Below are 55,914 nucleotides of genomic sequence, written 5' to 3'. Positions count from 1 at the left end.
CGTCGTCGTCCGAGAGGGACGCGATGGTCGCCTCCCCGGGGACCAGCAGCTGGTCGACGACGGCCGCCTGGCGGGCGGCGGCCGCGCGGGCGTCGTCCCGGGCGGTGCTGAGCACCACGATCCACGTGCCCAGCGCCAGGAGGGCCGCCACGGCGACCGCGGCCAGCGCGTTGGGCAGCACCCGCCGCCAGGGCGTCGGCGCCGCCGGCCGCGGCGACCCGGCCGGCAGCGGCGCCGGCAGGTACCCGGGGAACCCGGTGGCCGCCGGCGGGTCCTCCGGCGGCCGGGGCTCGTCGGGCTCGGGGGGCACCTCCCGCATCGCCGGGTGCGACGGGGGCGACGGGGACGGGGGCGACGGGGACGGGGACGACGGGGCCGCGACCGGCGGCGGGGTCAGCTGCCCGGTCTCCTCGACCGCGGCGCGCAGCCGGGTGCGCAGGGCCTCGGAGGGCCGGGCCTGCGGCAGGTCGGCGGACAGGGACGCCATCACCTCGGTGGCCTCCGTCACGGTCTCCCGGCAGCGCGGGCAGCCGGGCAGGTGCAGGCCGAAGCGGTCCTCGTCCTCCGGCTCCAGCGCGTGCAGCGCCCACCCGACGGCCAGCTCGTCGTACTCCTCGTGGCCCCCCGCGCGGTGCGCGGTACCCGGCGCCCCGGTCACCGGCCCGGCCCCTCGACCGGGGCGGCGCCGAGCGCACCGCCGGGGACGACGCCCGGCACGGCGCCGAGCTCCCGGCGCAGCCGCCGCATCCCGGCCAGCATCCGGGTCTTCACCGCCCCCAGCGGTGCGCCGGTCAGCGCCGCCACCTCCCGCTGGGTGTACCCGCCGTAGTAGGCGAGGGTCAGCGCCTCGCGCTGGGCGTCCGGGAGCGCGCCGAGCGCGTCGCGGACCCGCTCGGAGACCAGCCGCTGCCAGGCGTCGTCCGCCGCGTCCTGGGCGCCGACCGGCCGGGCGAGGGCCTGCTCGGCCCGCGCCCGGCGGCGGCGCTGGGACTCCTCGCGGCGGACGGCGTCGACGGCCCTGTGGTGCACCGTCGCCAGCAGCCACGAGGAGAAGCCGCCCTGGGCCTCGTCGTAGGCCGACGCGTCGCGCCAGAGGCCGACGAAGACCTCGTGCAGCACGTCCTCGGCGAGCGCGTCGTCGGCGAGGACCCGCCGGGCCAGCGCGAAGGCCCGCCGGCCGTACCGGTCGTAGAGGTCGTCGACCGCCGTCCGGTCACCGGCGCGCACCCGCAGGACGAGGGCGGCGTCCCCGGGGTCCTCCCCGGGACGCCGTGCCGGACGGCTCACGGCTCCCATCGTCACACGCCGGGTCCGCGACTGGCAGAGTCCGCGGTTCAGCCGGGTCGAGAACGGGCATCCAGGGTGCCCACAGGCGGAACAGACCGCAGGACTCCTCCGACAGGGAAGGTCGCGCAGGGATCATGGCCAGCCGCTCCACCCCCGGGTACACGTGCCCCACGACCCTCCACCTGATCGGTCCGCAGTCCTGGACGGAGGTGCCCGCGGTCCTCGGCTACGACGTCTCCGACCCGTACGCGGTGCGCATCACGTTCGGTGACGGCACCGAGGGTGACGAAGGCATCTGCTGGCTGGTGGCCCGGGACCTGCTGCAGGCCGGCCTCGAGCGGCCGGCCGGGGAGGGCGACGTCCGGCTGTGGCCGTCCCGGTCCACGGGCGACGTCCTCTTCCTGCACCTGCGCGCCCCCTCGGGGGAGGCGCTGTTCGAGGTGTCCCGCGCCGCCGTGGCCGGTTTCCTGCAGCTCACCGAGGCGGCCGTGCCCAGCGGCGAGGAGTCCGCCGTGCTCTCCGTCGACGACGAGCTGGCCGCCCTGCTGTCCGGCGGCGGGGCGGATCCCGGGGCCCGCTGACCCCCTCGGAGGGCCCCCCGTCGAACCCCCGTCGCAGGGTCGGGTATGGTTCTCCCCGTACGACAGCAACGCGGACGTGGCTCAGCTGGTAGAGCATCACCTTGCCAAGGTGAGGGTCGCGGGTTCGAATCCCGTCGTCCGCTCGGGACCTCGGGCGCTGGTCGCGAGACCGGCGCTCGTGTGCGGTGGAGTGGCCGAGAGGCGAGGCAACGGCCTGCAAAGCCGTCTACACGGGTTCAAATCCCGTCTCCACCTCGGCGCGCCGCCGACGCGGTGGAGCGCTCCGGCCGGCAGGCCGGGCCGGGCGATTGGCTCAGTGGTAGAGCGCTACCTTGACACGGTAGAGGTCACTGGTTCGAACCCAGTATCGCCCACCGCACCGGGAGGCCCGGGTCATCGCGACCCGGGCCTCCCGCCGTCTCCGGGCCTGCCCCGCCGGCGGTCAGCGCACCGCGGGCGCGACGCGTTCGCCCCAGAACCGGTCGACCTGCGCGGCGAGGTCCGCCAGCGACCCGCTGTTGTCCAGGACGACGTCGGCCACCGCACGCCGCTGCTCGTCGGTGGCCTGCGCGGAGATGCGGGCACGGGCGTCGGCCTCCGCCACCCCCCGCTCGGCCAGCCGGGCCAGCCGGGTCGCCAGGTCGGCCTCGACGACCAGCACGAGGTCGTAGGACGCCGCCTGACCGGTCTCCACGAGCAGCGGGACGTCCTGGACGACGACGGCGTCCGGCGGGGCGGCCGCGACGAGCTCGGCGGCGCGGGCCCGCACCAGCGGGTGCACGAGGCCGTCGAGGCGCTGCCGGGCCGCCGGGTCGGCGAAGACGAGGGCGGCGAGCGCCGGCCGGTCCAGGGCCCCGTCGGCGGTGAGGACCCCCTCACCGAACTCGGCGGCCACCGCCGCCAGGCCGGGGGTGCCCGGGGCGACCACCTCGCGCGCGAGGGCATCGGCGTCCACCACCCGGGCCCCGCGAGCGGCCAGCAGGCCGGCCACCGTGCTCTTCCCCGACCCGATCCCGCCGGTCAGCCCGATCCGCAGCATGCACGGACAGTAGCCAGCACGCCGGTCCCGATCACGGAGGGGTAACACCTGCCCGTCCAGCCCGGCGCGTCGCTCCAGTCACATGCGTCACCGGACCTAACTTCTGCCCCGGCGACCTCCCCGACGCCGAGAGAGGCAGGACCAGCCACCATGTCCGTCACGGCTCCCACGGCCCCCTCGTCGACCCCGGCCTCCCCCGGTCGCGGCCGGCACCGGATCGAGCGCTCGGGCGGGGTGCGGGTCACCGACCTGCCCGGTGTCCGAGCGCGGATGGAGCACAACGCCGCCGTCCGCCCCCGCAACGCCTTCCTGCGCTGGCTCTCGTCGGGTGTGCCGGCCGGCCGGCACACCTGGCAGTTCCTCGCCGGCTCCGGCGGCCGGCCGCGCAGCGCGTTCGCGATCATCCTCAGCCTCTGAAAGACCCCCTGCAGGACCCCCTGCCCCCCGCCACTCGCAGGCTCGCGGCGGGTCCTGCAGGGGGCCACTCGCCTCGCGCGCTCGGGGCGGGCCCCTGGACGGGGCCACTCCGCCGTGCCGGGAGCCGCTCCCCTCGCACGCGGTCACTCCCCTTCGCAGGCGGCCGGGCCTGCGGGGGGCTACGGGGCCCGCACAGGCGGCCGGGCCTGGCGGGTCCGACGGGGCCCCGTGGACGTCCTCGTCCGCGGGGCCCCGCACGTCCCTCCTCGGGGATGGGGGGGAACACGGGAGAGGCCCAGGACCCCTCGGGGTCCTGGGCCTCTCCGCGTCTCAGCGCGACGTCAGCCAGGCGTCAGCCCGGCGTCATTCACCGCCGGCGAGCTTGGCCCGCAGGGCGGCGAGTGCCTCGTCGCTGGCCAGCGTGCCACCGGAGGTGTCGCTGCTGGGCTCGGCCTCCCCGCTGGAGTAGCTGCCGCCGGCCGCGGCCTCGGCGTCGGCGGCGCGCGCCTCGGCGATCTGCTTCCGGTGCGCCTCGAAGCGGGCCTGGGCCTCGGCGTACTGCCGCTCCCAGGTCTCCCGGGCCTCCTCGTAGCCCTCGAGCCACTCGCCGGTCTCGGCGTCGAAGCCCTCGGGGTAGATGTAGTTGCCCTGCTCGTCGTAGGACGCGGCCATGCCGTAGGCGGCCGGGTCGAAGGTCTCCTCGTCGCCGACGACACCCTCGTTGGCCTGCTTGAGCGACAGCGAGATCCGGCGCCGGTCGAGGTCGATGTCGATGACCTTGACCAGGATCTCGTCGCCGACCTGGACGACCTGCTCCGGGATCTCCACGTGGCGCTCGGCCAGCTCGGAGATGTGCACCAGGCCCTCGATGCCCTCGTCGACGCGGACGAACGCACCGAAGGGCACCAGCTTGGTGACCTTGCCGGGCACGACCTGGCCGATCTGGTGGGTCCGGGCGAACTGGCGCCACGGGTCCTCCTGCGTCGCCTTCAGCGACAGCGAGACCCGCTCGCGGTCGAGGTCGACGTCGAGCACCTCGACGGTGACCTCCTGGCCCACCTCGACGACCTCGGACGGGTGGTCGATGTGCTTCCAGGACAGCTCGGAGACGTGCACCAGGCCGTCGACGCCGCCGAGGTCCACGAACGCACCGAAGTTGACGATCGAGGAGACGACGCCGGTGCGGACCTGGCCCTTGGCCAGCTTGTTGAGGAACTCGCTGCGGACCTCGGACTGGGTCTGCTCCAGCCACTGCCGCCGGGAGAGCACGACGTTGTTGCGGTTCTTGTCGAGCTCGATGATCTTCGCCTCGAGCTCGCGGCCCACGTAGGGCTGCAGGTCGCGGACGCGGCGCATCTCGACCAGCGAGGCGGGGAGGAACCCGCGCAGGCCGATGTCGAGGATGAGGCCACCCTTGACGACCTCGATGACGGTGCCGGTGACGACCTCGTCGGCTTCCTTCTTCGCCTCGATCGTGCCCCAGGCGCGCTCGTACTGGGCGCGCTTCTTGGACAGGATCAGGCGGCCCTCCTTGTCCTCCTTCTGGAGGACGAGGGCTTCCACCTCGTCGCCGACGCTGACGACCTCGTTGGGGTCGACGTCGTGCTTGATGGACAGCTCGCGCGAGGGGATGACGCCCTCGGTCTTGTAGCCGATGTCCAGCAGGACCTCGTCACGGTCGACCTTGACGATGACGCCTTCGACGATGTCGCCGTCGTTGAAGTACTTGATCGTCTGGTCGATCGCGGCGAGGAAGTCCTCCGCGGTGCCGATGTCGTTGACGGCGACCTGGGGGGTGCTGCTAGGACGGACCTGGGTGGAGGTCATGTGGTCGGGTGCTCCGGACGGGGGGTGCGTAGGGACAGGACGACCCGCGGCCGGGTGACCGCGGGTGGGCGGTGGAGAGCCGGCGCGCGCCGAACCCCGGTGGGTGCAGCACTGACAGACCTCTGGCGCATCCCCCATGGTACGGAGCCGCGGGGGGACGGGTCCACCTGGGGCGTCGGTCACCCCGGGCGTGCGGCGTGTCACGATCGGCGTGTCATGCCCCCCCACCCGCCACCACCGCTACCCCTCGGCCCCGACGGCTACCCGGCTCCCGGCGGCGTCGCCCGGCGCACGACGGGGACGGCGGAGTCCCGGCGCGCCAACCGGCGGTGGTGGGACGCCGCGGCACCGGCCTACCTCGCCGAGCACGGCCCCGACCTCGGGGACGTCGACTTCCTCTGGTGCCCGGAGGGCCTGCGGGAGTCGGAGGCGCACCTGCTCGGGGACGTCCGCGGCCGCCGCGTGCTCGAGGTGGGCTGCGGGTCCGCGCCCTGCGCCCGCTGGCTGCACCGGGCCGGAGCCGAGGTGGTCGCGCTGGACCTCTCCGCCGGGATGCTGGCCCGGGCTGCCGGTCTCAACCGGTCGACGGGGGTCCCCGTCCCGCTCGTGCAGGCCGACGTGGGCGCTCTGCCGGTGGCCGACGCGGCGTTCGACCTGGCGTGCTCGGCGTTCGGCGGCCTGCCGTTCGTGGCCGACGTGCGGGCGGCGCTGGCCGAGGTCGCGCGGGTGCTCCGCCCGGGCGGGCGCTTCGTCGCGTCGGTGAACCACCCGTTCCGCTGGCCGTTCCCCGACTCGCCCGACCCGCGGGACCTGCGGGTCGAGTCCTCCTACTTCGACCGCCGCCCCTACGTCGAGACCGACGACGAGGGGACGGCGGTCTACGTCGAGCACCACCGCACCGTCGGGGACTGGGTGCGGGCCGTCGTCGGCGCCGGCCTGGTGCTCGAGGACCTCGTCGAGCCGGAGTGGACGCCCGGCCGCACCCAGGAGTGGGGGCAGTGGTCACCCGGGCGGGGGGCGCTGGTCCCCGGGACGCTCGTCCTCGTCGCAGGGCGACGGACGTAACGGTCTGGCACGGCCGCCCCAGGTGCCGCCCTGGGCCCGCGAAGGGCGGGCCCCTGGGGCGAGGTCCTCCGTCAGTGCGCCGCGGCGTCCCAGCTGGCGCCCAGGCCGACGGAGACCTCCAGCGGCACGGACAGCTGCGCGGCGCCGGCCATCTCACGGCGGACCAGCGCCTCCAGCGCCTCCCGCTCGCCCGGAGCCACCTCCAGCACCAGCTCGTCGTGCACCTGCAGCAGCATCCGGGAGCGCAGCCCCTCGGCCTCGATGGCCCGCTCGACGCCCAGCATCGCGACCTTGATGACGTCGGCCGCCGAGCCCTGGATCGGGGCGTTGAGCGCCATCCGCTCGGCCATCTCCCGGCGCTGCCGGTTGTCGCTGGTGAGGTCGGGCAGGTAGCGGCGCCGGCCGAGCGTCGTCTCGGTGTAGCCGGTCTGCCGTGCGTCGTCGACCACGCCGTCGAGGTAGTCGCGGATCCCGCCGAAGCGCTCGAAGTAGGCCTGCATCTGGCCGCGCGCCTCCTCGGGGCTGATGCGCAGCTGCTGGGCCAGCCCGTAGGCCGACAGCCCGTAGGCCAGGCCGTAGCTCATCGCCTTGATCCGGCGGCGCATCTCCGGGTCGACCTCGGAGATCGGGATGTCGTAGGCCCGCGAGGCGACGAAGGAGTGCAGGTCCTCCCCCGACGTGAAGGCCTCGATCAGCCCCGCGTCACCGGAGAGGTGGGCCATGATCCGCATCTCGATCTGGCTGTAGTCGGCCGTCATCAGCGACTCGTAGCCTGCTCCGACGACGAAGGCCTGGCGGATCCGGCGACCCTCCGCCGTCCGGATGGGGATGTTCTGCAGGTTCGGGTCGGTCGAGGAGAGCCGGCCGGTCGCGGCGATCGTCTGCTGGAACGTGGTGTGGATGCGCCCGCCGTCGTCGACCATCGGGATCAGGCCGTCGATGACCGTGCGCAGCCGGGTCACGTCGCGGTGCCGGAGGAGGTGCTCGAGGAAGGGGTGCCCGGTCTGCGCGAGCAGCGAGGTGAGCGCCTCGGCGTCGGTGGTGTAGCCGGACTTGATCCGCTTGGTCTTCGGCAGCCCGAGCTCGTCGAAGAGCACCGCCTGCAGCTGCTTGGGCGACCCCAGGTTGACCTCGCGGCCGATCACGGCGTAGCACTCGGCCGCCGCGTCGGCGACGCCGTCGGCGAACTCCCGCTGCAGCTCCCGCAGGAAGTCCAGGTCGGCGGCGATCCCCCGGTGCTCCATCGCGGCCAGCACGCGGGTCAGCGGCAGCTCGATCGAGCCCAGCAGCGCGTCGCCACCGCGCTGCCCGAGCACGGACTCCAGTGCATCGGAGAGGTCGTTGACCGCGACGGCCTTGAGGACGTCGGCGTGCGCGGCCTCGCGGGCGACGTCCTCCTCCGACGGGCCCATCCCGTCGAGGGTGAGCTGGGCCTCCTCGGCGGTGGAGTCGACCAGCTCGCGGCGCAGGTACCGGACGGCCAGGTCGGCCAGGTCGAACGAGCGCTGCCCGGGCAGCGCCAGGTAGGCCGCCAGGGCGGTGTCGCTGACGATGCCGGCGAGGTCCCAGCCGCGCGCCCAGATCGCCAGGAGCGGCCCCTTGACCTCGTGCACCACCTTGGGTGCCGACGGGTCGGCCAGCCAGGCGGCCAGCGCCTGCTCGTCGCCGGTGTCGAGGTCCGGGCCGAGGTCGACGAAGGCGGTGTGGTCGTCGGCCGCGGCCAGGGCGAGGCCGGTCAGCTCACCGGTGCCCCGGCCCCAGCTGCCCCGGAAGACCACCCCGGTGCGGCTCGTGCGGGCGTGCGCGGCCAGCCAGTCGCCCAGGCCGCCGGCGGGCACGTCGTCCACCGTGACGTCGAAGCCGCCCTCGACCTCGGGCTCGGCGCTGCTCAGGGTCGCGAAGAGCCGGTCCCGCAGGACGCGGAACTGCAGGTTGTCGAAGAGCGTGTGCACCTCGTTGCGGTCCCAGGCGCGGACGGCGAGGTCCGCGGGGCCGAGGTCGAGCGGCACCGACCGGTCCAGCTCGGTGAGCCGGCGGTTCTGCAGGACCGCGGAGAGGTGCTCGCGCAGCTTCTCCCCGACCTTGCCCTTCACGGTGTCGACCCGGTCGACGAGCTGGTCGAGGGACCCGTACTCCCGCACCCACTTGGCCGCCGTCTTCTCGCCGACGCTGGGGATGCTGGGCAGGTTGTCGCTCGGGTCGCCGCGCAGCGCGGCGAAGTCGGGGTACTGCGCCGGGGACAGCCCGTACTTGGACTCGACCTCCTCGGGCGTGAACCGGGTCAGGTCGGAGACGCCCTTGCGCGGGTAGAGCACGGTGACGTGCTCGCCGACCAGCTGCAGCGCGTCGCGGTCGCCGGTGCAGATGAGCACGTCCATGCCCTGCTCGACCGCCTGCACCGTCAGGGTGGCGATGACGTCGTCGGCCTCGTAGCCCTCGGCGGTGATCACCGGGACGTGCAGGGCGCCCAGCACCTCCTGGATGAGGCTGACCTGGCCGCGGAAGTCGGTCGGGCTCTCGGCGCGGTTGGCCTTGTACTCGGCGTAGATCTCGCTGCGGAAGGTCTTCCGCCCCACGTCGAAGGCGACGGCGAGGTGGGTGGGCTGCTCGTCGCGCAGCACGTTGATCAGCATCGACGTGAAGCCGTAGACGGCGTTCGTGGGCTGCCCGGTCGTGGTGGAGAAGTTCTCCACCGGGAGGGCGAAGAACGCGCGGTAGGCCAGGGAGTGGCCGTCGAGCAGCAGCAGCCGCGGGCGCGCCCCGGCTCCTGCGGTCGGGGCGGCGGGGGCGGGGGCGGAGACCGAGGCGGACATCGGGGCTGATCCTAGAAGGACCCCGGTGCCCCCCCGACGCCCACGAGCTCGCGCCGGGCCCCTGCACCGGGGCCGGCACACGGCACGGGCACGCCCGACCCGGTGCCCCCCGACGCCCACGAGCTCGCGCCGGGCCCCTGCACCGGGGCCGGCACACGGCACGGGCACGCCCGACCCGGTGCAGGGGCCACCATGCGGCACGGGACCGCCTGGCTACCGTGCCCCCGTGTCCCTCACCCGCCCCGACTGGTTGCCGCCCGGACTCGTGAGCCCTCTGGACGAGAAGCTGGGTATCGAGATCCTCGACCACGACCCGGACCACCTCGTCGCCCGCATGCCGGTCGAGGGCAACCAGCAGCCGGCCGGGCTGCTGCACGGCGGCGCGACCTGCGCGCTGGTGGAGACGGTCGGGTCCTGGGCCGCGGCGATCGGCGCCGGGCCGGGCCGGCGGTGCGTGGGCGTGGAGCTCAACGTCAGCTACCTGCGGGCCGCGACGCGGGGCTGGGTGACCGCGGTCGCGACGCCGGCGCGGCGCGGGCGCACCCTCGCCACCTTCCAGGTCGAGGTCTCCGACGACGGGGGCCGGACGACGGCGACCGCCCGGCTCACCTGCCTGCTCGCCGACGCCTGAGCCGGCGGGCGGCACCTCCCGGGGAGATCCCGCTCAGGCCTCGGCCGCGGCACCGAGCACCGGCTGGACGCGGCTCACCGGCCGGCGGCGCAGCACCGGCCGCCGGGGCGGGGGCACGAGCACGCCGCCGCGCTGCCAGGCCGCCAGTGCGCGGGCCAGGGTCTCCCGAGGGACGATGCGCCGTGTGGTGAGCGGGGCGAACCCCATCCGCGAGAAGAAGCGCTGCCGCTCGGCCTCGTGGCCGCCGACCGACCCGACGACGTGGTCGGCGCCGACCTCCTCGGCATACCGGACGGCCGCACCGAGGAGCGCGGCACCGGCGCCGCAGCGCCGGTGGTCGCGGTGCACCACCAGGTTGTCCACGGTCACCTGCGCCACCCCGAGGACGACCGACAGCGGGTCCACCCCGAGGATCGCCAGCCCCACGACGGACTCCCCCGTCCCGGAGCCGCGCGCGACGTCCGCGCCCGGGAGGACGGCGAGCACCACCCGGTGCTCCGCGTCGGCGAGCAGGCGGCGGAACCCGGGGGCGGCGGCGGCTCCCGGCGTCTGGCCGGTGAGGACGCCCTCGGCATGCGCCTCGGACCGGTGCTGCCGCACCAGCGCCAGCACGGCGGCGAGGTCGTCGGGACGCGCCGCGCGCGTCGTGACGGGGGACCGAGCACCGGCTCCTGCCACAGAACCCTCCCTGGACGGTGGGCACAGCGTGCCGGGCGGATCGCCCTGCGTGACGGCGACGCGCCGCCGTGGTGCGCGCGGGGCGGGTGCGGTCATCTCTTCCAGGTCACATCTCGCCCTGTGGGAACCGTCGTAGGCCGCCGCTGGGTTACGGTCCTGCCCACTCAGACGCCAGGGAGGTCGAGTGACGCACGCGCACAACCGTGCCGGCAGGCGCGCCGGCAGAGGCGCGCCCTCGCACGTGGACGCCCGCCGCACCGGCACGGGAGGTGGACGGCGGGGGCCGCTGCGGCTGCTCCTGCTGGCCGTCCTGGCGGGGTCGTTCGCCCTGCTGGTCCCGGGCACGGCCGCCGCCGAGCCCGAGACTGCCGCCGAGTCGGTCTCCGGCACGTTCCGCACCAGCCTCAGCGGCCCCATCGAGGGCGTCGAGGTCACGGTCACCACCCCCGACGGCCAGGAGATCGGGACGACCGAGTCCGACGAGAACGGGCGCTGGTCGGTGGACCTCCCCGGGCCGGGCCAGTACACCGTCACCATCGACGAGGACGCCCTGCCCGAGGGCGTCACGCTCAACGGGGAGAACAGCCGGACCGTCACCGTCGACCCCGGCCGCGACCAGGGTGTGCTGATCGGGCTCAACGACGGCAGCCGGAATTCCGGCGGCGGCACGGTGCAGTGGATCCAGCTCTTCGTCGACGGGCTGCGCTTCGGGCTGCTCATCGCCATGGCCGCCATCGGCCTGTCGCTCATCTTCGGCACCACCGGCCTGACCAACTTCGCCCACGGCGAGCTGGTCACCATCGGCGCCATCGCGGCCTGGTTCATCAACGTCGAGGGCGGCGTGCCGCTGATCCCCGCCGCGCTCCTGGCGATGGTGGTGGGCGCCGGCATCGGCGCGCTCAACGAACTGGCCCTGTGGCGGCCGCTGCGCCGCCGCGGCACCGGGCTGGTCGCCGCGCTGGTCATCTCGATCGGGCTGTCGCTGCTGCTGCGCTACCTGTACCAGATCATCTACGGCGGCCGGTCCAACGCCTACGCCGACTACCGCGGCCAGCGGGCCGTCGACTACGGGCCGTTCACGATGACCAACGCCGACCTGGCCTCGATCGTCATCGCGCTGGTCGTGCTGCTCCTGGTCGCGGTCATGTTGCAGAAGACGAAGATCGGCAAGGCGATGCGTGCCGTCGCCGACAACCGCGACCTCGCCGCGTCCTCCGGGATCGACGTCAACCGCGTCATCCTCGTCGTCTGGATGATGGGCGGTGCGCTGGCCGCCCTCGGCGGCGTGCTGCTGGGCCTCTCCGACGAGGTGCAGTGGGACATGGGCTTCCGGCTGCTGCTGCTCATGTTCGCCGGCGTCACGCTCGGCGGGCTGGGGACGGCCTACGGCGCCCTCCTCGGGAGCATCGTCGTGGGGGTCTTCGTGCAGATGTCCACGCTGGTGATCCCCAACGACGTGAAGTACGTCGGCGGCCTGCTGCTGCTGATCGTCATCCTCATCGTGCGGCCGCAGGGGATCCTCGGCAGCCGGGCTCGGGTGGGCTGAACCGTGGCTGAACTCATCGACGCCTTCGCGATCGCCCTCAAGGCGGCGATCGGCTTCCAGGCGGTCTTCCTGGCGCTGCTGGCCCTCGGCCTCAACATCCAGTTCGGCTACACCGGGCTGCTCAACTTCGGCCAGATCGCGTTCGCGCTGCTCGGCGGCTACGGCATCGCGATCTCGGTCTCCCAGTGGGGCCTGCCGTTCTGGGTGGGCGTGGTCATCGGCCTCGCTGCCGCGGTCCTGCTCGCCCTCCTGCTCGGCATCCCGACCCTGCGGTTGCGCGCCGACTACCTGGCCATCGCCACCATCGCCACGGCCGAGGGCCTGCGACTGCTCTTCCGGTCGGTGTCGGCCACCCCGGTCACCAACGGCACGCGCGGCCTGTCCGGCTTCAACCAGGACTTCATCGCGCTCGCCCCCTGGGACACCGCCGAGCGCTACGACCTGCTCGGCACCCGCTGGAGCGGCGCCGACCTGTGGGTGGCGCTGGTCGGGTGGGTCCTGGTGGCGCTGACCTGCCTGCTGACCTGGCTGCTCGTGCGCAGCCCCTGGGGTCGCGTCGTCAAGTCCATCCGCGAGGACGAGGACGCCGTGCGCGCGCTGGGCAAGAACGTCTACGTGTACAAGATGCAGGCCCTGGTGCTCGGCGGCGTGCTCGGCGCCCTCGGCGGCATGGTCTACGCCGTCGGCACCGGGTCGGCCACCCCGGACCAGTACCAGAACGCCAACACCTTCCTGGCCTACGCCGCGCTCATCCTCGGCGGGGCGGCACGCGTGCTGGGTCCCGTCGTGGGGGCCATGCTGATGTACTTCATCATCCAGTTCGCCGACACGGGGCTCCGGACGCTGATCAGCAACGGGGTCATCCCGGAGGACCTGCTCTCGGCCACCGACGTGGCCCAGATCCGGTTCGTGCTCATCGGGCTCGGGCTGATCCTGCTGCTGGTCTTCCGCCCCCAGGGCATCTTCGGCGACCGACGAGAGGTGATGCTCGATGCCCGCTGACCCGACCCCGCACGGCGCCACCGCCGCAGGAGCCGGCGCCCCCGCCTCGCTCGGCAAGGGCGCTGCCCCGCAGCGGCTGGCCCAGGCCGCGCTGCGCGACGTCCCCTGGGAGGTCGGCGTCGCCAAGCCCGACGCGGCCATCGTCGTGGACGACGTCACCCGCACCTTCGGAGGGCTGACGGCCGTCGCCGTCGACCACCTGGAGATCCAGCGCGGCGGCATCACCGGCCTCATCGGGCCCAACGGTGCCGGCAAGACGACGCTGTTCAACCTGCTCACCGGGTTCGACCAGCCCGACAGCGGCACCTGGTCGTTCAACGGCCGCCCGCTGGGCAAGCTGTCCCCGCACCGGGTCTCCCGGCTGGGCGTCGTCCGCACCTTCCAGCTGACCAAGGCGCTGTCCCGGCTGACCGTGCTGCAGAACATGCTGCTCGGCGCCCAGGGGCAGAAGGGCGAGGGCTTCTTCCGCGCCCTGGTCCCCGGCGTGTGGCGCTCCCAGGAGCGGGAGAACACCGAGAAGGCGTTGGAGCTGCTGCGGCGCTTCAAGCTCGACGCGAAGAAGGACGACTTCGCGGGCACCCTCTCCGGCGGGCAGCGCAAGCTCCTCGAGATGGCGCGCGCGCTCATGACCGACCCCGAGGTCGTCATGCTCGACGAGCCGATGGCCGGGGTGAACCCGGCGCTCACGCAGAGCCTGCTCGGCCACGTCAAGGACCTGCGCGAGCAGGGCATGACGGTGATCTTCGTCGAGCACGACATGGACGTCGTCCGCGACATCAGCGACTGGGTGGTCGTCATGGCCTCCGGCAAGGTGATCGCCGAGGGCCCGCCCGAGTCGATCAGCCAGAACCAGGCCGTGGTCGACGCCTACCTCGGCGCCCACCACGACGCGCCGCTGACCGTGGACGAGGAGGACCGGGTGCTCGCCGAGGCGGAGCGCTCGATCGCGCAGGAGGAGGGCACCGGCGGGGACGTCATCGACCCCGAGCGCCGGCCCCGGCACGGAGGGCAGCGATGACCGACCCGCGGCACAGCACCGACCCCGCTCTGGAGTTCGACCGACCGGTCGACGCCGGGGACGACACCGACGCGGGCACGACCCGCGCGGGGACCGCAGGGGCGCCCGCGGGCACCCTGTCCCCCGCCGAGAAGGCCGCCACCCGCGAGGAGCACCTGCGCCTCGCCGAGGGCGCCCTCGTCCGGGCCGACGACCTCGTGGCCGGGTACGTCCCGGGCGTCAACATCCTGCGCGGGTGCGACTTCTACCTGCAGGAGGGTGAGCTCGTCGGCATCATCGGCCCCAACGGCGCCGGCAAGTCGACGCTGCTCAAGACCATCTTCGGGCTCATCCCGGTCCGCTCGGGCGCGGTCTCCCTGCGCGGCGAGGACATCACCTCGGCCCCGGCGCACCGACTGGTGTCGCTGGGCGTGGGCTACGTGCCGCAGAACAACAACGTGTTCCCCTCGCTGACCATCGAGGAGAACATGCAGATGGGCGCCTACCTGCGGCCCAAGGTGTTCAAGGAGCGGTTCTCCTACGTCTCCGACCTCTTCCCCATGCTCGGGGAGCGGCGCAGCACCAAGGCCGGGTCGCTGTCCGGCGGCGAGCGGCAGATGGTGGCCATGGGGCGGGCTCTGATGATGGAGCCCTCGGTGCTGCTGCTCGACGAGCCGTCCGCCGGCCTGTCACCGGCCTACCAGGACGAGGTGTTCATCCGCTGCCGGCGGATCAACGCCACCGGGGTGTCGATCATCATGGTCGAGCAGAACGCGCGGCGGTGCCTGCAGATCTGCGACCGCGGCTACGTGCTCGACCAGGGCCGCAACGCCTACACCGACACCGGGGAGTCGCTGATGCACGACCCGAAGGTCATCGAGCTCTACCTGGGGACCCTGGCCAAGGCCCGCTGAAGGAGGGATCCCCTCGCCCCCCACCGCTCGCAGGCCCGCGGCGGGGCCCTGCGACGGGGGCCGGGCGGGCCCCGCAGGCCCGGCCGGCGTCGCCCACGACGGCGCCCCGCTCCTCCACGGGAGCGGGGCGCCGTCGTGGGTAGGGGCCGGGGATGAACTGGACCTGGGACCTGCGCTCCCGTGACGGCGGCATGAACGGCCTCGAGCACGCGCGCGCCCTCACCGCCGGCGGCTTCTCCCGCGTGCTGGTCCACGCCGCGCCGGCGGCCCTCGCCGTGCGCGTGACCGCCGACGACGACACCGTCGTGGCGCGGGGGGACGCCGACCGCACCGGGGACTACTCCCCCCTCACCCTGCTGGAGCTCCGCGACGGCGGGGTGCAGCGCAGCGAGGTGTGGCCCGACGACCGGATGCACGGCCTGCCGGTGGTCCTGCCCGGTGGCGAGGTCGGCGTCCTGACCGCCTGGGAGCACGCGCCCGACCGCAGCTGGTGGCGCTGGTCGGTCGAGTTCTCCAACCACGTCGGCCGGCCCGCCGACTGGGCCCCCGACGGGCAGCGGCTGCAGCGCTGACCGACCTCGCGGACCGCGGGCGCCCGGCACCGGCGCCTCGTCGGACGGGCGGCACGGGACAGCACAGCGGCCCGGCACCTGCTGGTGCCGGGCCGCTGCGTGGTGTCCTCAGCGGGGGCTCGGGGCCCCGCCGGAGGGGATCAACGCGCCGGGCCGATGCCCTGCGAGTTGAGCCCCTCGATGATCCGCGCGGACTCCTCGAAGCCGATCACCACGATGGCGTCGGGGTTGAGGTCCACCATCTGCTGGACCTCGGAGTCGTAGTTCGCGGCCTGCGGGTCGTAGGTCAGGTACTCGATGCTGTCCTCGGAGAGCCCGCTGTCGATCAGGTTCTGGCGGAGGTTCTCGGCCAGCCCGGTCCCGTACGGGTCGTTGAGGGCCAGGATCCCGACGGTGTTGTTGCCGTCCTCGATGACGAGGTCGGCCAGGGCCCGGGCCTGCAGCGTGTCCGGCGGGGCGGTGCGGAAGTACAGCCCGTTGTCGTTGTAGTCGGTGAACTGGTCCGACGTGTTGGCCGGGGAGAACTGCAGGACGCCTGCGCCGGTGATCCGGTCGATCACGGTGAGGCTCACGCCCGAGGACGCCGCCCCGATGATCGCGTCGACGTTGGCCTGCAGCAGCCGGTCGACGGTCTGGGTGGCGGTGTCGGTCGAGGCGTCACCGGAGTCACCCTCGACCAGCTCCACCGGCAGGCCGAGCACCCCGCCGGCGTCGTTGATCTCCTGGACGGCCAGGCGGGCGCCGGCGACCTCGGGCGGGCCGAGGAAGGCCAGGTTCCCGGTCAGCGGCAGGAGCGTGCCGATCACCAGCGGGTTGTCCGCCGTGGTGCCGGGAGCCGCGGGCGCCGGGCCCTCGTCGGTGGCGGCGTTGGCCTCGTCCCCGGCGATCTCGTAGGTGGTCTGCGTCTCGTCGAGCTGGTTGTCCTCGCCGAACTGCAGGATCCCGAAGCTGGCCTGGGCCGGCTCACCGGGCTCGGTGAAGCTCAGGGGCCCGGAGACGCCGTCGTAGTCCGGGTTGCCCCCGTTGTTGATGATGTCCAGGCAGGCGCTGAAGCTGTCGCAGGCCTCACCGCCGAACGTCACGCCGTTCACGTACGGCGCGAAGTCCGGCGCCTGCGTGCTGCCGGCCAGCTGGGCGGCCAGCGCGGTGATGATGATGGCGTCGTAGGTCTCGGCCGAGTAGTTGAAGTCCTGCAGGTTCGGGTCGATGGCGAGCAGCCGGTCCTGGAACTCGGTGCCGAGGTCGGTGAGCGGCGTCGTGCCGCGCATGCCGGCCAGCGCGCCGTCCGTGGAGAAGGACTCCCCGAGCGCGTTGCCCATGTTGCCGTCACTGCCGTAGACGTTGACCTGCTTCTCGCCGCTGTCTCCGCCACCGCCGGCCGAGCCACCACCCTCGTCGTCGCCGCCACAGGCGGTCAGGACGAGCAGGGCGGCGGCCGAGACCGCGGCGCTCCGGGCGAGGATGCCAGTGCGCATCAAGCAACTCCCACTGTTGTGTCGTGGTGCACGAGGCCGGCCTCCGAGGGGACCGGCCCGGTCAGTGGGGGGACGTTAGCTGGCGATCTGCCGCCAGAAAGCCGGGTCGCCCGGACCGTGACAGGGTTGTGACCTGCCGGAGGGCGGAGGGCCGGCCCCTGCGGGCCGCTCAGTCCGAGGGCGTCTCGGCCGTCGCCGGCTCCAGGATCCGCTGCGCGAGCGCCTTCATCGACGTCCGCTCGTTCATCGCCGTGCGCTGGATCCAGCGGAAGGCCTCGGCCTCGGTGAGGCCCTGCTCGGCCATCAGCTTGCCCTTGGCCCGCTCCACGACCTTGCGCGCCTCCAGCCGCTCCTCCAGCGTGCGCACCTCGCCGTCCAGCGCGGTCAGCTCGGCGAAACGGGCGCGGGCCACCTCGATCGCGGGCACGAGGTCGTTCTTGGAGAACGGCTTGACCAGGTAGGCCATGGCGCCGGCGTCGCGCGCCCGCTCGACGAGCTCCCGCTGGCTGAAGGCGGTCAGCACGATCACCGGGGCGACCCGCGACGCGGCGATCTGCTCCGCCGCCGCCAGCCCGTCCAGGACCGGCATCTGGATGTCGAGGATGACCAGGTCCGGCCGCAGTTCCGCGGCACGGTCCACCGCCTGCTGGCCGTCCCCGACCTCGGCCACGACGGAGTAGCCCTCCTCCTCCAGCATCTCCTTGAGGTCGAGGCGGATGAGCGCCTCGTCCTCGGCGATGAGGACCCGGATCGACTCGCTGCTCACCCGCGAGAGCCTATCGATGCCGGTCGGCCGGCACCGCCCCGCTAGGCTCGACCGCGCACCGCCCTCCCCGCAGGACGGCGCTGCCCCCGTACCCCAACGGCAGAGGGAGCGGATTCAAAACCCGCACAGTGTGCGTTCGAGTCGCACCGGGGGCACTCCCGGGAGCTGACCGTCGGTCCCCGTCCGGCCGGACCGTCGGTCCCCGGGCTCGTGCGGGTGGGCGAGCGCACGTTCCGGGAGGCGCCGCGCCCTGCCGATGACGATCCGGCGGCCCCGGGTGTCCGGCGGTCCTCGGTGCGACGCGCCGCCCGGTTCGCCCGTCACCGACCGCCGGCCTGGTGGCGGTCGGCACCGCCGTCCGCCCGGTCGGTCACGGCCGCCGACCCCGTCACCGACCGAGGAGCACGGATGACCACCATGCCGGCGACCCTTGCCGGCGCGGCCGCCGTCCGGTGCCCGCCCTGCCCGCGGCACCGGCGCGGTGCCGCCCCGTGACCGGCGTCCTGCTCGCCCTGATCGTCGCCTGCGAGGCCGGGTTCTGGTTGCTGCTCGGCGCCGGCCTCGTGACCCGTTACGTGCTGGGCCGGCGGCGCGCCGGTGCGGTCCTGCTGGCCGGCGCCCGCCTTCGGGTCGAGCACGCTGCGGTGGGCCGATCAGCGGTTCGCGTACCGCTTCGCCGGCGGGCAGCCGGTCCGATGACCACCCCCACTGCGCCCGACGCGGTCGCGACACCGTCGCCCGCCAGCACCGCCCGGAGGAGACACCCATGACCAGCACCCCGCGGACCGCGCCGCCGGCCTCGGCCGGCGACGCGATGACCGTCGACGAAGCCCGGCGCAGCGCGTCGGCCTCCGCGGCAGCGGGGGCACCGTGGCTGATCGCCTACGCACTGACGCTGGGCGTCGTCGCGGCGCTGTCGTTCGTCCTGGACACCCGCGCCGCGGCGCTGGCCACCCTGTTCCAGGGCGGCGTGGCACTGCCGCTGGCGTTCGCGCTGGAGCGCCGGCTCGGCCGAGGCGCGATGCCGGCCGACCACCCGCTGCGCAGCCTGTCGGTGCAGCTGGCGATGGTGCAGGTCGTGGCGCTGCCCGCGGTGATCATGCTCTACCCGGACCACCCCGAGCTGGTCCCCGCCGCCCTGGCCGCCGTCGGGGGCGCGCACTTCCTCCCCTACGCCTGGCTGCACGGGACGCGCGTCTACCTGGTGCTGGCGATCGCGGTGTCGGTGGTCAGCTGGGTGCTGGCGGGCGCCTTCGGCGCCGATGCCCACCGGGCCGTCCTCGTGTGGTGGGCTGCCTGCTACGTCGCGGCCGCGGTCGCGCTGCTCCGCCTGGCCCGCAGCCGCACCGCGCCGCCCTCGGCGGCCGCCCGGTGACACCCCAGGCGTCCGGGATCACGGGACGAGCGGGCACCCCGCGCTGCCTCCTCGGCGGCGGGGGTCCCCGGGTCGGCGATTACGGTGAGCCGGTGACTGCGCCGTCCGAGATGCCCGCCGTCCCGCACATGACGCCCGAGGAGTTCCGCCGGCACGGGCACGAGGTCGTCGACTGGATCGCCGACTACTGGACCCGGGTCGGCAGCCTGCCGGTCCGCTCCCCCGTCGCCCCCGGTGACGTCCGCGAGGCCCTGCCCGCCGACCCACCCGAGCACGGGGAGCCCGTCTCCGCGGTGCTCGCCGACCTCGACCGGGTCGTCGTCCCCGGGCTGACGCACTGGCAGCACCCCGGCTTCTTCGGCTACTTCCCGGCCAACACCTCGGGGCCCTCGGTGCTCGGCGACCTGGTCAGCGCGGGCCTGGGCGTGCAGGGCATGTCCTGGGTGACCAGCCCGGCCTGCACCGAGCTCGAGCAGCACGTGATGGACTGGTTCGCCGGCCTGCTCGGCCTGCCGGACTCCTTCCGCTCGGACGGGTCCGGGGGTGGCGTCGTCCAGGACTCCAGCTCCGGGGCGAACCTGGTGGCCCTGCTGGCCGCCCTGCACCGGGCCAGCGGCGGGGCCACCGTGCGCGAGGGCGTGCGACCCGAGGAGTGCACCGTCTACGTCACCGCCGAGACGCACTCCTCCATGGAGAAGGCGGTGCGGATCGCCGGCCTCGGCAGCGACTCCGTGCGCATCGTCGAGGTGGACGGCGACCTGGCGATGCGCCCGGCCTCGCTGCGCGCCCGGCTCGAGCGGGACACCGCCCGTGGCCTCACGCCGGTCCTCGTGTGCGCCACCGTCGGGACCACCTCGACCACCGCGGTGGACCCCCTCGCCGAGCTCGGCCCCGTCTGCCGCGACCACGGCGTGTGGCTGCACGTCGATGCCGCCTACGCCGGGGTCAGCGCGCTCGCCCCCGAGCTGCGCGGGTTGCAGGCCGGCGTGGAGTGGGCCGACAGCTACACCACCGACGCGCACAAGTGGCTGCTGACCGGCTTCGACGCGACCCTCTTCTGGGTCGCCGACCGGGCCGCCCTCACCGGCGCCCTGGCGATCCTCCCGGAGTACCTGCGCAACGCCGCCTCCGACGCCGGCGCGGTGGTCGACTACCGGGACTGGCAGATCGAGCTGGGCCGCCGGTTCCGCGCCCTCAAGCTGTGGTTCGTGCTGCGCTGGTACGGCGCCGAGGGGCTGCGCGCGCACATCCGCTCGGGCGTGGCGCTGGCCCAGCAGCTGGCCGACAGGGCGGCGGCCGACGACCGCTTCGAGGTGGCGACGCCGCACCCGCTGTCGCTGGTCTGCCTGCGCCCGCGCTGGGCTGACGACGTGGACGCCGACGTCGCCACCATGACCCTCCTCGAGCGGCTCAACGACGGCGGCGAGGTGTTCCTGACCCACACGACCGTGCGGGGGCAGGTGGTGCTGCGGGTCGCGGTGGGCGCGCCCACGACCACCCCCGCGCACGTCGCCCGGCTGTGGGCGCTGCTGTGCGAGAACCACGACTGGCTGGCCGCGGACTTCGCCGAGTCCGCCGCGGAGCGCGCCCGCGAGGAGGCCGAGCGGCGGGCGGCCGCGGAGCGGGCGGCCACCGCCGAGCCGGCGACGCCCGCGGGGGGCGGCCCGGCCGGCGGCGGGCCCGAGACCCCGGCCGGCCAGGACGAGACGGCGCGCCAGGCCCGGGACCAGCAGGGCCTGGCCGCCCCGCCGCCCGGCCCGGCCGGCGACGAGACCGGGAGCACTGCGGCCGCCGAGGAGCGGGGGGACGACGCGGTGGACGACGCCGGGGAACCGCCCGCGCTGACCGAGACGGCGGCCGTCCTGGACGAGACCGACGCCGCGGTGCGGCCGGGGGGCTGAGCCGCGGTGCGGCCGGGGGGCTGAGCCGCGGTCAGCCCCGGGCGCGCAGCAGGCCCTCCTGGGCCACCGTGGCGACGTGGGTGCCGTCGGCGGACCAGATCTGCCCCAGGCACAGCGCCCGCCCGGCCGAGGCCGAGGGGCTGTCCCCCTCGTACAGGAACCACTCGTCGGCCCGCGCCGGGCGGTGGAACCAGACGGCGTGGTCCAGGCTCGCCCCGACGAAACCGCCCCAGCCGGCGCCGAGCCGGGCCACCCCGGCCGAGAGCAGGGTGAGGTCGCTGGCGAAGGTCAGCGCGGCGGCCTGGACGGCGGGGTCGTCCGGCAGCCGGCCGCGCACGCGCAGCCAGGTCCGCTGCTGGGTGTGCGGTGGGCTCTTGGGCTCCGGCGCGAACGGGTCCTCGAAGAAGCGCTGCTCCACGGCGGCGCTCATCGCCTTCATGGCCGCGCCGACGTCGGGGTGCCGGCCGACCATCTCGGGGATGCCGGGCAGGTCGTCCGGGCCGGCCACGTCGGGCATCGGCAGCGCGTGCTCGGCCAGCGCCTGCTCGCCGGCGGTGAAGTCGGCGGTGAGCCCGAAGATGGCGACGTCCTCCCCGCCCCGGTGCTGCCAGGCGAGGACCCGCCGGGTGGTGAACGTCCGGCCGTCGCGGATGCGCTCGACCACGTAGCGGATCTCCTCGTGCGGGTCGCCGGGCCGCAGGAAGTAGGAGTGCAGCGAGTGCACGCCCCGGTCGGCCGGGACGGTGAGGCCCGCGGCCCGCAGCGCCTGCCCGGCCACCTGCCCGCCGAAGATGCGCTGCTGGCGCGTCGTGGGCGTCTTGCCCACGAAGACGCCCCGCTCGCGCTCCTCGAGCTCCAGCACCGCCATCAGGGGGGCGCCCCCCGCCACGTCGTTCACGAGTCCGTGCCCACCTCGTGCACCCGGATCAGGTTGGTCGAGCCGACCGTGTTCGGGGGGCTGCCGGCCACCACCACGACCCGGTCGCCCTCCCGGAGCCGGCCGATGGCCAGCAGGGAGAAGTCGACCTGCTCGACCATGTCGTCGGTGTGCTCCACCGTGGGCACCAGGAAGGTCTCCACGCCCCAGGAGAGGGCGAGCTGGCTGCGCACGCGGCCGTCGACGGTGAAGGCGAGCAGCGGCTGCCGGGGGTGCAGGGCGGCCAGCCGCCGGGCGGTGTCGCCGGTCTGCGTGAAGGTGGCCAGGGCCTTGACGTCCAGGGACTCCCCGATGTCGCGGGCGGCGCGCACGATCGCCCCGGACCGCGACCGCGACCGGCGGACCAGTTCGGGGGCGCGCACCTGGTCGCCCTCGACCGCGGCGATGATCCGCTCCATGGTGCGGACCGCCGCGATCGGGTGGCGGCCGACGGAGGTCTCCCCGGAGAGCATCACGGCGTCCGCCCCGTCGAGGACGGCGTTGGCGACGTCCGAGGCCTCGGCGCGGGTCGGCCGCGAGTTCACGATCATGGACTCGAGCATCTGGGTGGCCACGATGACCGGCTTGTTGCGCTCGCGGGCGGCCTGCACGGCGCGCTTCTGGACCAGCGGGACCCGCTCGAGGGGCAGCTCGACGCCCAGGTCGCCGCGGGCCACCATGACCCCGTCGAAGGCCTCGACGATCGCCTCGAGGTCCTCGACGGCCTCCGGCTTCTCCAGCTTGGCGATGACCGGGACGGTCACGTCCTCCTGGCGCATGATGTCGCGGACCAGCTCGACGTCGCGGGGCGAGCGCACGAAGGACAGCGCGACGAAGTCCACGGACAGGTGCAGCGCGAAGCGCAGGTCCTCGGCGTCCTTCTCCGACAGCGCCGGGACGCTCACGGCCACGCCCGGCAGCGAGAGCCCCTTGTTGTTGGAGACCTCGCCGCCCTCGACGACCAGGCACCACACGTCCGGGCCGTCGACCTCGACGACCGAGAGCGCGAGCTTGCCGTCGTCCACGAGCAGCCGGTCGCCGACGCGCACGTCGGCGGCCAGGCCCTTGTAGGTGGTGGACACCCGCTCGGCGGTGCCCTGGACGTCGTCGACGGTGATGCACACCCGGCTGCCGGTGCTCCACTCGACCGGCCCGGTGGCGAACGTGCCGAGCCGGATCTTGGGGCCCTGCAGGTCGGCGAGGACGGCGACGGCCCGGCCGGTGCGGTCGGACGCCTCGCGCACCATGCGGTACGCGCGCTCGTGGTCGGCGTGCGCGCCGTGGCTGAAGTTGAGCCGGGCGACGTCCATCCCGGCCTCGACCAGGGCGGTGACCTGTTCCTGGGAGCCGGTGGCGGGCCCGAGCGTGCAGACGATCTTGGCGCGGCGCGTCATGGTCAGAACGCTAGTGGTCCGCGGGCCGGGCCTCTCACGCGGCCGGGGCCGTGTCCGTCACGTGACGGGCACCGCCCCGGCCCCGTCCAGGGCACCACCCCGAGCCTGCGGGGGGTGGGGAGGACGGCGGCCCCTCTGCAGGGCCGCCCCGAGCCTGCGAACGGCGGGGGCAGAGCGGCCCCGTCCAGGGCACCACCCCGAGCCTGCGAGGGGTGGGCAGGACGGGGTCCTCTCTCAGCGGAGGGCGACCGCCGTCGGGGTCACCGGGCGGGGCAGCATCGAGCTGCCGGTCAGCCACTCGTCGACCGCCCCGGCGGCTGCCCGGCCCTCGGCGATGGCCCACACGATCAGCGACTGCCCGCGCCCCATGTCGCCGGCGACGAACACCCCGGGGACGGTGGACATGAACTCGCCGTCGCGGGCCACGTTGCCGCGGCCGTCGACCTCGACGCCGAGCGTGTCGACCAGCCCGGTGCGCTGGGCGCCGGTGAAGCCCATCGCCAGCAGCACCAGGTCGGCCGGCAGCTCGCGCTCGGTGCCCTCGACCTTCTGGAACCGGCCCTCGACCCGCTCGACGTCGTGGATGAGCAGCGCCCGCACCCGGCCCTGGCCGGGGCCCTCCTCGTGGCCGAGGAAGCGCTCGGTGTTGACCGCGTACAGCCGCTCGCCGCCCTCCTCGTGGGCGCTGGAGACGCGCATGACCATCGGGTAGGTCGGCCAGGGGTTGGCCGCCTGGTCCCGGCGGTCCGGCGGCGCGGGCATGATCTCCAGCTGGGTGACCGAGGCCGCACCCTGCCGGTGGGCGGTGCCGAGGCAGTCCGCGCCGGTGTCGCCGCCACCGATGATCACGACGTGCTTGCCGCGGGCGTCGATCGGCGGGGTGTCGATCTCGCCGAGGGCCTGCCGGTTGCCGTGGGGCAGGTAGTCCATGGCCAGGTGGATGCCGTCGAGCTCGCGGCCGGGGGCCGGCAGGTCGCGGCCGACCGTGGCCCCGCCGGAGAGGACGACGGCGTCGAAGGCCCCCCGCAGCTGCTCGACCGACAGGTCGTCCGGGCCGCTGCCGCCGACCTCGACGCCGGTGACGAACCGGGTGCCCTCGGCGCGCATCTGGTCCAGCCGCCGGTCGAGGACGGCCTTCTCCATCTTGAACTCGGGGATGCCGTAGCGGAGCAGCCCGCCGATGCGGTCGGCCCGCTCGTAGACCGTCACGTCGTGCCCGGCGCGGGTGAGCTGCTGAGCGGCCGCGAGCCCCGCAGGGCCGGAGCCGATGACGGCGACCTTCTTGCCGGTCTGCTCCTGTGGGACGACCGGGGTGACCAGGTCGCGCTGGAACGCCTGGTCGATGATCTCCCACTCGATCTGCTTGATCGTGACCGGCGACTCCTCCAGGTTGAGCACGCAGGCGCCCTCGCACGGCGCCGGGCACAGCTTCCCGGTGAACTCCGGGAAGTTGTTGGTCGCGTGCAGCCGCTCGATGGCCTCGGACCAGTCGTCCCGGCGGGCGAGCTCGTTCCACTCCGGGATGAGGTTGCCCAGCGGGCAGCCGTGGTGGCAGAACGGGATGCCGCAGTCCATGCAGCGCGCCGCCTGCCTGCGGACCTCGGCCACCGGGAACACCGCGTCCTCACCGCTGTCGCGGGTGAGGTAGACGTCCTTCCAGTCCAGGATCCGGACGTCCACCGGCCGGCGCGGCGGCAGCGCCCGGTCGTGCTTCAGGAACCCCGTCGAGTCAGCCACGTGCGGCCTCCATCACTGCCACGTCCACGTCGGTGCCGGCGGCCTCCGCGGCGCGCCGGGCCTCGAGCGCGCGACGGTAGTCGCGCGGCATGATCACGCTGAAGCGCTCGGCCCAGCGGCCCCAGTCGGCCAGCAGCGCCGCCGCCACCGGGGAGTCGGTGTCGGCGCGGTAGCGCACCAGCACCTCGCGCAGCCACTGGGCGGACTCGCCGTCCAGGGGCTCGACGTCGACCATCTCGGCGTTGACCCGGTGGCGGGCCAGGTCGAGCACGTAGCCGATGCCGCCGGACATGCCGGCCGCGACGTTGCGGCCGGTCGGCCCGAGGATCACCGCGCGGCCGCCGGTCATGTACTCCAGCGCGTGGTCGCCCACGCCCTCGACGACGGCCAGTGCACCGGAGTTGCGCACGCAGAACCGCTCGCCGACCCGGCCGCGCAGGAAGATCTCCCCGCCGGTGGCGCCGTAGCCGATGACGTTGCCGGCGATGACGTTGTCCTCCGCCGGGAAGGTCGCCTCCCGCGCCGGCCGGACGACGATCCGCCCGCCGGAGAGGCCCTTGCCGACGTAGTCGTTGGCGTCGCCGGACAGCCGCATGGTGATCCCGCGTGGCACGAAGGCGCCGAAGGACTGCCCGGCCGACCCGGTGAAGGTCAGGTCGATCGTGCCGTCGGGCAGGCCCTCGCCGCCGAAGCGGCGGGTGACCATCGAGCCGAGCATCGTGCCGACGGTGCGGTTGACGTTGCGGACCGGCAGCTCGAGGGTCACCGGCCGGGCGTCGAGCAGCGCGCCCTCGCACAGCTGGATCAGGGTCTGGTCCAGCGCCACGTCGAGACCGTGGTCCTGCTCGCGCACCCGGTGCCGGACGCCGCCCTCCGGCAGCGCGGGCACCGCCAGCATCGGGGACAGGTCCAGCCCCGCGGCCTTCCAGTGGTCGACTGCCTTGCGGGTGTCGAGCAGCTCGGCCCGGCCGATCGCCTCGTCGAGGGTGCGGAACCCGAGCTCGGCGAGGTACCGGCGGACCTGCTCGGCCAGGAACTCGAAGAAGGTCACCACGAACTCCGGCCGCCCGGTGAACCGCTTGCGCAGCTCGGGGTTCTGCGTCGCGACGCCGACCGGGCAGGTGTCGAGGTGGCAGACGCGCATCATCACGCAGCCGGAGACCACCAGCGGGGCGGTGGCGAAGCCGTACTCCTCGGCGCCGAGCAGCGCCGCGATGATCACGTCGCGGCCGGTCTTCATCTGCCCGTCGGCCTGGACGACGATCCGGTCGCGCAGGCCGTTGGCCAGCAGCGTCTGCTGCGTCTCGGCCAGACCCAGCTCCCACGGCGAGCCGGCGTGCTTGAGCGAGGTCAGCGGCGCCGCGCCCGTCCCGCCGTCGTGCCCGGAGATGAGGACGACGTCGGCGTGCGCCTTGCTCACGCCGGCCGCGACCGTCCCGACACCCACCTCGCTGACCAGCTTGACGTGGACCCGCGCCTCGCTGTTGGCGTTCTTCAGGTCGTGGATCAGCTGCTTGAGGTCCTCGATCGAGTAGATGTCGTGGTGCGGCGGCGGGCTGATGAGGCCGACCCCCGGCGTCGAGTGCCGGGTGCGGGCCACCCACGGGTACACCTTGGCGCCGGGGAGCTGGCCGCCCTCGCCGGGCTTGGCGCCCTGCGCCATCTTGATCTGGATGTCGTCGGCGTTGACCAGGTACTCGCTGGTGACCCCGAACCGGCCGCTGGCCACCTGCTTGATCGCCGAGCGGCGCAGGTCGCCGTTGGGGTCGGGCTCGAAGCGGTCGGGGTCCTCGCCGCCCTCGCCGGTGTTCGACTTGCCGCCGAGCCGGTTCATGGCGATCGCCAGGGTCTCGTGCGCCTCCTGCGAGATGGAGCCGTAGCTCATCGCGCCGGTCTGGAAGCGCTTGACGATCTCGCCGGCCGGCTCGACCTCCTCGAGCGGCACGGGCGGGCGCTCGCCGGTGCGGATGTCGAACAGCCCGCGCAGGGTCGCGGCCTCCACCGACAGCGCGTCGACGGTGTCGGTGTAGCGCTGGAACACCTCGAACTGCCGGGACCGGGTGGCGTGCTGCAGGAGGAACACCGTCTCGGGGTTGAACAGGTGCACCTCCCCCTCGCGGCGCCACTGGTACTCCCCGCCGGTCTCCAGCCGCCGGTGGGCCCGCTCGGTGGGGTTCTCCGGGTAGGCGCGGCGGTGGCGCATGGCCACCTCCTCGGCGAGCACGTCGATGCCGACGCCGCCGAGGGGGCAGGAGGTGCCGGTGAAGTACTCGTCGACGACCTCGCGGGAGAGCCCGACGGCCTCGAAGATCTGCGCCATCGTGTACGAGCCGACGGTGCTGATGCCCATCTTGCTCATCACCTTGAGCACGCCCTTGCCGAGCGCCTTCACCATGTTGCGGTTGGCCTGCACCGGCTCGATGCCGGTGAGCACGCCGTCGCGGATGAGGTCCTCGACGCTCTCGAAGGCCAGGTACGGGTTGACCGCGGCCGCGCCGTAGCCGAGCAGCAGCGCGACGTGGTGCACCTCGCGGCAGTCGCCGGACTCGACGACCAGGCCGACCTCCATGCGGGTCTTCTCCCGCACCAGGTGGTGGTGGACGGCGGCGGTCATGAGCAGCGACGGGATCGGGGCGCGGTCCTCGTCGCAGTCCCGGTCGGAGAGCACGATGATCCGCGCACCCGCGGCGATGGCCTTGCTGACCTTGGTGCGCAGTTGCTCGATGGCGTGGCTCAGCGCCGGCCCGCCGCCGGTGACGTCGTAGTGGCCGGTCACCCGGACGGCGGCGTACCCGGGCAGGTCGCCGTCGTCGTCGATGTGCAGGATCTTGGCCAGCTCGTCGTTGTCGATGACCGGGTAGGGCAGGAACACCTGCCGGCAGGACGCCGGGGTGGCGTGCAGCAGGTTCTGCTCCGGCCCGAAGGTCCGCCCGAGGCTGGTCACCAGTTCCTCGCGGATGGCGTCCAGGGGCGGGTTGGTCACCTGGGCGAACAGCTGCCCGAAGTAGTCGTAGAGCAGCCGCGAGCGGTCCGACAGCGCCGCGACGGGGGTGTCGGTGCCCATCGACCCGATCGGCTCGGCGCCCGTGGAGGCCATCGGCGTGAGCAGGACGCGCAGGTCCTCCTCGGTGTAGCCGAACAGCAGCTGGCGGCGGACGACGGACTCGTGGCTGGGCCGGGCCCGCCGGCGCTCCGGCAGCGAGGGAAGGTGCACCAGGCCGGCGTGCAGCCAGTCCTCGTAGGGGTGCTCGGCCGCCAGCGCGCCCTTGACCTCCTCGTCGGAGACGATCTTCCCCGCCGCGGTGTCGACGAGGAACATCCGGCCCGGCTGCAGCCGGCCCTTGGCGACGACCTCGGAGTCGGGGACGTCGAGGACGCCGACCTCGCTGGCGAGGACGACGAGGTCGTCCTTGGTGTGCCACCAGCGGCCCGGGCGCAGCCCGTTGCGGTCGAGCACCGCGCCGATGAGCGTGCCGTCGGTGAAGGCGACCGCGGCCGGCCCGTCCCACGGCTCCATGATCGAGGAGTGGAACCGGTAGAAGGCCCGGCGGGCCGGGTCCATCTCGTCGTGGTTCTCCCAGGCCTCCGGGATCATCATGAGCACCGCGTGGGGCAGCGAGCGGCCCGACAGGTGCAGCAGCTCGAGCACCTCGTCGAAGGTGGCCGAGTCGCTGAAGTCGCTGGCCGTGACCGGAAAGAGGCGGTCGAGCCCCAGCTCGGAGGCGGGGCCGGCGGGGCCGTCGAACAGCGCCGTCTCGAGCTTGGCCTCGCGGGCCCGCATCCGGTTGCGGTTGCCCTTGATGGTGTTGATCTCGCCGTTGTGGGCGATGACCCGGAACGGGTGGGCCAGCGGCCAGCTCGGGAAGGTGTTGGTGGAGAACCGGCTGTGCACGAGGGCGATCGCCGACGCGTAGCGCTCGTCGCGCAGGTCCGGGAAGAAGGCGGGCAGCTGGTCGGTGGTCAGCATGCCCTTGTAGGTGATGGTCCGGGAGGACAGCGAGGCCACGTAGAGGGAGCTGCCGGCCTCGGTGGCGGCGCGCTCGGCCCGCTTGCGCAGCACGAAGGCCCGCCGCTCCAGCCGGGTCACCCCGTTGACGGCCACGTTGCCACCGAAGGCCGTGGAGTCGGCGCGGGCGCCCATGGTCTCGGCGACGAACACCTGGGCCAAGTGCGGCATGACCGCGCGGGCGGTCGGCCCGACGTCGGCGCCGTCCGGGTCGGTCGGCAGCTCGCGCCAGCCGAGGACGGTCAGCCCCTCCTCGCCGGCCAGCCGCGCGACGTCGGCGACGCGGGCGGCCCGCTCGGCCTCGTCGACGGGCAGGAAGGCGATGCCGACGGCGTACTCCCCCAGCGGCGGCAGGTCGAAGGCGACCTCGGCCCGCAGGAGGGCGTCGGGGATCTGGGTGAGGATGCCCGCGCCGTCCCCGGAGTTCGGCTCGGAGCCGGCCGCCCCCCGGTGGTCGAGGTTGTGCAGGGCGGTGAGGCCGGCGGCCACGATGTCCCGCGAGCGGCGGCCCTGGACGTCGGCGACGAAGGCGACGCCGCAGGCGTCGGAGTCGAGCGCCGGGTCGTAGAGGCCCTGGGCGGCCGGGACGGCCGAGAAGGGCACGGCCGTCCCCGGTCGCGGTGCGACGGCGGTCCCGCGGACGGGGGCTGCGGCGGGGGCGGTGGACTCGGACATGTCACTCCCGTCGTCGGCGCACCACCCGGGGTCCGTCGTCGGCGACGGGGGGCGGTGGGGCTGGTGCCCGGGCCGGTGGTCGATGAGGGCGGAGGGGGTGGCACTGCGGGAGAGCCGGGGGCCGGCGGTCGGGCGGACCACCGGGCCGGCCGGCTCGCGAGCCCAGGGGGTGGGTGCCCCCGGGGCTGTCGTCCGCGGGGCGGCGCTGGCCCGGTTCCGACGCGTGCGACCCCCGCCAGGATCGCTGGGAGGGTCTGGCAAGAGGGTACACACGCGTCACACGGGCACCCCCCGGTGAGCCCGGGGTGGCGGCGTGCCGCCGTCAGGGTTCTCGGCGTGGCGCGGTGGCGTCCCCACCTGGCGTTCCGCCGTCCGCGGCGGGGCCCGGGGTGGACGGCGCCGACCTGCCCGCCCGGCCGTGCCGCCGCGGACCCGCCGCGGTGTCGGCCATGTCACGGCCCCGGGTGATGACCTCCCGCGGGCGCCCGCGCTGCCACACCATGTAGGCCACGGCGAGCAGGCCGACCACCACCGAGGTGACGACGTTGAGCCGCACGCCGAGGAGAGTCTCGGCCGGGTCGGTGCGCAGCACCTCGATCCACACCCGGCCCGCGCAGTAGCTGGCGACGTAGAGCGCGAAGGCGCGGCCGTGGCCGAGCCGGAACCGCCGGTCGGCCCACACGACGACCGCCGCCGCGGCCAGGTTCCACAGCAGCTCGTAGAGGAAGGTCGGGTGGAAGGTCCCGAGCACGACCGGGGCGCCGTCCGGGCCGCGGACCGCCTCGGTGCCGGTCCACTCGTAGATGCGCAGCGCCCAGGGCAGGTCGGTGGGCCCGCCGTGGAGCTCGTTGTTGAACCAGTTGCCGAGCCGGCCGATGGCCTGGGCGACCAGCAGCCCGGGGGCGAGGGCGTCACCGAAGGCCGGCAGCGGGATGCCCATCCGGCGGCAGGCGATCCAGGCGCCGACCGCGCCGAGGGCGATGGCCCCCCAGATGCCGAGCCCGCCCTCCCAGATGGCGAAGGCGCGCAGCGGGTCGCCGCCCTCGCCGAAGTAGGCCCGGGGGCTGGACACGACGTGGTAGAGCCGGCCGCCGACGATGCCGAAGGGCACGGCCCAGACGGCGATGTCCAGGACGTCGGAGGCGGCGCCGCCCCGGGCGACCCAGCGGCGCTGGGTGATCCAGATGGCGGCGACGATGCCGGCGATGATGCACAGCGCGTAGGCCCGGATCGGCAGCGGGCCGACCTCCCACACCGCCTGCGTGGGGCTCGGGATCACGGCCAGGTTCACGCCGGGACCCGGTCCCGCACGCCGGTGGCCAGCTCGGCGGCCAGCCGGCCGGCCGCGGCGGCGCCCCGCTGCACGTCCCCGTCGGCGTCCAGCACGGTGCGGACGAAGGCCGAGCCGACGATGACGCCGTCGGCGAACCCCGCCACCTGCGCGGCCTGGGCGGCGTCGGAGACCCCGAGGCCGACGCAGACGGCGAGGCCGGGGGCGACCGCGCGGGTCCGGCCGACCAGCCGTTCCGCCGCGTCGCCGACGGTGGCGCGGGTGCCGGTGACGCCCATCGTGGAGGCGGCGTAGACGAACCCGCGGCAGGCCGCGGTGGTGGAGGCCAGCCGCGCGTCGGTGGACGACGGGGCGACGAGGAAGACCCGGTCGAGGTCGTGCTCCTCGGCGGCGGCCAGCCAGGGACCGGCCTCCTCGGGGATGAGGTCGGGGGTGATCGTCCCCGCTCCCCCGGCGGCCGCCAGGTCGGCGGCGAACCGGTCGACGCCGTAGCGCTCGACGGGGTTCCAGTAGGTCATCACCACGGGCACCGCCCCCGCGTCGGCGACCGCCTCGACGGCCCGGAGCACGTCGCGCATGCCCACGCCCGCACGGACGGCGACGTCCACCGCCTGCTGGATGACCGGCCCGTCCATGCCCGGGTCGCTGTAGGGGACGCCGACCTCGACGACGTCGGCGCCGTTCTCCACCGCCGCGACCATCGCCGCGATCGACCCCTCGACGCTGGGGTAGCCGACCGGCAGGTAGGCGATCAGCGCCGCCCGGCCGTGCGCCTTGGTCCCGGCCAGGACCTCCGCCAGGTGCGAGCTCACGCCGCTCCACCCGCCTCCCGGCCGGCGACGGCCTCGTCGTTGCTGACCGCACCCTCGGTGGGCCGCTGGTCGGTGTCCATGCCGGCGCCGGGCTCGACGTGCCCGGCGTCGCCGAGACCGAACCAGCGCGAGGCGGTCTCGACGTCCTTGTCGCCCCGGCCGGAGAGGTTGGCCAGCAGCAGCGCGTCCGGTCCGAGCTCGCGGCCGAGCCGCATCGCGCCTGCCAGGGCGTGCGCCGACTCGATCGCCGGGATGATGCCCTCGGTGCGGCACAGCAGGGCGAAGGCCTCCATGGCCTCGGCGTCGGTCACCGGGCGGTACTCCGCCCGGCCGATGTCGTGCAGGTGGGAGTGCTCGGGGCCGACGCCGGGGTAGTCCAGGCCGGCGCTGATCGAGTGCGACTCGACGGTCTGGCCGTTGTCGTCCTGCAGCAGGTAGGAGCGGGCGCCGTGCAGGACGCCGGGGCTCCCGCCGGTGATGGTGGCCGCGTGCCGACCGCTCTCGACGCCGTCCCCACCGGCCTCGAGGCCGAGCAGCCGGACCCCCTCGTCGGGCACGAACGCGGTGAAGATGCCGATGGCGTTGGAGCCGCCCCCGACGCAGGCCAGCACGGCGTCGGGCAGCCGGCCCTCGCGCTCGAGCACCTGGGCGCGGGCCTCGTCGCCGATGACCCGCTGGAAGTCGCGGACCATCTCCGGGAAGGGGTGCGGCCCGGCGACGGTGCCGAACACGTAGTTGGTGGTCTCCACGTTGGTGACCCAGTCGCGGAACGCCTCGTTGATCGCGTCCTTGAGGGTGCGCGACCCGGTGGTGACCGGGACCACCTCGGCACCGAGCAGCCGCATGCGGGCGACGTTGAGCGCCTGCCGGCGGGTGTCCTCCTCGCCCATGTAGACGGTGCAGGACAGCCCCAGGAGCGCCGCCGCCGTCGCGGTGGCGACGCCGTGCTGGCCGGCGCCGGTCTCGGCGATGACCCGCTGCTTGCCGATCCGCCGGGTCAGCAGCGCCTGGCCCAGCACGTTGTTGATCTTGTGCGAGCCGGTGTGGTTGAGGTCCTCGCGCTTGAGCAGCACCCGGGCGCCCCCGCAGTGCTCGGCGAAGCGCGGCACCTCGGTGAGCGGGCTCGGCCGGCCGGTGTAGTCGCGCTGCAGCTGCGCGAACTCGGCGAGGAAGGCCGGGTCGACGCGCATCGCCCGGTAGGCCTCGGTGAGCTCGTCGAGCGCGGCGACCAGGGCCTCGGGGACGAACCGGCCGCCGAAGACCCCGAAGTGGCCGGTGGCGTCGGGCCAGCTCGGCCGGGGCGGCTCGAGACGGTCCTCCGGCGGTGAGACGGCGCTCGTGGTCATGACGCCAGTGTCCCGCGCGCGGCGGGTGTGGTGGTGGAGGGGTGGACGCGACCGGCGGTTCGGTCCCGGTGGGGACCGGGACCGAGCGCGCCGCGGCCCCTGTCCCGGCACCGCCCCGCGCGGAGCGCGGGGTGGGGAGGACGGGGTCCCGCCTCGGCTCCTGGCCCCGTCCCGGGCACCGCCCCGCGCGGAGCGCGGGGTGGGGAGGACGGGGTCCCGCCTCGGCTCCTGGCCCCGTCCCGGGCACCGCCCCGCGCGGAGCGCGGGGTGGGGAGGACGGGGTCCTTCTCAGCGGGTGGTGCGCGGGGTGGCCGGGTGCGACCCGGCGGTCACCAGGTCGGCGACGGCCTGGCGGGCGTCGCCGGCGGTGACCAGGCCCTCGCCGACGAGCACGGCGTCGGCGCCGGCCGCGGCGTAGGAGATGAGGTCGTGGGGGCCCCGGACGCCGGACTCGGCCACCTTGACGATCTCCGAGGGCAGGCCCGGTGCGATCCGCTCGAACGTCGAGCGGTCGACGGCCAGCGTGGTGAGGTCGCGGGCGTTGACCCCGATGACCGAGGCGCCGGCGGCCAGCGCGCGGTCTGCCTCGGCCTCGGTGTGCACCTCGACGAGGGCGGTCATGCCGAGCGACTCGACCCGCTCCAGCAGGCCCAGGAGGGCGTTCTGCTCGAGCGCGGCGACGATGAGCAGGACGACGTCGGCCCCGTGCGCGCGGGCCTCGTGCACCTGGTAGCTGGAGACCACGAAGTCCTTGCACAGGACCGGGACGTCGACGGCGGCCCGGACGGCGGCGAGGTCGGCCTGCGCCCCGCCGAAGCGCCGCCGCTCGGTGAGCACGCTGATCACCCGGGCGCCGCCGTCGGCGTACTGGCGGGCGAGCACCGCGGGGTCGGGGATGTCGGCGAGCGCGCCCTTCGACGGGCTCTGCCGCTTGACCTCGGCGATCACGCCGACGCCGGGGGCGCGCAGCGCGGCCAGGGCGTCCAGCGCCGGCCGGGTGTCCCGGGCGGCGGCCTTCACCTCGGTCAGCGGGGTCCGCGACTCCCGGGCGGCGAGGTCCTCGCGGACCCCGGCGACGATCTCGTCGAGCACGGACACGAGCGCTCCCCGCTGCCGGTGGTTCGGTGGGCGTCCCCCGCCCGGGTCGGTGCGCCCCACTCTAGGTGCGGCGCCCCCGGGCCGGACCGCGGGGTGGGACGGGCGGGTGTCCAGCGCCCGCCCGGTGGGTAGCCCGCACGGTTGCCGTCGGCGGCCCCGGCCGGTCCCCGGTCGGGTCGTCGGTCGGGCCATCGGCCCGGTCCCCGGTCGGGTCGTCGGTCGGGGCGTCGGTCGGGTCGTCGGTCGGGTCCTCGCCGCGGTCGAGCGCCCGCCAGGCGTCCAGGGCGCGGTCCCCGTCGGTGCGCGGGCGGGCCGCCGAGGGCTGCCCGGTCCGCTCGTGGCGCCGTCCCAGGCCGGGCCAGGACGGCCCGCGCAGGACGGTGAGCAGGCCCGCCGCGACCGCGACGACCCCGGCTGCGACGGCGAGCAGCGGCCAGCCGGCGTGCACGTCGGCGCTCGCGCCGACGCCGGCGGCCGGGTCCCCCACCAGCGGGCGCAGCCCGGACCAGCCGAGCACGCCCCCGGCCAGCGCGGTGAGCAGGCCGACCACCCGCCGCCCGGCGCCGCGGGCCGCGACGACGGCCACCGCGGCCGCGAGCAGGAGCAGGCCGGCCGCGGGGACCAGCGGGGCGGTCTCCCCGCCGGTGAGGACGTCGGTCGTCGGCGGCAGCGGGGCCGGGCGGGCGACCGTCAGCGTCAGCCAGGCCTGCCCGCCGGCGGAGAGGGCCAGCCCGCCGGCGAGGGCCGAGCCCACGACGGCCGCGGTCGTCTCCCGCCGGTGCCCGCGGGCCGCCGCACCGGTCGCCGGTGCCCCACCGGCCGCCGGCGGCCCGCCCGGCTCGCGCCCCTGGCTGCTCACCGCAGCTCCCGCATGCCCTCCGCCGTGGCGATGGCGGTGAGCACGGCCCGCGCCTTGTGCCGGGTCTCGGCCTCCTCGGTGGCGGGGTCGCTGTCGGCCACGATCCCGGCCCCGGCCTGCACGTACGCCCGGCCCTGGTGCAGCACCGCGGTGCGGATGGCGATGGCCATGTCCAGGTCGCCGCTGGCGTCGACGTAGCCGACGGTGCCCGCGTACAGCGCGCGGCGGGTGGGCTCCAGGGACTCGATGATCTCCATCGCGCGCGGCTTGGGCGCACCGGAGACGGTGCCGGCCGGGAAGGTCGCGTCGACGACGTCGAGGGCGTCCCACTCGGGGGCGACCTCGCCGGCCACGGTGGACACCAGGTGCATGACGTGGCTGTAGTGCTCGACCCGCATGAAGTCGGGCACCTCGACGGTCCCCGGGACGCACACCCGGCCGAGGTCGTTGCGGGCGAGGTCGACCAGCATCACGTGCTCGGCGCGCTCCTTGGGGTCGGCGAGCAGCCCCTCGGCCAGCCGGAGGTCCTCCTCCGGCGTCGCCCCGCGCGGGCGGGTGCCGGCCGGCGGGTGCACCACCGCGGAGCGGCCGGTCACCGTGACCAGGGCCTCGGGCGAGGACCCCACGACGTCGAAGGGTGACTCCCGGCCGGCGAAGCGCAGCAGGTACATGTACGGCGAGGGGTTCGTCGCCCGCAGCACCCGGTAGAGGTCGAGCGCGTCCACCCGCGTGCGGACCTCGAACCGCTGGGCGAGCACCACCTGGAAGGCGTCGCCGGCCCGGATGTGCTCGCGCACGGTCTCCACGGCGGCCTCGTACTCCCCCGGCGCCATGGTGCTGGTGACCGGCGGCGGCTCGGCCGTGGCGAAGGTGGCCACGCCGGGGGAACCGGCCTTGGTGAGGTCGGCGGTCATGGCGTCCAGCCGGGCGACGGCGTCGTCCCACGCAGCACCCGGGTCCGCACCGGGGCGCAGCGCGTTGGCGATGAGCAGCACCGTGCCGTCGTGGTGGTCGAGCACCGCCAGGTCGGTGACCAGCGACATCGCCAGCTCGGGCATGCCCAGGTCGTCGGTGCTGGTCTCCGGCAGCCGCTCCAGCCGGCGGACGACGTCGTAGCCCAGGTAGCCGACCAGGCCGCCGGTCAGCGGCGGCAGCCCGGGGTCGCGGGGCGAGCGCAGCCGGCGGGCCAGCGTGCGGACGGCGGCCAGCGGGTCGGCGGGCAGGTCGTCGGTCAGCCCGGGCAGGGGGTCGCCCAGCCACCGGGTGGCGCCGTCGGCCTCGGTGAGCACGCCGGCGCTGCGCACCCCCACGAAGCTGTAGCGGGCCCAGCGCTTGCCCTGCTCGGCCGACTCCAGCAGCACGGTCCCGGGGCGGTTGCCGGCGAGGGCCCGGTAGACCCCGACCGCGGTCGCGCCGTCGGCGAGCAGCCGGCGGGTGACCGGGACGACCGGCTGGTCGAGGGCCGCGAAGGCCTCCCGGGACGGGACGGTCTCACCCAGCCGCACGGGTCACCTCCAGGGGGCGGGAGAAGCAGCTGCGGCTGCCGGTGTGGCAGGCCGGGCCCTCCTGGTCGACCAGCACGAGCAGGGCGTCGCCGTCGCAGTCGAGGCGGACCTCGCGCACCCACTGCCGGTGCCCGGAGGTCTCCCCCTTCACCCAGTACTCCGCGCGGCTGCGCGACCAGTAGGTGGCCCGCCCGGTGGCGAGGGTGCGCCGCAGGGCCTCGTCGTCCATCCAGGCGACCATGAGGACCTCGCCGCTGTCGTGCTGCTGGACGACGGCGGCGACCAGCCCGGCGGCGTCGCGGCGCAGCAGCGCGGCGACGGCGGGGTCCAGGGCCGGTTCGGCGGCGGGGGCGGGCATGCGCCGATCGTCCCACCCGGCCGCGACCGCCCCGCTCACCGCCCGGCGGCTCCCCCGCCCGGGGACGCGGCAGGCCCCGCGCCGGAGAACCAGGCGCGGGCCGGGGCACCCACGAGGAGGCCGAGCCCGACGGCCGGCATCGCGGCGAAGCACAGCACGGCCACCAGCAGCACCCCGGAGGCCCCCGAGCCCACGGCCGCCCCGGCCAGCGACACCAGGCGCACCCCCCAGTACACGGCGAGCGCCACCTGCACGCCGTGGGCGGCCAGCAGGCTGCCGCGGGCGGCCCGGCCGCGGCGGGTGAGGGCCAGCACGCCGGCCGCGACGAGGAGCACCACGGAGGCGATCTGCACCAGCGCCAGCGCGGTCGCCTCGGTGGCCAGCGCCCCGCCGTCCCAGGGGAACGCGGGGTCGCCCCCGGAGAGGGCGAACACCGAGGCGACCAGCAGCAGGTAGGCCGAGGTCAGCCCGACGAGGGCGGCCTGCACGAAGGCGAGGACGGCGGCGGCCACCACCTGCCCGGGGCGGCGGGGGCCGGCGGGCGGCGGCCGGCCGGGATCCGCCCACCCGGGCGGCACCGGCCCCCAGCCGGGTGGCGCCGGCCCCCAGCCGGGTGGCGCCGGCGCCCAGCCGGGTGCCGCTCCCCAGGCCGGCGGGGGCACCGTGGCCGGGGGGCCGGCGTAGGGCGCGCCGGGCGCGGTGTCGGTGGCCGGGTCGGCCCAGGGGTCGCGCGGCGCGGTCACAGCGCCGCGGCCAGCGCGCGGCCGGCCACCCGCCCGGAGAACAGGCAGCCGCCGAGGAAGGTGCCCTCGAGCGAGCGGTAGCCGTGCACGCCGCCGCCGCCGAAGCCGGCGACCTCGCCGGCGGCGTACAGCCCGGTGAACACGGTGCCGTCGGGGCGCAGCACCCGTCCGGACAGGTCGGTCTCCAGCCCGCCGAGGGTCTTGCGGGTGAGCAGGTTGAGCCGGACGGCGACCAGCGGGCCGGCGGCGGGGTCGAGCAGCCGGTGCGGTGGGGCCACCCGGATGAGCTTGTCGCCGAGGTAGCTGCGCGCACCCCGGACCGCGGTGAGCTGGAGGTCCTTGGTGAACGGGTTGCCGACCGCGCGGTCGCGCGCGACGACCTCGGCCTCGACGGCGGCGAGGTCGAGCTCGGGCTCGCCGCCGGTGACCCGGTTCATCCCGGCCACCAGCTCGGGCAGGGTGCGGGCGACGACGAAGTCCTCGCCGCGGTCGAGGAAGGCCCGCACCGGCTCGGCGACCCCCGCGCGGACGCGGGTGAGCAGCAGCCGGAGGTCGCGGCCGGTGAGGTCGGGGTTCTGCTCGGAGCCGGAGAGCGCGAACTCCTTCTCCACGATCTTGCGGGTGGCGACGAACCAGGTGTGCTCGTGGCCGGTCGTCCCGATGTGCGCCAGGGTGCCGAGGGTGTCGAAGCCGGGGAAGAGCGGGACCGGCAGCCGCCGGCCGGTGGCGTCCAGCCAGAGGGACGACGGGCCGGGGAGGATGCGGATGCCGTGGCGGTCCCAGACCGGGCTGTGGTTGGCCACGCCCTCGGTGTAGTGCCACATGCGGTCGGAGTTGATGACGTGGGCCCCGGCGGCCTCGGTCGCCTGCAGCATGCGGCCGTCGACGTGCGCGGGGACGCCGGAGAGCAGCCGGCGGGGCGCCGGGCCCAGGCGCGCCGGCCAGTTCTGCCGCACCAGGTCGTGGTTGCCGCCGATGCCGCCGGAGGTCACGACCACGGCCTGGGCGCTCACCTCGAACGCCGCGGTCGCCACCCGGGAGCTGGCCTGGCCGCGGGCGGCGTCGCTGGGCTCGAGGACGGCACCGCGCACCCCGGTCACCGCCCCGCCGTCGACCACGAGCCCGTCGACCCGGTGCCGGCACCGCAGCTGCACCAGCCCGCGCTCCACCGCGGCGCGCACCCGGCGGGCGAACGGCTCGACCAGCCCCGGGCCGGTGCCCCACACGATGTGGAAGCGCGGCACCGAGTTGCCGTGGCCGGTGGCGGTGTAGCCGCCGCGCTCGGCCCAGCCGACCACCGGGAAGAAGCCGACGCCCTGCTCGCGCAGCCAGGCGCGCTTCTCCCCCGCCGCGAACCGGAGGTAGGCCTCGGCCCAGCGGCGCGGCCAGTGGTCCTCGGGGCGGTCGAAGCCGGCCGTGCCGAACCAGTCCTGGCGGGCCAGCTCCAGGGAGTCGCGCACCCGCAGCCGGCGCTGCTCCGGGGAGTCGACGAGGAACAGCCCGCCGAAGGACCAGAAGGCCTGCCCGCCCAGGGACGCCTCCGGCTCCTGCTCGAGCAGCACGACCCGGTGGCCGGCATCGGCCAGCTCGGCGGTGGCGACCAGCCCGGCCAGCCCCGCACCCACCACGACGACGTCGGTCTCCGTCACGGACCGAACGCTAGCGGGCGCGGGCCGCCGTCCGGGGTGGCCTCGGCCGACGCGTCGCCCGGCGGGGTGCGGTCCACTCCCGGACCGGGCGACGGGTGGCCAGCACCAGCGCCGCGAGCGGGCCGACGAGCAGCAGCAGCGCCCACGGCAGGGCCCGCCCGCCGCCGAGCGCCGCGAACAGCCCGGCGAGACCGAGCACGCCCAGCAGCGGGAGGGCGGCGGCCGCGGCGAGCACCTGCCAGCCCCGGGGCCGGCCCCGCCAGACCAGCGCCGCGCCGAGGACGGCGAGCGCGATCGGCAGCGCCAGGGCCACCAGGTACCAGTGCCAACCGGGCTCCGGCTCCCACAGCAGGTAGGCGAGGTGGATCTCCTGGGCCGCCACGAGCACCCCGGAGGCCGCGGCGGCGCTCGCCGGCCGCGGCCTCCGGGCGCCGGCGGGCGTCTGCGGGAGGGCGTCCGGCCGGGGCGGGCGGCGGGCCCCGGTCCGGGTGCGCGCGGGCGCCGACCGCAGGCCCCGGACCACCGCCATGCCCGGGACTGTAGGGCCGGCGGGGCGCCGGGCGGGGGCTGCCGGCGCCGGCAGGTCAGCGCCCGCGGCGCGGCCGGCCGGCCACCCAGCGGCGCACCCGGGCCGTGGCCGCCAGCACGGCCGCGCCCACCGGCGCGACGAGCAGCAGCAACGGCCAGCCCAGGCCGGAGGGCTCGGCCGCCTGGGCGGCGGCCCAGATCACCCCGCCGGTGAACAGCCCCACCGGCAGCACGGCCAGGACCGTCGGCAACCAGGCGCGGCGGGCGAGGAGCAGCACGGCCGCGACCGCCTGGACGACCGGGACGGCCAGGAGCAGGTACGTCCACGGGTCGGGGCCGGCGTCGGCGGTCAGCCCGCCGAGCGCGACGGCGAAGAAGGCGACGAAGGCCGGCGGCAGCGCCCCGACGAAGCCCAGGACGACGGCGCCGATCGCGGCACCCGGCATCCGGGGGTCGGCCGGCGGGACGTCGCCGCGGGCGCTGCGGCCGGTGGAGGGGGGCACGGGTCGAGAGGGTAGGGGCAGCCGCCGCCCGGCAGGCGGGGCACGCCGGGCGGCGGCGACCACGGCGTCCGGTGGCTCACCCGGCGGGCCGGGCCTCCCCCGAGGACGACCGGCGCCAGGAGGCGTGCAGCCGGGCGTAGGGCCCCTCGGCGCGGACCAGCTGCGCGTGCGTCCCGCGCTGGACCACCCGGCCGCCGTCGACGACGAGCACCTCGTCGGCCCGCTCGGCGGTGGACAGCCGGTGGGCGATGGTGAGCGTCGTGCGGCCCGCGGTGAGGGCGTCCAGGGCCCGGGTCAGCCGCCGCTCGGTGGCCGGGTCGACCGCGCTGGTCGCCTCGTCGAGCACCAGGAGGTCGGGCTCGGCGACGTGGGCGCGGGCCACGGCGACCAGCTGCCGCTCCCCGGCCGACAGCGACTCGCCGCGCTGGCCGACCCGGGTGGCGACGCCGTCCGGCAGCCCCGCGACCCACGCGGAGAGGCCCAGCTCGTCGAAGGCCGCGCGCACCGCGTCGTCGGTCAGCCCCGGCCGGCCGTACCGGACGTTGTCGGCGATCGAGGCGTCGAGGAGGTAGCCGTCCTGGGGCACCATGACCACCCGCTCGCGCAGCGAGTCGAACGCCACCTCGGCCAGGGGGATGCCGCCGATGAGGACCCGCCCCTCCCCGGGGTCCATCAGCCGGGTGACCAGCTTGGCGAACGTCGTCTTCCCCGAGCCGGTCTCGCCGACGACCGCCACCCGGCGGCGCGGGGCGATCTCCAGGTCGACGTCGACCAGCGCCGCCCGGGCGCCGGGGGCGTACCGGAAGGTGACGTGCTCGAAGCGCACGCCGAGCGGGCCCGGCGGCAGCTCGCGGGCGTGCGCGGGGTCGACGGCGGCGGGGTCGCGGATGTCGGGCTCGAGCTCCAGGACGTCGAGGACCCGGCGGAAGCCGGCGACGGCGTTCTGCGCCTCGTTGAGCACCTCGGTGGCGGTCTGCACCGGGGCGACGAACAGGGTGACCAGGAACAGGAAGGCGACGAGGGTCCCGGCGGTGAGGTCCCCGCCGACGCCGAGCAGCACGCCGACCACGACGACGGCGATGTTCGCCACCGCCGCGACGAACTCGCCGCTGACGAACACCGCGGCGGTGACCCGCTGGGCGCGCACCTGGCTGGTGTAGTGCCGGCCGACGGCGCGGTCGATGCGGGCGGCGGTGCGCTCACCGATGCCGTAGGCGCGCACCGTGGCGGCGCCGACCACCGACTCCGACACCGCGGCCAGGAGGTCGCCCACCCGCTCGCGGACCAGGCCGTGGGCCTCGGCCAGCAGACGGGCGAAGTGGCGGACCGCGACGGCCAGCGGGACGAAGCAGACGACGACGAGCAGGGTCAGCTGCCAGGAGTAGACGGCCATGACGGCGGTGGCCACGAGCAGCTGGCCGAGGCTGACCACGCCGAGCACGCCGCCCCACTGCATGAAGGTGGAGAGCTGGTCGACGTCACTGGTCACCCGGGAGACCAGCGAGCCGCGGCGCTGCCCCTGCTGGTGCAGCACGGACAGGTCGTGCACGTGCCGGAAGGCGCGCACCCGCAGGCCGGCCAGCGCGGTCTCCGTCGTCCGGAACAGCCGGACGTTCATCCGGTACACCGCCACGGCGGTGATCACGACGACTCCCGCGCTCAGCAGCACCACGTCGCGGACGAGGTCCAGGTCGGGCCCGCCGGGGCCGGCCAGGCCGCGGTCGATGACCTGCTGGACGGCGATCGGCACCACGACCCGGCCGGCGGTGGCGACCAGGGCGAGGGCGAAGGTGGCCGGCAGCCCGCGGCGGAACTCCGGCATCATCGCCAGCCCCCGCCGCAGGGTGGCCAGCGCCCCCTCGGTGCGGTGCGCCGCCGCCGGCCGGGCCGCGGGGTCCGCGGCCGGCGGAGCGGTGCGGGTCACGCCGCCACCTCCGCCTGGCCGTAGGCCCGGACCAGCGCCGCGTAGCCGGGGACCGAGGCGAGCAGCTCCTCGTGCGAGCCGCGGGCGGCCACCCGGCCCCCGGCCAGCCACACCACCTCGTCGGCGAGGGCGATCGTGGCCTGCCGGTAGGCGACCACCACGACCGTCGTCGGGCGCTCGCTGTCGCGCAGCGCGTCGAGGATCCGGGCCTCGACCGCGGGGTCGACCGCGCTCGTGGCGTCGTCCAGCACGAGCAGCCGCGGCCGGCGCACCACCGCGCGGGCCAGCGCCAGGCGCTGGCGCTGGCCGCCGGAGAGCGTCGCGCCCCGCTCCCCCACCCGGGTGTCGAGGCCCTCGGGCAGCCGCGCGACGAAGCCGTCCGCGGCGGCCGCCCGCAGCGCGGCCCACACCTCCTCGTCGGGCAGGTCGGCGCCGAGGGTGACGTTGCCGCGCACGGTGTCGTCGAACAGGAAGGTGCCCTGCGCGACGAAGGCCGCCTGCCCGCTGACCTCCCCCTCGCGCAGCGCCCGGACGTCCACGCCGTCGAGCAGCACCGCGCCGCTCTCGGGGTCGACCAGGCGGACGAGGAGCCCGGCCAGCGTCGACTTGCCCGAGCCCGTGGGCCCGACGACCGCGACGGTGCTCCCCGCCGCGACGTCGAAGGTGACGCCCTCGAGGGTGGGCCGCTCGACGCCGTCGAAGCGGAAGGCGAGCTCCCGGACGGCCAGGTCCGCGCCGCCGCCGCCCGCGGCGGTCGCCGGGGTGTCCCCGTGCACCGTCTCGCCGGTCGCGTCGAGCACCGGCGTCACCCGGTCGAAGCCGGCCAGGGCGCGCGGCAGGTCGGCCAGCACCCAGCCGATCGCGCGGATCGGGAGGGCGAGCAGGGTGAACAGGTAGGCGATCGAGACCAGGGCACCGGCGTCCGTGGCGCCGTCGGCGACCCGCCCGGCGCCGATGAGCAGGACGGCGAGGGTGCCGAGGTTGGGCAGCGCCTCCATGAGCGGGTCGAACAGCCCGCGCACCCGGCCCACGGCCACCAGCCCGTCGCGCAGCTCGGCGGCGCGGGCGGCGAACCGGCGGGTCTCGACGTCCTCCCGGCCCAGCGTCTTGACCACCAGGCCGGCGTCGAAGCTCTCATGGGCGATCTCGCTGACCTCGGCGCGCAGTTGCTGGGCCCGCGCCATCCGCGGGGCCATCACCTGCGAGTAGACCGCGTTGACCACGAACACCAGGGGGAACACGACCAGCCCGACGAGGGCCAGCCACGGGTCGGTGGCCACCAGGGCGGCGACGGTGATGGCGATCATGACGATCGCGCCGCAGGCGAAGGGCAGCGGCGCGACGAAGAACCAGGCCGCCTCGACGTCGGAGTTGGCGTTGGACAGCAGCTGCCCCGTCGGGTGGCGCTGGTGCCAGGACAGCGGCAACCGCAGGTACTGGGCGGTCACCCGTCGCCGGTAGGCCGCCTGCAGCCGGTAGCTCATCACCCCGGCGAACAGCCGCCGGCCGATGATGCCCAAGATCTTGAGGACGGCGACGCCCAGGACGGCCGCGGCGGTGAGGGTGAGCGCGGCGGCGGTCGTCGCCCCGCGCTCGAAGGCCGGGAGGACGACCCGCTCGGTCACCTCGCCGATCACGTAGGCGCTGGCCACCGTCATGGCGCCGTAGAGGCTGCTGGCGACGAAGGCCAGCGTGAACATGCCCGGCTGCTCGCGGATGGCGCGGGCGACGTGGCGCATCCCTCGCCGGAGCGTGGCGTCTCGGCGGCGGGGCACGGGTCTCCTCGGTGCTCGTGACGGGCGGTGCCCACGACTCTACTTAGGGCGGCTAAGCGATCGCCTCCGGTTTCCCGGGCCCGCCCCGTCGGTAACCCCGTCCGGTGACCGAAGCTTCCCGGCCGCTGGACCAGCGCGAGCGCGCCGCCCTCGCCGACCTGCTCGACCGCACGGGCCCCGACGCCCCCACCTGCTGCGCCGGCTGGACCACCGCCCACCTCGCCGCCCACCTCGTGGTCCGCGAGCGCCGGCCCGACGCGATGCCCGGGTTCGGCCTGGAGCAGGTCGCGCTGGCCCGGCCGCTCACCGAGCACGCGCACCGGCTGGAGGACCGGATGCGGGAGCGCACGCCCTACCCGCAGGTGGTCGCGGCGGTGCGGTCGGGTCCGCCGGCCTGGTCCCCGCTGGCCTGGCCGCCGGTGTCGCGCCTGGTGAACACCGCCGAGTTCGCGGTCCACCACGAGGACGTCCGGCGGGCGCAGCCGGGGTGGTCCCCGCGGACGCTGCCCCGCGCCGACCAGGACGCCCTGTGGCCGGCCGCCGTCCTGTTCGCGCGGCGGGTGCCCGGTGGGGCGGTGCTGCGCCGCAGCGACGTGCCGGGCCGCGAGAAGCGCGCGGGGGCGGGGCGCCGCACCGTCACCGGGGAGCCGCTGGAGCTGCTGCTCTGGGCTTCCGGCCGGCGCGACGTCGCACGCGCCGAAACGTCCTAGCGGAGTGGATCCGTCGGCGTCACACCGATCGGCGTCACACCGACGGATCCACTCCGCCGCGCAGGGGCGTGTCGGCCTCGGCGCGCACGGGGACGCCCGCGCCGGCCAGCGCGGCCTTGACCTCGCCGATGCGCATCCTGCCGAAGTGGAAGACGGTGGCGGCCAGGACGGCGTCGGCCCCGGCCGCGACCGCCGGCGGGAAGTGGTCGGGCCGCCCGGCGCCCCCGCTGGCGATGACCGGCACGGTGACCTCCCGGCGCACCGCCCGGATCAGCTCCAGGTCGAAGCCGGCCTCGGTGCCGTCGGCGTCCATCGAGTTGAGCAGCACCTCCCCGACCCCCCGGGTGGCGGCCTCCACCACCCACTCGACGGCGTCGCGGCCGGTGCCGCGCCGCCCGCCGTGGGTGGTGATCTCGAACCCGGAGCCGGTGACCGCGCCGTCCCGGCACCGGCGGGCGTCGAGCGAGAGCACGAGCACCTGGTTGCCGAACCGGTCGGTGATCTCGTCGATCAGCTCGGGGCGGGCGACCGCGGCGGTGTTGACCGCGACCTTGTCCGCCCCGGCCCGCAGCAGCCGGTCGACGTCCTCGGCGCTGCGCACCCCGCCGCCGACGGTGAGCGGGATGAACACGCTCTCGGCGGTGCGGCGGACGACGTCGTAGGTGGTCTCCCGGTCACCGGAGCTGGCCGTGATGTCGAGGAAGGTCAGCTCGTCGGCGCCCTCCGCGTCGTACACGCGGGCCATCTCCACCGGGTCGCCGGCGTCCCGCAGGTCGACGAAGTTGACCCCCTTCACCACCCGTCCCGCATCGACGTCCAGGCACGGGATGACGCGCACGGCGAGGCTCATGCCGGTACCTTGCGGACCGCGTCGGCCTCGACCTCGACCAGCATCGCCGGGTCGATCAGCGCGGCGACCTGCACCATCGAGGTGGCCGGGCGGACGTCGCCGAAGACCTCCCCGTGGGCCCGGCCGACCTCCTCCCAGCGCGAGATGTCGGTGACGAACAGCCGCGTGCGGACGACGTCGGCGACGGTGAACCCGGCCCGCTCGAGCGCCTCGGCGAGGTTGGCCAGCGCCTGGCGGGTCTGCGCCCCGGCGTCCCCGGGGTGGACGACGGCACCGGCGACGGTGGCCGTGGTGCCGCTGACCCAGGCCATGTCGCCGTGGACGACGACGCGGCTGTAGCCGACCACCGCCTCCCAGGGCGTGTCGGAGCCGAACCGGACGACGCTCACGCCAGCTCCTCGGTCACCCTCAGCGCCTCGGGCAGCGTGAAGGCGCCGGCGTAGAGGGCCTTGCCGACGATGGCGCCCTCGACGCCGACCGGGGCGAGCGCGGCCAGCGCGCGGATGTCGTCGAGCGAGCTGACCCCGCCGGAGGCGACCACCGGCCGCGGCGTGGCGGCGCACACCTCGCGGAGCAGGTCCAGGTTGGGACCGCGCAGGGTGCCGTCCTTGGTGATGTCGGTGACCACGTAGCGGGCGCAGCCCTCGGCGTCCAGGCGGGCGAGGGTCTCGTACAGCTCGCCGCCCTCGCGGGTCCAGCCCCGTGCCGCCAGCCGGGTGCCGCGCACGTCGAGGCCGACGGCGATGCGGTCACCGTGCTCGGCGATCGCGCGGGCGCACCAGTCCGGGGACTCCAGGGCCGCGGTGCCCAGGTTGACCCGGCGGCACCCGGTGGCCAGCGCCGCGGCCAGCGACTCGTCGTCCCGGATGCCCCCGGAGAGCTCGACGTCCACGTCCAGCTCGCCCACCACCCGGGCCAGCAGCTCCCGGTTGCTGCCCCGCCCGAAGGCGGCGTCGAGGTCCACCAGGTGCACCCACCCGGCGCCGTCCCGCTGCCAGGTGAGTGCGGCCTCCAGCGGGTCGCCGTAGGCGGTCTCGCTGCCCGCCTCCCCCTGGACGAGACGGACGGCCCGGCCGTCGGCGACGTCGACGGCGGGGAGCAGTTGCAGCTTCGGCACGTCCGACAGCGTAGAGAGCCGCCCGGGTCACATCGCTGACATCCCGGCGTCCACGGCGAGCTCGTGCGCGGTGACGTAGCGGCTCTCGTCGGAGGCGAGGAAGAGCACCGAGGAGGCGACGTCCCCGGGTTCGGTCGACTCGACCGGCAGCATGTTGAGCATCGGCCCGGGCCATCCCGCGCAGCGCCCACTTGCTGGTCGTGTGGTGGACCATGAAGGGGGTCGCCTCGAGACCCGCCGCGGAGCTGACCAGCCCGACGGACCCGCCGCCGGCGCGCACCAGGTGCGGGGCGCCGACCATCGCGGTGTTCCAGGTACCGGTGACGTCGATGTCGAGGGTGGTGCGGAACTGCTCCTCGGTGACCTGGTCCCAGGGCGCGGCGCTGCAGATGGCGGCGTTGGCCACGACGACGTCGAGGCGGCCGAGCTCGGCGACCCGGGGTCGACCGCGGCCCGCATGCCGGCGAGGTCCCGGATGTCGGCCACCACCGGTGTGCACCGTCGGCCGTGCGACTCGACCTGCGCGACGGTCTCCTCGAGGTCGGCCGTCGTCGGGTGGGCGTAGGGGATGCCGGGCAGCGGGGCGCCGACGTCGAGGGCGACGACGTCGGCCCCCTCCTGCGCCAACCCCACCGCGATCGCCCGGCCCGGCCCGCGACCGGCCCCGGTCACGAACGCCACCCTGCCCTCGACGCGTCCCGTCATGGAACGGTCTCCTCCCGCTCGGTCGGGGGGGCGGTCTGTCCGCCCGCGACGCTCACCGGTACCCCGTGTCGTCGGCGGGGCCGCCGGCGTCCTGCACCTCGACGACGTAGCGCCACGCGTCCGGCTGCGTGCCGTCGGTGTCGGCGAAGCCGTACACCCGGGCCAGCTCCCCGCTGGAGGTGGACCGGCCCGACCAGCGGGCGCGGTCGGGGTCGCCGGCCAGCGCGGCGACGGCGCGGCCGACGTACAGCGGGCTCTCGGAGATGCAGAAGTGCGGGTGGGCGGCGCACGCCTCCCGCCAGGTCGCCTCCGTCACGCCGTACTCGTCGAGCATCATCTCCGAGCGCAGCCAGCCCGGGGTGAGGGCGACCGCCGTGCCGCCGTGCGGGCGCAGGTCGTGGGCCTGGGCGACGGCCAGCCGGAGCACCGACCACTTCGCCAGGTCGTAGAAGGCGTTCACGCGGACCGTGGTCGCGTTGTACGCCACCGTCCCGTCGGTCATCTCGACGACCAGCCCGCCCGGGCGGCGGCCCAGCAGCGGCAGGGCGGCGGAACTGGTGACGAGGTGGGTCTCGACGCCGAGGCGCAGCAGCCGCAGTCCCCGGTCGAGGTCGTGCTCCCAGAGCGGGACGTCCCACTCGAACAGCAGCTCGCCACCCCACACGTCGTTGACGAGGACGTCGAGCCGGCCGCACCCCACCTCGATGCGGGCGACGAGGGACCGGACCTGCGCCGGGTCGAGGTGGTCGACGACCACGGGGACCCCCCGGCCGCCGGCAGCGGTGACCAGCTCGGCGGTCTCCTCGACCGTCTCGGGGCGGCCGTACTCCGACGGCCGGCCGGCGGTGCTGCGCCCGGTGCACCAGACGGTGGCGCCGGCCTCGCCCAGGGCCCGGGCGATGCCCCGGCCGGCCCCGCGGGTGGCGCCGGCGACGAGGGCGACGGCGCCGGACAGGTCGGGGGTCATGCCGCTCACCCTGCCGGGGCCCACCGACAGGACCGGTCGCGCCCGGCCGGGACGCGCGGTGCGGGCCGGTCGCGGGGTGCCCGCCGCGCGGTGACAGGCTGCGGCCGTGGAGTTCGCCGAGGTCGTCCGCAGGCGGCGCATGGTCCGCGACTACGACCCCGACCGGCCCGTGCCGCCGGAGGTGCGCGAGCGGCTCCTCGAGCACGCGCTGCGCGCCCCGTCGGCCGGGTTCAGCCAGGGGTGGGCGTTCCTGGTCCTGGAGACCCCCGCCGACCGGGAGCTGTTCTGGTCGGTGACCGCGGGCGAGGGGGCCCCGGACGCGTGGCTGTCCCGCATGCGCCGCGCCCCGCTGCTGGTCGTACCGCTGTCGTCGAAGGCGGCCTACCTGGAGCGCTACGCCGAGCCCGACAAGGGCTGGACCGACCGCGACGAGGCGCGCTGGCCGGTTCCCTACTGGGACGTCGACGCCGGGATGGCCGCGCTGCTCATGCTGCTCACCGCGGTCGACGAGGGGCTCGGCGCCTGCTTCTTCGGCGTCCCCGGCGACCGGGTGCCGGCCTTCCGGGCGGCGTTCGGTGTGCCCGCCGACCACCGCCCGGTGGGGTGCGTCTCGGTCGGCTACCCGGGGGACGGCGACCGCCGCTCCCCCTCGCTGCGCCGGGGCCGCCGACCGGTCGCCGAGGTGGTGCACCGCGGACGGTGGTGACGCGGGCTCCGGGCACGGCTGGTTGACTCCACCGCCGTGGCAGACGAGCAGACGTCCCGGCCGGTGCTGGTCACCGGCGCCTCGCGCGGCATCGGGCGGGCGGTCGCGCACGCCTTCGCCGCCGCCGGCGACCGGGTCGCGGTGCACTGGGGCGGCTCCCGGGAGCGCGCCGGACGGGTGCTGGCCGAGCTGCCCGGCAGCGGGCACGTGCTCGTGCAGGCCGACCTGGCCGACGCCGACGCGGTCGGCCGGATGGTGGACGAGGCGGCCGAGCGGCTCGGCGGGCTGCGGGTGCTGGTCAACAACGCCGGCGTCTTCACCGCCCACCCCCCGCTGAGCGTCTCCTACGCCGAGTGGCAGGCCGCGTGGTCGCGCACGCTGGCGGTCAACCTGGTGGGCGCGGCCAACGCCACGTTCCGCGCCGTGCCGCACCTGGTGGCCGCGGGCGGTGGGGCGGTCGTGAACGTCTCCAGCCGCGGCGCCTTCCGCGGCGAGCCGGAGACGCCCGCGTACGGCGCCTCGAAGGCCGGCCTCAACGCCTTCGGCCAGTCGATGGCGGTCGCGCTGGCCCCGCACGGCATCGCGGTGGGCACCGTGGCCCCGGGGTTCGTGCAGACCGAGATGGCCCGCGAGGTGCTCGACGGTCCGGGCGGGGACGCGGTGCGGGCGCAGTCGCCCTACGGGCGGGTGGCGCGGCCCGACGAGGTGGCCGCCGCGGTGCTGTGGCTGGCCAGCCCGGGCGCCCGGTTCGCGACCGGCACGATCATCGACGTCAACGGCGCCTCCTACCTGCGCAGCTGAGCCGGCGCGCCCGGCACGGGTGGGCGCCCGGGCTCGGCTCGCGACTCCCCCGCAGTCGCGGCCGGTGCGCCCGGGAGGGGCGGGGCCCGCAGGGTCCCCGACGAGCGGTGCGGGGCCGCGGGGCTCAGCGGCGGCCGGGGACGGCACGTGGCCGCGGTGCGCCCGGGAGGAGCGGGGCCCGCAGGGTCCCCGACGAGCGGTGCGGGGCCGCGGGGCTCAGCGGCGGCCGGGGACGGCACGTGGCCGCGGTGCGCCCGGGAGGAGCGGGGCCCGCAGGGTCCCCGACGAGCGGTGCGGGCGCACGGCTTGGCGGCGGCCGGGGACGGCACGTGGCCGCGGTGTCGGCCGGAAGGCCGACCATGTCACAGCGTCCGCAGCCAGTTGGTGAGCAGCTGGGCCCCGGCGTCCCCGCTCTTCTCGGGGTGGAACTGGGTCGCCGACAGGGCGGCGTTCTCCACCCCGGCGACGAAGCGGTCGCCGTGCTCGGCCCAGGTGACCAGCGGGGGCGCGAGCGGCGAGGGCGGGCCGTCGGCGCCGAGCGAGAAGTTGCGCACCCCGTAGGAGTGCACGAAGTAGAACCGCTGGTCGGCCAGCCCGTCGAACAGCACGCTGCGCTCGGGCGCCTGCACGGTGTTCCAGCCCATGTGCGGCAGCACCGGGGCCTTCAGCGGCTCCACGACACCCGGCCACTCGCCGCAACCCTCGACGTCGTGGCCGTGCTCGACGCCCCGCTCGAAGAGGACCTGCATCCCCACGCACACCCCGAGCACCGGCCGGCCCCCGGCCAGCCGGCGGCCGATCACCCGCGGGCCGTCGACGGCGCGCAGGCCGGCCATGCAGGCGGCGAAGGCCCCGACACCGGGGACGACGAGGCCGTCGGCCTCCAGCGCGGCCTCGCGGTCGGCGGTGACGGTGACGTCGGCACCCACCCGGGCGAGGGCCCGCTCGGCCGAGCGCAGGTTGCCCGACCCGTAGTCGAGGACGACGACCTTCTTCACGCTGCCCACGCTACCGACCAGCGTTCCCGGCGATGACCGTGTTCCGGCTGGCCGCCGCGTGCGGCCGTGCTCACACTGGACGGCGTGGAGCCACGATCGCCGGGCGCTGCGCGGGCCGGCGATCGACTGCGCGGCGTCGCGGTGGCCGCCGGGGTGGCCGCCGGCATCGTCGGCGGGGTGACCGAGGACTTCGAGGACGGCACCCGCAGCCCGAGCCTCGTCCTCCCCACCCCCTGGGCGTTCGGCATCTGGGGGCCGATCTACGCCGGCGCCGTCGGGTACGCGACGCACACCGCCCGTCCGTCGCGCCGCACCGATCCCCTGCTGCGGCGGACCGGCTGGCCGGTCGCCCTCGCCTACGCCCTGGCCGGTCTCTGGGTCCGGGTGCCCGGGCCGCCGCGGCGGCAGCTGCCCGCCATCGCCGGCACCGTGGCCGCGGCGGCGACCGCCTACCAGCGGGCCGCTCCCCGGCGGGGCGAGGCGGACGGCGCGGCGGAGGCGTGGCTGGTCCGCGTCCCGCTGGCGCTGTTCGCCGGCTGGGTCACCGTGGCGGCAGCGGCCGGCACGACGGAGGTCGTGATCGGCGAGGGGTACGCCGACCTCCCCCCGGGCCGGACGCCGTGGGCGGTCGCCGTCGTCGGCCTGGCCGGTGGGGTCGCCACGTGGGTGACCCGACGGCACCCGGTCTCCCCGGCCTACCCGGCCGCGGTCGCCTGGGGGCTGGGCACCGCCGCGGTGCGGGCGCTGCCGCGCCGCCGCCTCCCAGGGATGGCCGCGCTCCTCGCCGCCGGCGCGGTCGCCGCGGCGGCGCGGCGCTGACGGTCAGAACAGCCGCAGGATCCCGGCCGCGGTCGCCAGCACGGCCGCGACGAGCAGCACCACGGCGAAGAACACCTGCGGGCCGGTGCGGCCGTGGGTGTCGGAGTCGGCCTTCCAGATGCTCCACGCACCGCCGAGCAGGAAGCCACCGACCAGCAGCAGCAGGACCGGGAACAGCACCGCCTACAGCGCGCCCTTGGTCGAGGGGACGTCGGTGACCCGCGGGTCCAGGGCCACCGCGGCGCGCAGCGCCCGCGCCAGCGCCTTGAACTGGGCCTCGACGATGTGGTGGGCGTCCCGGCCGGCGTGGAGGACCCGCACGTGCAGGCTGACCCGCGCGTGGAACGCGAAGGACTCGAGCACGTGCCGGGTGAGCGAGGTCGGGTAGTCCGGCCCGATCACCGGCGTCATGTTCTCCGGCTCGGCGTGCACGAAGTACGGCCGGCCCGAGAGGTCGACCGCGGCCTGGGCGAGGACCTCGTCCATGGGGATGGTGGCGTCGCCGTAGCGGGTGATGCCCTTCTTGTCCCCCAGCGCCTCGGCGAAGGCCTGGCCGAGGGCGATGGCGACGTCCTCGACGGTGTGGTGGGCGTCGATGTGCAGGTCGCCGTCGGCGCGCACGGTGAGGTCGATGCCGCTGTGCTTCGACAGCGCGGTGAGCATGTGGTCGTAGAAGCCGACGCCGGTGCTGATCGAGCTGGTGCCGGTGCCGTCGAGGTCGAGCTCGACGACGAGCTTGGTCTCGCTGGTCTCGCGCTCGACGCGGGCGGTGCGGGCCGTGCCGTTACGGGCCATGCCATTGCGGGCCATGGTGATCAGTCTCCCAGGCGGTGGTCGGGGGCGACCTCACCCAGCGCGGTGAGGAAGGCGTCGGTCTCCTCGGGCGTCCCGGCGGTGACGCGCAACCAGCCGGGCAGCCCGACGTCGCGCACCAGGACGTCGCGGTCGAGCAGCGCCCGCCAGGCCGCGCCGGCGTCGGCGAACCGGCCGAAGAGCACGAAGTTCGCGTCGCTGGGCACGCTGGTCAGCCCGAGGCCGGGCAGCGCGGCAACGATCCGGTCCCGCTGGTCCTTGACCGCGGCCACGGTGGCCAGCAGGGCGTCGGTGTGCGCCAGCGCCGTCCGTGCCGCGGCCTGGGTCAGCGACGACAGGTGGTAGGGCAGGCGGACCAGCTGGAGGGCGTCGACGACGGCGGCGTCCGCGGCCAGGTAGCCCAGCCGCAGGCCGGCCATGCCGAAGGCCTTGCTCATCGTGCGGCTGACCACGAGGCGGGACCGCCCGGGCAGCAGCGCGAGCGCCGACGGGGTGCCGGTGCGCGCGAACTCCGCGTAGGCCTCGTCGACGACGACCACGCCCTCGGAGGCGTCGTAGAGCTCGGCGATCGTGTCCAGCGCCACCGCGGTGCCGGTCGGGTTGTTGGGGCTGGTGACGAACACCGCGTCGGGCCGCAGCTCGCGCACCTGGGCGGCCGCGGCGGCGGGGTCGATGGTGAAGTCGGGACGCCGGTGCCCGTCGACCCACGCCGTCCCGGTGCCCGCGGAGATGATCGGGTGCATCGAGTAGGAGGGCGTGAAGCCCAGGGCCGTGCGCCCCGCTCCGCCGAAGGCCTGCAGGAGCTGCTGGAGGACCTCGTTGCTCCCGTTGGCCGCCCAGACCTGCCCGGCGGTTACCGACTCCCCGCTGGTGCGGGTCAGGTAGGCCGCGAGATCGGCGCGCAGGCCGAGCGCGTCCCGGTCGGGGTAGCGGTTGAGATCCAGCGCCGCCGCGCCCAGCGCCGTCCCCAGGTCGGCGAGCAGGGCGTCGGGCAGCGGGTGCGGGTTCTCGTTGGTGTTGAGCCGGTACCGGGCCGGCAGCTGCGGGGCGCCGTAGGGCGTGCGGCCGCGCAGCTCCGGCCGCAGCGGGAGCTCCTCCAGCGACGTCATGCGCGCTGCCGGGCCCGGACGGCGGCGGCGTGCGCGGGGAGGTCCTCGGCGCCGGCGAGGGCGTCGATGTGCCCGGCGACCGCGGCGAGGGCCTGCTCGTCGTACTCGACGACGTGGATGCCGCGGAGGAAGGACTGCACGGACAGCCCGCTGGAGTGCCGGGCACAGCCGCCGGTGGGCAGCACGTGGTTGGACCCGGCGCAGTAGTCGCCGAGCGACACCGGGGACCACGCGCCGACGAAGACCGCGCCCGCGTTGCGCACCCGGCGCGCGACCTCGCGGGCGTCCCGGGTCTGGATCTCCAGGTGCTCGGCGGCGTAGGCGTCGACGACCCGCAGGCCGGCGTCCACGTCGTCGACGAGGACCACCCCGGACTGGCTGCCCGACAGGGCGGTGGTGATGCGGTCGGCGTGCTTGGTGGCCGCCACCTGGCCCGGGACGAGCTCGAGGACGGCGTCGGCCAGCGCCTCGCTCGTGGTGACCAGCACCGCCCCGGCCAGCGGGTCGTGCTCGGCCTGGCTGATCAGGTCGGCGGCGACGTGCACCGGGTCGGCGGTGTCGTCGGCGAGGATCGCGACCTCGGTCGGCCCGGCCTCGGAGTCGATGCCGATCAGCCCGCGGAGCAGCCGCTTGGCCGCCGTCACGTAGACGTTGCCCGGCCCGGTCACCATGTCGACCGGCTCGCAGGAACCCGCGCCGTAGCCGAAGACGGCGATCGCCTGCGCGCCGCCGACGGCGTAGACCTCCTCGACGCCCAGCAGCGCGCAGGCGGCCAGGACGCCGGGGTCCGGGAGGCCGCCGTGGTCGCGCTGCGGCGGGGAGGCGACGGCGATGGACTCCACCCCCGCGATCTGCGCCGGGACGACGTTCATCACCACGCTGGACAGCAGCGGGGCGAGCCCGCCGGGCACGTAGAGCCCGACCCGCCGCACCGGCACCCACCGCTCGGTGACGGTGCCGCCGCGGACGACCTGGGTGGTGACGTCGCTGCGCGCCTGGTCGGCGTGCACCCGCCGGACCCGGGCGATGGCCTCCTCCAGCGCGGCGCGCACGGCCGGGTCGATGGTCTCCAGCGCCCGCGCGATGGCCGCGGTGGGGACGCGAGGGTCCTCCAGGTCCACCCCGTCGAGCCGCGCGGTGATCTCCCGGACCGCCTGGGCGCCGCGGACCCGCACGTCCTCGCACAGCGGGCGGACCGTGGCCAGCACCGAGTCGACATCGGTCGCCGCCCGCGGCAGCAGCGCGGCGAGCTCCCGCGGGCCGGGGAGGGCGGATCCACGCAGGTCGATGCGGGCGAGCACGGGCGGACCTCCGGGGCGGGGCGGGGCGCGCGGGACGGTGCGCGGGGGCTGACGCGGGAACACCCCAGGGTAGCCGCCGGGCCGCCCGCTCCCCGGGGCCGGACCCCGGGGCGGGGACCGCCGTCCCCGTAGGCTCGGCCCGTGGGCGACACCATCCCGCTGTTCCCGCTCGGGACCCCTCTGTTCCCCGGCGTGGTGCTGCCGCTGCGCATCTTCGAGCCGCGGTACCGGCGGCTGGTGCAGGACCTCCTCGCCCGCCCCGAGGGTCCCGGCCGCTCGTTCGGGGTGGTCGCGATCCGCCAGGGGTGGGAGGTCGAGCAGGTGGCGCCGGCCGAGGCCCTCTACGACGTCGGCTGCACCGCCCGCCTGCAGACGGTCCGCCCGCAGCCCGACGGCGAGTTCGTGGTGGTCGGCGTGGGGGGCGACCGCTTCCGCCTGCTCGACGTCCTGGTCGGCGGGGACACGGCCGACGACCCCCCGTACCTGCGCGCCGAGGTGGAGTGGCTGGCCGAGGAGGAGGCCGCGGAGGAGGCCGCCGGCGACCAGGAGGGCCTGGTCGGGCACCCGGCTCCCGCCGCCGAGGCCGAGGAGGTGGCCTCCTCGGTGGCCCGCGGGTCGATGGCCGTGCTCGTGCGCGGAGTCGGGGACCTGTTCGCCCGGTACGTCACCGCGGTGGCCGGGTTGCGCGCGGAGGTGCCGGCGCCGGAGGCCGAGTCGGCGGCCGGGGAGCTGCTCGGGTCGGTGGCCGGGGACCCGCGCGCGCTGTCCTACCTGGTCGCCTCGGCCGCGTTGCTGACCGCCGAGGACCGCCAGGCACTGCTGGCCGAGTCGGCGACCCGACGGCGGCTGGTCGCCGAGTCGCGGCTGCTGCGCCGCGAGCTGACCCTGCTGGAGACGCTGGCCGCGGTCCCCGTACCGCTGCAGGAGCTGGCCGGGTCGCGCGGGGTCAACTAGGAGGACCCCTCTGCCCCCCCCCCCCCCCCCCCCCCCCCGCCCCCCCCCCCCCCGGCCGG

The 55,914-nt window shown here is 75.6% G+C and carries 52 protein-coding genes, 4 tRNA genes and 2 pseudogenes (1 of these 58 running past the window's edge); 21 read left to right on the top strand and 37 right to left on the bottom strand.

Features of this window, described 5'->3' with window-relative positions; translation table 11 throughout:
• Together D0Z06_RS05345 and D0Z06_RS05340 are read right to left on the bottom strand one after the other, a co-directional pair.
• Positions 1 to 658 carry the 5' portion of an anti-sigma factor gene (locus D0Z06_RS05345; protein WP_117376322.1) on the bottom strand. It extends 293 nt beyond the left edge of the window, so only the first 658 of its 951 coding nucleotides appear in the window; its start codon is at positions 656 to 658; its stop codon lies off the left edge, out of view.
• A complete protein-coding gene (locus D0Z06_RS05340; protein WP_117376415.1) occupies positions 655 to 1,296 on the bottom strand; it encodes a sigma-70 family RNA polymerase sigma factor in 642 nt (213 codons plus the stop codon). The genes D0Z06_RS05345 and D0Z06_RS05340 overlap by 4 nt, the downstream gene beginning before the upstream one ends.
• A 125-nt stretch (positions 1,297 to 1,421) precedes the next feature.
• On the opposite strand from D0Z06_RS05340, the gene D0Z06_RS05335 reads away from it, so the two are divergent.
• From D0Z06_RS05335 to D0Z06_RS05320, 4 genes are all read left to right on the top strand, one after another.
• Positions 1,422 to 1,868 (top strand): SsgA family sporulation/cell division regulator, encoded by a 447-nt coding sequence (locus D0Z06_RS05335; protein WP_117376321.1) that lies wholly within the window; start codon positions 1,422 to 1,424, stop codon positions 1,866 to 1,868.
• Between the two features lie 70 nt (positions 1,869 to 1,938).
• A tRNA-Gly gene (locus tag D0Z06_RS05330) sits at positions 1,939 to 2,011 on the top strand.
• 41 nt (positions 2,012 to 2,052) lie between these two features.
• Positions 2,053 to 2,123 (top strand) — tRNA-Cys (locus D0Z06_RS05325).
• Positions 2,124 to 2,170: 47 nt separating this feature from the next.
• Positions 2,171 to 2,242, top strand: a tRNA-Val gene (locus D0Z06_RS05320).
• 68 nt (positions 2,243 to 2,310) lie between these two features.
• On the opposite strand, the gene coaE is transcribed toward D0Z06_RS05320, so the two are convergent.
• On the bottom strand, positions 2,311 to 2,907 hold the full coding sequence (gene coaE, locus D0Z06_RS05315; RefSeq protein ID WP_117376320.1) for a dephospho-CoA kinase: 597 nt from the start codon (positions 2,905 to 2,907) through the stop codon (positions 2,311 to 2,313).
• Between the two features lie 150 nt (positions 2,908 to 3,057).
• On the opposite strand from coaE, the gene D0Z06_RS05310 reads away from it, so the two are divergent.
• Positions 3,058 to 3,324: a hypothetical protein gene (locus tag D0Z06_RS05310; protein WP_117376319.1), complete on the top strand. Its 267-nt coding sequence runs from the start codon at positions 3,058 to 3,060 to the stop codon at positions 3,322 to 3,324.
• Positions 3,325 to 3,687: 363 nt separating this feature from the next.
• On the opposite strand, the gene rpsA is transcribed toward D0Z06_RS05310, so the two are convergent.
• Complete coding sequence (gene rpsA, locus D0Z06_RS05305) at positions 3,688 to 5,151, bottom strand: 30S ribosomal protein S1 (protein WP_117376318.1); 1,464 nt, start codon at positions 5,149 to 5,151, stop codon at positions 3,688 to 3,690.
• A gap of 216 nt (positions 5,152 to 5,367) precedes the next feature.
• Between rpsA and D0Z06_RS05300 the strand changes: the two genes are divergently transcribed.
• Complete coding sequence (locus D0Z06_RS05300) at positions 5,368 to 6,216, top strand: class I SAM-dependent methyltransferase (RefSeq protein ID WP_117376317.1); 849 nt, start codon at positions 5,368 to 5,370, stop codon at positions 6,214 to 6,216.
• A gap of 71 nt (positions 6,217 to 6,287) precedes the next feature.
• On the opposite strand, the gene polA is transcribed toward D0Z06_RS05300, so the two are convergent.
• Positions 6,288 to 9,029, bottom strand: a complete 2,742-nt coding sequence (gene polA, locus D0Z06_RS05295; protein ID WP_117376316.1) for a DNA polymerase I — start codon at positions 9,027 to 9,029, stop codon at positions 6,288 to 6,290.
• Positions 9,030 to 9,255: 226 nt separating this feature from the next.
• Here polA and D0Z06_RS05290 point away from each other — a divergent pair, with 226 nt between their 5' ends.
• Positions 9,256 to 9,660 (top strand): PaaI family thioesterase, encoded by a 405-nt coding sequence (locus tag D0Z06_RS05290; RefSeq protein WP_117376315.1) that lies wholly within the window; start codon positions 9,256 to 9,258, stop codon positions 9,658 to 9,660.
• A 33-nt stretch (positions 9,661 to 9,693) separates the two neighbouring features.
• Here the strand turns inward: D0Z06_RS05290 and D0Z06_RS05285 are convergent, their stop codons facing one another.
• Positions 9,694 to 10,338: a GNAT family N-acetyltransferase gene (locus tag D0Z06_RS05285; RefSeq protein WP_158579886.1), complete on the bottom strand. Its 645-nt coding sequence runs from the start codon at positions 10,336 to 10,338 to the stop codon at positions 9,694 to 9,696.
• Positions 10,339 to 10,579: 241 nt separating this feature from the next.
• Between D0Z06_RS05285 and D0Z06_RS05280 the strand changes: the two genes are divergently transcribed.
• From D0Z06_RS05280 to D0Z06_RS05260, 5 genes are all read left to right on the top strand, one after another.
• Complete coding sequence (locus tag D0Z06_RS05280) at positions 10,580 to 11,884, top strand: branched-chain amino acid ABC transporter permease (RefSeq protein WP_233517460.1); 1,305 nt, start codon at positions 10,580 to 10,582, stop codon at positions 11,882 to 11,884.
• Between the two features lie 3 nt (positions 11,885 to 11,887).
• Positions 11,888 to 12,886, top strand: a complete 999-nt coding sequence (locus D0Z06_RS05275; RefSeq protein WP_117376313.1) for a branched-chain amino acid ABC transporter permease — start codon at positions 11,888 to 11,890, stop codon at positions 12,884 to 12,886.
• Complete coding sequence (locus tag D0Z06_RS05270) at positions 12,876 to 13,904, top strand: ABC transporter ATP-binding protein (protein WP_117376312.1); 1,029 nt, start codon at positions 12,876 to 12,878, stop codon at positions 13,902 to 13,904. Before D0Z06_RS05275 ends, D0Z06_RS05270 begins: the two co-directional genes overlap by 11 nt.
• Complete coding sequence (locus D0Z06_RS05265) at positions 13,901 to 14,797, top strand: ABC transporter ATP-binding protein (RefSeq protein ID WP_199522138.1); 897 nt, start codon at positions 13,901 to 13,903, stop codon at positions 14,795 to 14,797. The genes D0Z06_RS05270 and D0Z06_RS05265 overlap by 4 nt, the downstream gene beginning before the upstream one ends.
• 152 nt (positions 14,798 to 14,949) lie before the next feature.
• Complete coding sequence (locus D0Z06_RS05260) at positions 14,950 to 15,369, top strand: DUF7712 family protein (protein WP_117376311.1); 420 nt, start codon at positions 14,950 to 14,952, stop codon at positions 15,367 to 15,369.
• Between the two features lie 140 nt (positions 15,370 to 15,509).
• On the opposite strand, the gene D0Z06_RS05255 is transcribed toward D0Z06_RS05260, so the two are convergent.
• Together D0Z06_RS05255 and D0Z06_RS05250 are read right to left on the bottom strand one after the other, a co-directional pair.
• Positions 15,510 to 16,844 (bottom strand): ABC transporter substrate-binding protein, encoded by a 1,335-nt coding sequence (locus D0Z06_RS05255; RefSeq protein WP_117376310.1) that lies wholly within the window; start codon positions 16,842 to 16,844, stop codon positions 15,510 to 15,512.
• Between the two features lie 169 nt (positions 16,845 to 17,013).
• Positions 17,014 to 17,610 (bottom strand): ANTAR domain-containing response regulator, encoded by a 597-nt coding sequence (locus tag D0Z06_RS05250; RefSeq protein WP_117376309.1) that lies wholly within the window; start codon positions 17,608 to 17,610, stop codon positions 17,014 to 17,016.
• A gap of 82 nt (positions 17,611 to 17,692) precedes the next feature.
• Between D0Z06_RS05250 and D0Z06_RS05245 the strand changes: the two genes are divergently transcribed.
• From D0Z06_RS05245 to D0Z06_RS05225, 4 genes are all read left to right on the top strand, one after another.
• Positions 17,693 to 17,765 (top strand) — tRNA-Leu (locus D0Z06_RS05245).
• 336 nt (positions 17,766 to 18,101) lie between these two features.
• The gene (locus tag D0Z06_RS05235) at positions 18,102 to 18,380 is read left to right on the top strand and encodes a hypothetical protein (RefSeq protein ID WP_199522137.1); all 279 of its coding nucleotides are present in this window, start codon (positions 18,102 to 18,104) and stop codon (positions 18,378 to 18,380) included.
• Entirely contained in the window at positions 18,377 to 18,985 is a 609-nt protein-coding gene (locus tag D0Z06_RS05230; protein WP_117376307.1) for a DUF7010 family protein, read from the top strand. The genes D0Z06_RS05235 and D0Z06_RS05230 overlap by 4 nt, the downstream gene beginning before the upstream one ends.
• Positions 18,986 to 19,077: 92 nt before the next feature.
• Positions 19,078 to 20,886 carry an aminotransferase class V-fold PLP-dependent enzyme gene (locus D0Z06_RS05225; RefSeq protein ID WP_233517459.1) on the top strand — a complete coding sequence of 603 codons (1,809 nt, stop codon included), beginning with the start codon at positions 19,078 to 19,080 and terminating at the stop codon, positions 20,884 to 20,886.
• A 31-nt stretch (positions 20,887 to 20,917) separates the two neighbouring features.
• Here D0Z06_RS05225 and D0Z06_RS05220 read toward each other — a convergent pair whose 3' ends face one another.
• The 17 genes from D0Z06_RS05220 to D0Z06_RS05140 form a co-directional block, all read right to left on the bottom strand.
• Positions 20,918 to 21,784: an acyl-CoA thioesterase gene (locus D0Z06_RS05220; protein ID WP_233517458.1), complete on the bottom strand. Its 867-nt coding sequence runs from the start codon at positions 21,782 to 21,784 to the stop codon at positions 20,918 to 20,920.
• Positions 21,781 to 23,196 (bottom strand): pyruvate kinase, encoded by a 1,416-nt coding sequence (pyk, locus tag D0Z06_RS05215; protein WP_117376306.1) that lies wholly within the window; start codon positions 23,194 to 23,196, stop codon positions 21,781 to 21,783. The genes D0Z06_RS05220 and pyk overlap by 4 nt, the downstream gene beginning before the upstream one ends.
• 234 nt (positions 23,197 to 23,430) lie before the next feature.
• Complete coding sequence (locus tag D0Z06_RS05210) at positions 23,431 to 24,933, bottom strand: glutamate synthase subunit beta (protein ID WP_117376305.1); 1,503 nt, start codon at positions 24,931 to 24,933, stop codon at positions 23,431 to 23,433.
• Positions 24,926 to 29,614, bottom strand: coding sequence for a glutamate synthase large subunit (gene gltB / locus D0Z06_RS05205; RefSeq protein WP_233517457.1), 4,689 nt, complete (start codon positions 29,612 to 29,614; stop codon positions 24,926 to 24,928). Before gltB ends, D0Z06_RS05210 begins: the two co-directional genes overlap by 8 nt.
• A gap of 322 nt (positions 29,615 to 29,936) precedes the next feature.
• Complete coding sequence (gene lgt, locus D0Z06_RS05200) at positions 29,937 to 30,905, bottom strand: prolipoprotein diacylglyceryl transferase (RefSeq protein ID WP_117376304.1); 969 nt, start codon at positions 30,903 to 30,905, stop codon at positions 29,937 to 29,939.
• Positions 30,902 to 31,717 (bottom strand): tryptophan synthase subunit alpha, encoded by an 816-nt coding sequence (gene trpA / locus D0Z06_RS05195; RefSeq protein ID WP_117376303.1) that lies wholly within the window; start codon positions 31,715 to 31,717, stop codon positions 30,902 to 30,904. Before trpA ends, lgt begins: the two co-directional genes overlap by 4 nt.
• Positions 31,714 to 33,063: a tryptophan synthase subunit beta gene (gene trpB / locus D0Z06_RS05190; protein WP_117376302.1), complete on the bottom strand. Its 1,350-nt coding sequence runs from the start codon at positions 33,061 to 33,063 to the stop codon at positions 31,714 to 31,716. The genes trpA and trpB overlap by 4 nt, the downstream gene beginning before the upstream one ends.
• A 288-nt stretch (positions 33,064 to 33,351) precedes the next feature.
• Positions 33,352 to 34,161, bottom strand: a complete 810-nt coding sequence (trpC, locus tag D0Z06_RS05185) for an indole-3-glycerol phosphate synthase TrpC (protein ID WP_117376301.1) — start codon at positions 34,159 to 34,161, stop codon at positions 33,352 to 33,354.
• Positions 34,162 to 34,222: 61 nt separating this feature from the next.
• Positions 34,223 to 35,020 (bottom strand): Trp biosynthesis-associated membrane protein, encoded by a 798-nt coding sequence (locus tag D0Z06_RS05180; protein WP_117376300.1) that lies wholly within the window; start codon positions 35,018 to 35,020, stop codon positions 34,223 to 34,225.
• Positions 35,017 to 36,525, bottom strand: a complete 1,509-nt coding sequence (locus D0Z06_RS05175) for an anthranilate synthase component I (protein WP_117376299.1) — start codon at positions 36,523 to 36,525, stop codon at positions 35,017 to 35,019. Before D0Z06_RS05175 ends, D0Z06_RS05180 begins: the two co-directional genes overlap by 4 nt.
• Positions 36,512 to 36,883, bottom strand: coding sequence for a phosphoribosyl-AMP cyclohydrolase (gene hisI / locus D0Z06_RS05170; RefSeq protein ID WP_117376409.1), 372 nt, complete (start codon positions 36,881 to 36,883; stop codon positions 36,512 to 36,514). Before hisI ends, D0Z06_RS05175 begins: the two co-directional genes overlap by 14 nt.
• A 35-nt stretch (positions 36,884 to 36,918) precedes the next feature.
• The gene (locus D0Z06_RS05165) at positions 36,919 to 37,626 is read right to left on the bottom strand and encodes a hypothetical protein (protein ID WP_117376298.1); all 708 of its coding nucleotides are present in this window, start codon (positions 37,624 to 37,626) and stop codon (positions 36,919 to 36,921) included.
• Positions 37,623 to 39,275 carry an FAD-binding dehydrogenase gene (locus D0Z06_RS05160; protein WP_117376297.1) on the bottom strand — a complete coding sequence of 551 codons (1,653 nt, stop codon included), beginning with the start codon at positions 39,273 to 39,275 and terminating at the stop codon, positions 37,623 to 37,625. Before D0Z06_RS05160 ends, D0Z06_RS05165 begins: the two co-directional genes overlap by 4 nt.
• A gap of 10 nt (positions 39,276 to 39,285) precedes the next feature.
• Positions 39,286 to 39,804 (bottom strand): hypothetical protein, encoded by a 519-nt coding sequence (locus D0Z06_RS05155; protein WP_117376296.1) that lies wholly within the window; start codon positions 39,802 to 39,804, stop codon positions 39,286 to 39,288.
• Positions 39,805 to 39,859: 55 nt separating this feature from the next.
• A complete protein-coding gene (locus D0Z06_RS05150) occupies positions 39,860 to 40,306 on the bottom strand; it encodes a hypothetical protein (RefSeq protein ID WP_117376295.1) in 447 nt (148 codons plus the stop codon).
• Between the two features lie 76 nt (positions 40,307 to 40,382).
• Positions 40,383 to 42,230 carry an ABC transporter ATP-binding protein gene (locus D0Z06_RS05145; RefSeq protein WP_233517456.1) on the bottom strand — a complete coding sequence of 616 codons (1,848 nt, stop codon included), beginning with the start codon at positions 42,228 to 42,230 and terminating at the stop codon, positions 40,383 to 40,385.
• The gene (locus D0Z06_RS05140) at positions 42,227 to 43,969 is read right to left on the bottom strand and encodes an ABC transporter ATP-binding protein (RefSeq protein ID WP_117376294.1); all 1,743 of its coding nucleotides are present in this window, start codon (positions 43,967 to 43,969) and stop codon (positions 42,227 to 42,229) included. Before D0Z06_RS05140 ends, D0Z06_RS05145 begins: the two co-directional genes overlap by 4 nt.
• 140 nt (positions 43,970 to 44,109) lie before the next feature.
• Between D0Z06_RS05140 and D0Z06_RS05135 the strand changes: the two genes are divergently transcribed.
• Complete coding sequence (locus D0Z06_RS05135; RefSeq protein ID WP_117376293.1) at positions 44,110 to 44,715, top strand: TIGR03085 family metal-binding protein; 606 nt, start codon at positions 44,110 to 44,112, stop codon at positions 44,713 to 44,715.
• A gap of 34 nt (positions 44,716 to 44,749) precedes the next feature.
• On the opposite strand, the gene hisF is transcribed toward D0Z06_RS05135, so the two are convergent.
• The 7 genes and pseudogenes from hisF to D0Z06_RS05110 form a co-directional block, all read right to left on the bottom strand.
• Positions 44,750 to 45,565: an imidazole glycerol phosphate synthase subunit HisF gene (gene hisF / locus D0Z06_RS05130; RefSeq protein WP_117376292.1), complete on the bottom strand. Its 816-nt coding sequence runs from the start codon at positions 45,563 to 45,565 to the stop codon at positions 44,750 to 44,752.
• Complete coding sequence (locus D0Z06_RS05125) at positions 45,562 to 45,954, bottom strand: RidA family protein (protein ID WP_117376291.1); 393 nt, start codon at positions 45,952 to 45,954, stop codon at positions 45,562 to 45,564. Before D0Z06_RS05125 ends, hisF begins: the two co-directional genes overlap by 4 nt.
• Positions 45,951 to 46,682, bottom strand: coding sequence for a bifunctional 1-(5-phosphoribosyl)-5-((5-phosphoribosylamino)methylideneamino)imidazole-4-carboxamide isomerase/phosphoribosylanthranilate isomerase PriA (priA, locus tag D0Z06_RS05120; protein ID WP_117376290.1), 732 nt, complete (start codon positions 46,680 to 46,682; stop codon positions 45,951 to 45,953). Before priA ends, D0Z06_RS05125 begins: the two co-directional genes overlap by 4 nt.
• A 27-nt stretch (positions 46,683 to 46,709) precedes the next feature.
• Positions 46,710 to 46,844 carry an SDR family oxidoreductase gene (locus D0Z06_RS26695; RefSeq protein ID WP_255419331.1) on the bottom strand — a complete coding sequence of 45 codons (135 nt, stop codon included), beginning with the start codon at positions 46,842 to 46,844 and terminating at the stop codon, positions 46,710 to 46,712.
• A 40-nt stretch (positions 46,845 to 46,884) separates the two neighbouring features.
• Positions 46,885 to 47,088 (bottom strand): annotated as a pseudogene (locus D0Z06_RS27075) (SDR family NAD(P)-dependent oxidoreductase); the annotation flags it as partial.
• Positions 47,089 to 47,135: 47 nt separating this feature from the next.
• A pseudogene (locus tag D0Z06_RS27070) lies at positions 47,136 to 47,387 on the bottom strand (SDR family NAD(P)-dependent oxidoreductase); the annotation flags it as partial.
• A gap of 52 nt (positions 47,388 to 47,439) precedes the next feature.
• Positions 47,440 to 48,354 carry an SDR family oxidoreductase gene (locus D0Z06_RS05110; RefSeq protein ID WP_117376289.1) on the bottom strand — a complete coding sequence of 305 codons (915 nt, stop codon included), beginning with the start codon at positions 48,352 to 48,354 and terminating at the stop codon, positions 47,440 to 47,442.
• A 106-nt stretch (positions 48,355 to 48,460) separates the two neighbouring features.
• On the opposite strand from D0Z06_RS05110, the gene D0Z06_RS05105 reads away from it, so the two are divergent.
• Together D0Z06_RS05105 and D0Z06_RS05100 are read left to right on the top strand one after the other, a co-directional pair.
• Positions 48,461 to 49,060: a nitroreductase family protein gene (locus D0Z06_RS05105; RefSeq protein WP_117376288.1), complete on the top strand. Its 600-nt coding sequence runs from the start codon at positions 48,461 to 48,463 to the stop codon at positions 49,058 to 49,060.
• Between the two features lie 36 nt (positions 49,061 to 49,096).
• Positions 49,097 to 49,861, top strand: coding sequence for an SDR family NAD(P)-dependent oxidoreductase (locus tag D0Z06_RS05100; protein ID WP_117376287.1), 765 nt, complete (start codon positions 49,097 to 49,099; stop codon positions 49,859 to 49,861).
• A gap of 362 nt (positions 49,862 to 50,223) precedes the next feature.
• Here the strand turns inward: D0Z06_RS05100 and hisH are convergent, their stop codons facing one another.
• The gene (hisH, locus tag D0Z06_RS05095) at positions 50,224 to 50,859 is read right to left on the bottom strand and encodes an imidazole glycerol phosphate synthase subunit HisH (RefSeq protein ID WP_117376407.1); all 636 of its coding nucleotides are present in this window, start codon (positions 50,857 to 50,859) and stop codon (positions 50,224 to 50,226) included.
• Between the two features lie 84 nt (positions 50,860 to 50,943).
• Between hisH and D0Z06_RS05090 the strand changes: the two genes are divergently transcribed.
• A complete protein-coding gene (locus D0Z06_RS05090) occupies positions 50,944 to 51,678 on the top strand; it encodes a hypothetical protein (RefSeq protein WP_147331980.1) in 735 nt (244 codons plus the stop codon).
• Positions 51,679 to 51,681: 3 nt separating this feature from the next.
• Here D0Z06_RS05090 and D0Z06_RS25655 read toward each other — a convergent pair whose 3' ends face one another.
• From D0Z06_RS25655 to hisD, 4 genes are read right to left on the bottom strand one after another with little or no spacing between them, the layout of a single operon-like run.
• Complete coding sequence (locus tag D0Z06_RS25655) at positions 51,682 to 51,858, bottom strand: hypothetical protein (protein ID WP_199522135.1); 177 nt, start codon at positions 51,856 to 51,858, stop codon at positions 51,682 to 51,684.
• A 3-nt stretch (positions 51,859 to 51,861) separates the two neighbouring features.
• Positions 51,862 to 52,473 (bottom strand): imidazoleglycerol-phosphate dehydratase HisB, encoded by a 612-nt coding sequence (gene hisB, locus D0Z06_RS05085; RefSeq protein ID WP_117376406.1) that lies wholly within the window; start codon positions 52,471 to 52,473, stop codon positions 51,862 to 51,864.
• A gap of 20 nt (positions 52,474 to 52,493) precedes the next feature.
• Positions 52,494 to 53,600 carry a histidinol-phosphate transaminase gene (locus D0Z06_RS05080; protein ID WP_117376285.1) on the bottom strand — a complete coding sequence of 369 codons (1,107 nt, stop codon included), beginning with the start codon at positions 53,598 to 53,600 and terminating at the stop codon, positions 52,494 to 52,496.
• The gene (hisD, locus tag D0Z06_RS05075) at positions 53,597 to 54,901 is read right to left on the bottom strand and encodes a histidinol dehydrogenase (RefSeq protein WP_117376284.1); all 1,305 of its coding nucleotides are present in this window, start codon (positions 54,899 to 54,901) and stop codon (positions 53,597 to 53,599) included. Before hisD ends, D0Z06_RS05080 begins: the two co-directional genes overlap by 4 nt.
• A gap of 141 nt (positions 54,902 to 55,042) precedes the next feature.
• Here hisD and D0Z06_RS05070 point away from each other — a divergent pair, with 141 nt between their 5' ends.
• A complete protein-coding gene (locus D0Z06_RS05070) occupies positions 55,043 to 55,855 on the top strand; it encodes an LON peptidase substrate-binding domain-containing protein (protein WP_117376283.1) in 813 nt (270 codons plus the stop codon).
• Positions 55,856 to 55,914 lie beyond the last annotated feature (59 nt).

Source organism: Geodermatophilus marinus (assembly GCF_003428645.1).
Classification (GTDB): Bacteria; Actinomycetota; Actinomycetes; order Mycobacteriales; family Geodermatophilaceae; genus Geodermatophilus.
This window is presented reverse-complemented; position numbering and strand designations above follow the sequence as displayed.

Coding starts and splice junctions, on each gene's coding strand:
- D0Z06_RS05255 (WP_117376310.1), bottom strand. CDS start 16,844: ATGCGCACTGGCATCCTCGCCCGGAGCGCCGCGGTCTCGGCCGCCGCC.
- D0Z06_RS05155 (WP_117376296.1), bottom strand. CDS start 39,804: ATGGCGGTGGTCCGGGGCCTGCGGTCGGCGCCCGCGCGCACCCGGACC.
- polA (WP_117376316.1), bottom strand. CDS start 9,029: ATGTCCGCCTCGGTCTCCGCCCCCGCCCCCGCCGCCCCGACCGCAGGA.
- gltB (WP_233517457.1), bottom strand. CDS start 29,614: ATGTCCGAGTCCACCGCCCCCGCCGCAGCCCCCGTCCGCGGGACCGCC.
- D0Z06_RS05340 (WP_117376415.1), bottom strand. CDS start 1,296: ATGGGAGCCGTGAGCCGTCCGGCACGGCGTCCCGGGGAGGACCCCGGG.
- D0Z06_RS05140 (WP_117376294.1), bottom strand. CDS start 43,969: ATGCGCCACGTCGCCCGCGCCATCCGCGAGCAGCCGGGCATGTTCACG.
- hisI (WP_117376409.1), bottom strand. CDS start 36,883: ATGCCCGCCCCCGCCGCCGAACCGGCCCTGGACCCCGCCGTCGCCGCG.
- pyk (WP_117376306.1), bottom strand. CDS start 23,196: ATGACGCGCCGCGCCAAGATCGTCTGCACGCTCGGGCCCGCCACCGGC.
- D0Z06_RS05230 (WP_117376307.1), top strand. CDS start 18,377: ATGACCAGCACCCCGCGGACCGCGCCGCCGGCCTCGGCCGGCGACGCG.
- D0Z06_RS05310 (WP_117376319.1), top strand. CDS start 3,058: ATGTCCGTCACGGCTCCCACGGCCCCCTCGTCGACCCCGGCCTCCCCC.
- D0Z06_RS05110 (WP_117376289.1), bottom strand. CDS start 48,354: ATGACCCCCGACCTGTCCGGCGCCGTCGCCCTCGTCGCCGGCGCCACC.
- D0Z06_RS05265 (WP_199522138.1), top strand. CDS start 13,901: ATGACCGACCCGCGGCACAGCACCGACCCCGCTCTGGAGTTCGACCGA.
- D0Z06_RS05300 (WP_117376317.1), top strand. CDS start 5,368: ATGCCCCCCCACCCGCCACCACCGCTACCCCTCGGCCCCGACGGCTAC.
- D0Z06_RS05260 (WP_117376311.1), top strand. CDS start 14,950: ATGAACTGGACCTGGGACCTGCGCTCCCGTGACGGCGGCATGAACGGC.
- D0Z06_RS05270 (WP_117376312.1), top strand. CDS start 12,876: ATGCCCGCTGACCCGACCCCGCACGGCGCCACCGCCGCAGGAGCCGGC.
- hisF (WP_117376292.1), bottom strand. CDS start 45,565: ATGAGCCTCGCCGTGCGCGTCATCCCGTGCCTGGACGTCGATGCGGGA.
- hisB (WP_117376406.1), bottom strand. CDS start 52,473: ATGGCCCGTAACGGCACGGCCCGCACCGCCCGCGTCGAGCGCGAGACC.
- D0Z06_RS05080 (WP_117376285.1), bottom strand. CDS start 53,600: ATGACGTCGCTGGAGGAGCTCCCGCTGCGGCCGGAGCTGCGCGGCCGC.
- D0Z06_RS05335 (WP_117376321.1), top strand. CDS start 1,422: ATGGCCAGCCGCTCCACCCCCGGGTACACGTGCCCCACGACCCTCCAC.
- D0Z06_RS26695 (WP_255419331.1), bottom strand. CDS start 46,844: ATGCTCAACATGCTGCCGGTCGAGTCGACCGAACCCGGGGACGTCGCC.
- rpsA (WP_117376318.1), bottom strand. CDS start 5,151: ATGACCTCCACCCAGGTCCGTCCTAGCAGCACCCCCCAGGTCGCCGTC.
- trpB (WP_117376302.1), bottom strand. CDS start 33,063: ATGACCACGAGCGCCGTCTCACCGCCGGAGGACCGTCTCGAGCCGCCC.
- coaE (WP_117376320.1), bottom strand. CDS start 2,907: ATGCTGCGGATCGGGCTGACCGGCGGGATCGGGTCGGGGAAGAGCACG.